Source organism: Dorea sp. AM10-31 (assembly GCF_003435815.1).
Taxonomy (GTDB): Bacteria; Bacillota; Clostridia; order Lachnospirales; family Lachnospiraceae; genus Dorea_D; species Dorea_D hominis.
The window spans coordinates 115,344-173,014 of record NZ_QTUV01000001.1 but is presented as its reverse complement, the minus strand read 5'-3'; the positions used below and the strand labels follow the sequence as shown (position 1 = coordinate 173,014).

General features: G+C 42.4%; 60 protein-coding genes, 1 tRNA gene and 1 other RNA gene (2 of these 62 cut by a window edge). 50 read left to right on the top strand and 12 right to left on the bottom strand.

Annotated elements, in window-relative coordinates; genetic code table 11:
• From DW125_RS00810 to DW125_RS00795, 4 genes are all read left to right on the top strand, one after another.
• Positions 1–268 carry the final stretch of a TIGR03943 family putative permease subunit gene (locus tag DW125_RS00810; RefSeq protein ID WP_021860111.1) on the top strand. 677 nt of this gene lie to the left of the window's left edge, so only the last 268 of its 945 coding nucleotides appear in the window; the start codon falls outside the window, past its left edge; the stop codon is at positions 266–268.
• A 157-nt stretch (positions 269–425) separates the two neighbouring features.
• Positions 426–1,190: a DUF5714 domain-containing protein gene (locus DW125_RS00805; RefSeq protein WP_242992876.1), complete on the top strand. Its 765-nt coding sequence runs from the start codon at positions 426–428 to the stop codon at positions 1,188–1,190.
• A 472-nt stretch (positions 1,191–1,662) separates the two neighbouring features.
• Positions 1,663–2,886 carry a tyrosine--tRNA ligase gene (gene tyrS, locus DW125_RS00800; protein WP_117536821.1) on the top strand — a complete coding sequence of 408 codons (1,224 nt, stop codon included), beginning with the start codon at positions 1,663–1,665 and terminating at the stop codon, positions 2,884–2,886.
• 72 nt (positions 2,887–2,958) lie between these two features.
• Positions 2,959–3,468: a flavin reductase family protein gene (locus DW125_RS00795; protein WP_021860114.1), complete on the top strand. Its 510-nt coding sequence runs from the start codon at positions 2,959–2,961 to the stop codon at positions 3,466–3,468.
• A 66-nt stretch (positions 3,469–3,534) separates the two neighbouring features.
• Here the strand turns inward: DW125_RS00795 and DW125_RS00790 are convergent, their stop codons facing one another.
• The 4 genes from DW125_RS00790 to DW125_RS00775 all read right to left on the bottom strand — a co-directional run bounded on the left by DW125_RS00790 (position 3,535) and on the right by DW125_RS00775 (position 9,119).
• Positions 3,535–5,265 carry a transglutaminase domain-containing protein gene (locus DW125_RS00790; RefSeq protein WP_117536820.1) on the bottom strand — a complete coding sequence of 577 codons (1,731 nt, stop codon included), beginning with the start codon at positions 5,263–5,265 and terminating at the stop codon, positions 3,535–3,537.
• 98 nt (positions 5,266–5,363) lie between these two features.
• Positions 5,364–6,089, bottom strand: coding sequence for a rhodanese-like domain-containing protein (locus DW125_RS00785; protein WP_117536819.1), 726 nt, complete (start codon positions 6,087–6,089; stop codon positions 5,364–5,366).
• 157 nt (positions 6,090–6,246) lie between these two features.
• Positions 6,247–7,551 (bottom strand): alpha-amylase family glycosyl hydrolase, encoded by a 1,305-nt coding sequence (locus DW125_RS00780; RefSeq protein WP_117536818.1) that lies wholly within the window; start codon positions 7,549–7,551, stop codon positions 6,247–6,249.
• A gap of 218 nt (positions 7,552–7,769) precedes the next feature.
• A complete protein-coding gene (locus DW125_RS00775) occupies positions 7,770–9,119 on the bottom strand; it encodes an MATE family efflux transporter (protein WP_117536817.1) in 1,350 nt (449 codons plus the stop codon).
• 363 nt (positions 9,120–9,482) lie between these two features.
• Between DW125_RS00775 and rplM the strand changes: the two genes are divergently transcribed.
• The 5 genes from rplM to DW125_RS00750 all read left to right on the top strand — a co-directional run bounded on the left by rplM (position 9,483) and on the right by DW125_RS00750 (position 12,714).
• On the top strand, positions 9,483–9,911 hold the full coding sequence (gene rplM, locus DW125_RS00770; RefSeq protein WP_021860119.1) for a 50S ribosomal protein L13: 429 nt from the start codon (positions 9,483–9,485) through the stop codon (positions 9,909–9,911).
• Positions 9,912–9,937: 26 nt separating this feature from the next.
• Positions 9,938–10,330, top strand: coding sequence for a 30S ribosomal protein S9 (gene rpsI / locus DW125_RS00765; protein WP_021860120.1), 393 nt, complete (start codon positions 9,938–9,940; stop codon positions 10,328–10,330).
• 163 nt (positions 10,331–10,493) lie between these two features.
• Entirely contained in the window at positions 10,494–10,742 is a 249-nt protein-coding gene (locus DW125_RS14435) for a transporter associated domain-containing protein (RefSeq protein WP_242992875.1), read from the top strand.
• A 190-nt stretch (positions 10,743–10,932) separates the two neighbouring features.
• Positions 10,933–11,262, top strand: coding sequence for a PadR family transcriptional regulator (locus tag DW125_RS00755; RefSeq protein ID WP_021860121.1), 330 nt, complete (start codon positions 10,933–10,935; stop codon positions 11,260–11,262).
• A 3-nt stretch (positions 11,263–11,265) separates the two neighbouring features.
• Positions 11,266–12,714 carry an FtsW/RodA/SpoVE family cell cycle protein gene (locus DW125_RS00750; protein WP_117536816.1) on the top strand — a complete coding sequence of 483 codons (1,449 nt, stop codon included), beginning with the start codon at positions 11,266–11,268 and terminating at the stop codon, positions 12,712–12,714.
• 90 nt (positions 12,715–12,804) lie between these two features.
• Here DW125_RS00750 and DW125_RS00745 read toward each other — a convergent pair whose 3' ends face one another.
• The 3 genes from DW125_RS00745 to DW125_RS00735 are packed head-to-tail and all read right to left on the bottom strand — an operon-like array spanning position 12,805 to position 14,705.
• Positions 12,805–13,701: a DUF4097 family beta strand repeat-containing protein gene (locus DW125_RS00745; RefSeq protein ID WP_117536815.1), complete on the bottom strand. Its 897-nt coding sequence runs from the start codon at positions 13,699–13,701 to the stop codon at positions 12,805–12,807.
• Between the two features lie 3 nt (positions 13,702–13,704).
• Positions 13,705–14,388 carry a DUF1700 domain-containing protein gene (locus tag DW125_RS00740; RefSeq protein ID WP_242992874.1) on the bottom strand — a complete coding sequence of 228 codons (684 nt, stop codon included), beginning with the start codon at positions 14,386–14,388 and terminating at the stop codon, positions 13,705–13,707.
• The gene (locus tag DW125_RS00735) at positions 14,385–14,705 is read right to left on the bottom strand and encodes a PadR family transcriptional regulator (protein ID WP_117536814.1); all 321 of its coding nucleotides are present in this window, start codon (positions 14,703–14,705) and stop codon (positions 14,385–14,387) included. Before DW125_RS00735 ends, DW125_RS00740 begins: the two co-directional genes overlap by 4 nt.
• Positions 14,706–15,011: 306 nt before the next feature.
• Here DW125_RS00735 and DW125_RS00730 point away from each other — a divergent pair, with 306 nt between their 5' ends.
• From DW125_RS00730 to DW125_RS00670, 13 genes are all read left to right on the top strand, one after another.
• Positions 15,012–16,427 (top strand): uracil-xanthine permease family protein, encoded by a 1,416-nt coding sequence (locus DW125_RS00730; RefSeq protein WP_117536813.1) that lies wholly within the window; start codon positions 15,012–15,014, stop codon positions 16,425–16,427.
• 162 nt (positions 16,428–16,589) lie between these two features.
• Complete coding sequence (locus tag DW125_RS00725) at positions 16,590–17,363, top strand: FAD binding domain-containing protein (protein ID WP_117536812.1); 774 nt, start codon at positions 16,590–16,592, stop codon at positions 17,361–17,363.
• 1 nt (position 17,364) lies between these two features.
• The gene (locus DW125_RS00720; RefSeq protein WP_021860128.1) at positions 17,365–17,841 is read left to right on the top strand and encodes a (2Fe-2S)-binding protein; all 477 of its coding nucleotides are present in this window, start codon (positions 17,365–17,367) and stop codon (positions 17,839–17,841) included.
• Positions 17,829–20,111 carry a xanthine dehydrogenase family protein molybdopterin-binding subunit gene (locus DW125_RS00715; RefSeq protein ID WP_117536811.1) on the top strand — a complete coding sequence of 761 codons (2,283 nt, stop codon included), beginning with the start codon at positions 17,829–17,831 and terminating at the stop codon, positions 20,109–20,111. Before DW125_RS00720 ends, DW125_RS00715 begins: the two co-directional genes overlap by 13 nt.
• Before the next feature lie 3 nt (positions 20,112–20,114).
• Positions 20,115–20,957 (top strand): selenium cofactor biosynthesis protein YqeC, encoded by an 843-nt coding sequence (gene yqeC / locus DW125_RS00710; RefSeq protein WP_117536810.1) that lies wholly within the window; start codon positions 20,115–20,117, stop codon positions 20,955–20,957.
• A 105-nt stretch (positions 20,958–21,062) separates the two neighbouring features.
• Positions 21,063–22,424, top strand: coding sequence for a selenium-dependent molybdenum cofactor biosynthesis protein YqeB (yqeB, locus tag DW125_RS00705; protein ID WP_117536809.1), 1,362 nt, complete (start codon positions 21,063–21,065; stop codon positions 22,422–22,424).
• Positions 22,425–22,597: 173 nt separating this feature from the next.
• A complete protein-coding gene (locus DW125_RS00700) occupies positions 22,598–23,152 on the top strand; it encodes an RNA polymerase sigma factor (RefSeq protein ID WP_117536808.1) in 555 nt (184 codons plus the stop codon).
• Positions 23,145–23,942, top strand: a complete 798-nt coding sequence (locus DW125_RS00695; protein ID WP_117536807.1) for a hypothetical protein — start codon at positions 23,145–23,147, stop codon at positions 23,940–23,942. Before DW125_RS00700 ends, DW125_RS00695 begins: the two co-directional genes overlap by 8 nt.
• Entirely contained in the window at positions 23,917–24,822 is a 906-nt protein-coding gene (locus tag DW125_RS00690; protein WP_117536806.1) for an ABC transporter ATP-binding protein, read from the top strand. Before DW125_RS00695 ends, DW125_RS00690 begins: the two co-directional genes overlap by 26 nt.
• Positions 24,819–25,940: an ABC transporter permease gene (locus DW125_RS00685; RefSeq protein WP_117536805.1), complete on the top strand. Its 1,122-nt coding sequence runs from the start codon at positions 24,819–24,821 to the stop codon at positions 25,938–25,940. Before DW125_RS00690 ends, DW125_RS00685 begins: the two co-directional genes overlap by 4 nt.
• Positions 25,937–27,097 carry a hypothetical protein gene (locus DW125_RS00680; protein ID WP_117536804.1) on the top strand — a complete coding sequence of 387 codons (1,161 nt, stop codon included), beginning with the start codon at positions 25,937–25,939 and terminating at the stop codon, positions 27,095–27,097. Before DW125_RS00685 ends, DW125_RS00680 begins: the two co-directional genes overlap by 4 nt.
• 107 nt (positions 27,098–27,204) lie before the next feature.
• The gene (locus DW125_RS00675) at positions 27,205–28,554 is read left to right on the top strand and encodes a D-serine ammonia-lyase (protein ID WP_117536803.1); all 1,350 of its coding nucleotides are present in this window, start codon (positions 27,205–27,207) and stop codon (positions 28,552–28,554) included.
• 81 nt (positions 28,555–28,635) lie between these two features.
• Positions 28,636–28,706 (top strand) — tRNA-Gly (locus tag DW125_RS00670).
• Between the two features lie 342 nt (positions 28,707–29,048).
• Here DW125_RS00670 and DW125_RS00665 read toward each other — a convergent pair.
• Positions 29,049–30,269: a 6-phosphofructokinase gene (locus tag DW125_RS00665; RefSeq protein WP_117536802.1), complete on the bottom strand. Its 1,221-nt coding sequence runs from the start codon at positions 30,267–30,269 to the stop codon at positions 29,049–29,051.
• Positions 30,270–30,475: 206 nt separating this feature from the next.
• Here DW125_RS00665 and DW125_RS00660 point away from each other — a divergent pair, with 206 nt between their 5' ends.
• The 5 genes from DW125_RS00660 to DW125_RS00635 all read left to right on the top strand — a co-directional run bounded on the left by DW125_RS00660 (position 30,476) and on the right by DW125_RS00635 (position 38,257).
• Positions 30,476–31,492 (top strand): glycosyltransferase family 2 protein, encoded by a 1,017-nt coding sequence (locus tag DW125_RS00660; RefSeq protein ID WP_117536801.1) that lies wholly within the window; start codon positions 30,476–30,478, stop codon positions 31,490–31,492.
• 69 nt (positions 31,493–31,561) lie between these two features.
• On the top strand, positions 31,562–32,143 hold the full coding sequence (locus tag DW125_RS00655) for a manganese efflux pump MntP (RefSeq protein WP_117536800.1): 582 nt from the start codon (positions 31,562–31,564) through the stop codon (positions 32,141–32,143).
• 221 nt (positions 32,144–32,364) lie between these two features.
• On the top strand, positions 32,365–34,113 hold the full coding sequence (locus DW125_RS00645; RefSeq protein ID WP_117536798.1) for a S8 family peptidase: 1,749 nt from the start codon (positions 32,365–32,367) through the stop codon (positions 34,111–34,113).
• Positions 34,114–34,311: 198 nt separating this feature from the next.
• Positions 34,312–37,467: a response regulator gene (locus DW125_RS00640; protein ID WP_242992873.1), complete on the top strand. Its 3,156-nt coding sequence runs from the start codon at positions 34,312–34,314 to the stop codon at positions 37,465–37,467.
• 91 nt (positions 37,468–37,558) lie between these two features.
• Positions 37,559–38,257 carry a GTP pyrophosphokinase gene (locus tag DW125_RS00635; RefSeq protein ID WP_021860891.1) on the top strand — a complete coding sequence of 233 codons (699 nt, stop codon included), beginning with the start codon at positions 37,559–37,561 and terminating at the stop codon, positions 38,255–38,257.
• A gap of 21 nt (positions 38,258–38,278) precedes the next feature.
• Here the strand turns inward: DW125_RS00635 and DW125_RS00630 are convergent, their stop codons facing one another.
• A complete protein-coding gene (locus DW125_RS00630; RefSeq protein WP_117536796.1) occupies positions 38,279–39,166 on the bottom strand; it encodes an RluA family pseudouridine synthase in 888 nt (295 codons plus the stop codon).
• 90 nt (positions 39,167–39,256) lie between these two features.
• On the opposite strand from DW125_RS00630, the gene DW125_RS00625 reads away from it, so the two are divergent.
• The 11 genes from DW125_RS00625 (at position 39,257) to DW125_RS00585 (ending at position 46,848) form a co-directional block, all read left to right on the top strand.
• Entirely contained in the window at positions 39,257–40,288 is a 1,032-nt protein-coding gene (locus DW125_RS00625) for an NUDIX domain-containing protein (RefSeq protein ID WP_117536795.1), read from the top strand.
• Between the two features lie 150 nt (positions 40,289–40,438).
• Positions 40,439–40,786: a transfer-messenger RNA gene (gene ssrA / locus DW125_RS00620) on the top strand.
• A 157-nt stretch (positions 40,787–40,943) separates the two neighbouring features.
• Positions 40,944–41,471 (top strand): nitroreductase, encoded by a 528-nt coding sequence (locus DW125_RS00615; RefSeq protein ID WP_117536794.1) that lies wholly within the window; start codon positions 40,944–40,946, stop codon positions 41,469–41,471.
• Positions 41,472–41,540: 69 nt separating this feature from the next.
• Positions 41,541–42,551, top strand: coding sequence for an aldo/keto reductase (locus tag DW125_RS00610; protein ID WP_186855820.1), 1,011 nt, complete (start codon positions 41,541–41,543; stop codon positions 42,549–42,551).
• A gap of 144 nt (positions 42,552–42,695) precedes the next feature.
• Complete coding sequence (trxA, locus tag DW125_RS00605; protein WP_117536793.1) at positions 42,696–43,001, top strand: thioredoxin; 306 nt, start codon at positions 42,696–42,698, stop codon at positions 42,999–43,001.
• A gap of 229 nt (positions 43,002–43,230) precedes the next feature.
• A complete protein-coding gene (locus tag DW125_RS00600) occupies positions 43,231–43,719 on the top strand; it encodes an oxidoreductase (RefSeq protein WP_226976594.1) in 489 nt (162 codons plus the stop codon).
• A gap of 8 nt (positions 43,720–43,727) precedes the next feature.
• Positions 43,728–43,883 (top strand): hypothetical protein, encoded by a 156-nt coding sequence (locus DW125_RS14150; RefSeq protein WP_021860884.1) that lies wholly within the window; start codon positions 43,728–43,730, stop codon positions 43,881–43,883.
• A 14-nt stretch (positions 43,884–43,897) separates the two neighbouring features.
• On the top strand, positions 43,898–44,053 hold the full coding sequence (locus DW125_RS13955; RefSeq protein ID WP_021860883.1) for a hypothetical protein: 156 nt from the start codon (positions 43,898–43,900) through the stop codon (positions 44,051–44,053).
• A 127-nt stretch (positions 44,054–44,180) separates the two neighbouring features.
• Positions 44,181–44,690: a PH domain-containing protein gene (locus DW125_RS00595; RefSeq protein ID WP_021860882.1), complete on the top strand. Its 510-nt coding sequence runs from the start codon at positions 44,181–44,183 to the stop codon at positions 44,688–44,690.
• The gene (locus DW125_RS00590) at positions 44,665–46,218 is read left to right on the top strand and encodes a PH domain-containing protein (protein ID WP_158549870.1); all 1,554 of its coding nucleotides are present in this window, start codon (positions 44,665–44,667) and stop codon (positions 46,216–46,218) included. Before DW125_RS00595 ends, DW125_RS00590 begins: the two co-directional genes overlap by 26 nt.
• 48 nt (positions 46,219–46,266) lie before the next feature.
• The gene (locus DW125_RS00585) at positions 46,267–46,848 is read left to right on the top strand and encodes a hypothetical protein (RefSeq protein ID WP_021860880.1); all 582 of its coding nucleotides are present in this window, start codon (positions 46,267–46,269) and stop codon (positions 46,846–46,848) included.
• Positions 46,849–47,013: 165 nt separating this feature from the next.
• Here DW125_RS00585 and DW125_RS00580 read toward each other — a convergent pair whose 3' ends face one another.
• Positions 47,014–47,331: a YbjQ family protein gene (locus DW125_RS00580; RefSeq protein WP_021860879.1), complete on the bottom strand. Its 318-nt coding sequence runs from the start codon at positions 47,329–47,331 to the stop codon at positions 47,014–47,016.
• A gap of 137 nt (positions 47,332–47,468) precedes the next feature.
• The gene (gene dapB, locus DW125_RS00575) at positions 47,469–48,269 is read right to left on the bottom strand and encodes a 4-hydroxy-tetrahydrodipicolinate reductase (protein ID WP_117536791.1); all 801 of its coding nucleotides are present in this window, start codon (positions 48,267–48,269) and stop codon (positions 47,469–47,471) included.
• A 167-nt stretch (positions 48,270–48,436) separates the two neighbouring features.
• On the opposite strand from dapB, the gene arcC reads away from it, so the two are divergent.
• From arcC to DW125_RS00540, 7 genes are all read left to right on the top strand, one after another.
• Positions 48,437–49,366, top strand: a complete 930-nt coding sequence (arcC, locus tag DW125_RS00570; protein WP_021860877.1) for a carbamate kinase — start codon at positions 48,437–48,439, stop codon at positions 49,364–49,366.
• Positions 49,367–49,427: 61 nt separating this feature from the next.
• On the top strand, positions 49,428–49,613 hold the full coding sequence (locus DW125_RS00565) for a ferredoxin (protein ID WP_021860876.1): 186 nt from the start codon (positions 49,428–49,430) through the stop codon (positions 49,611–49,613).
• A 169-nt stretch (positions 49,614–49,782) separates the two neighbouring features.
• Positions 49,783–50,022: a PRC-barrel domain-containing protein gene (locus DW125_RS00560; RefSeq protein WP_117537098.1), complete on the top strand. Its 240-nt coding sequence runs from the start codon at positions 49,783–49,785 to the stop codon at positions 50,020–50,022.
• A gap of 79 nt (positions 50,023–50,101) precedes the next feature.
• Positions 50,102–50,563 carry a transcriptional regulator NrdR gene (gene nrdR / locus DW125_RS00555; protein WP_021860874.1) on the top strand — a complete coding sequence of 154 codons (462 nt, stop codon included), beginning with the start codon at positions 50,102–50,104 and terminating at the stop codon, positions 50,561–50,563.
• A gap of 68 nt (positions 50,564–50,631) precedes the next feature.
• The gene (gene truA, locus DW125_RS00550) at positions 50,632–51,366 is read left to right on the top strand and encodes a tRNA pseudouridine(38-40) synthase TruA (RefSeq protein WP_021860873.1); all 735 of its coding nucleotides are present in this window, start codon (positions 50,632–50,634) and stop codon (positions 51,364–51,366) included.
• Positions 51,367–51,381: 15 nt separating this feature from the next.
• Entirely contained in the window at positions 51,382–52,137 is a 756-nt protein-coding gene (locus DW125_RS00545) for an exodeoxyribonuclease III (protein ID WP_117536790.1), read from the top strand.
• A 19-nt stretch (positions 52,138–52,156) separates the two neighbouring features.
• Positions 52,157–52,402 (top strand): TM1266 family iron-only hydrogenase system putative regulator, encoded by a 246-nt coding sequence (locus DW125_RS00540; RefSeq protein WP_021860871.1) that lies wholly within the window; start codon positions 52,157–52,159, stop codon positions 52,400–52,402.
• Positions 52,403–52,472: 70 nt separating this feature from the next.
• Here the strand turns inward: DW125_RS00540 and DW125_RS00535 are convergent, their stop codons facing one another.
• Complete coding sequence (locus tag DW125_RS00535; RefSeq protein WP_021860870.1) at positions 52,473–53,117, bottom strand: PduL/EutD family phosphate acyltransferase; 645 nt, start codon at positions 53,115–53,117, stop codon at positions 52,473–52,475.
• Positions 53,118–53,364: 247 nt separating this feature from the next.
• Here DW125_RS00535 and glnA point away from each other — a divergent pair, with 247 nt between their 5' ends.
• The 5 genes from glnA to fliB all read left to right on the top strand — a co-directional run.
• On the top strand, positions 53,365–54,696 hold the full coding sequence (gene glnA, locus DW125_RS00530; RefSeq protein WP_117536789.1) for a type I glutamate--ammonia ligase: 1,332 nt from the start codon (positions 53,365–53,367) through the stop codon (positions 54,694–54,696).
• A gap of 47 nt (positions 54,697–54,743) precedes the next feature.
• A complete protein-coding gene (locus DW125_RS00525) occupies positions 54,744–55,292 on the top strand; it encodes an ANTAR domain-containing response regulator (protein WP_021860868.1) in 549 nt (182 codons plus the stop codon).
• Between the two features lie 14 nt (positions 55,293–55,306).
• Complete coding sequence (gene dapF, locus DW125_RS00520; RefSeq protein WP_117536788.1) at positions 55,307–56,164, top strand: diaminopimelate epimerase; 858 nt, start codon at positions 55,307–55,309, stop codon at positions 56,162–56,164.
• A 66-nt stretch (positions 56,165–56,230) separates the two neighbouring features.
• The gene (locus DW125_RS00515; protein WP_117536787.1) at positions 56,231–57,448 is read left to right on the top strand and encodes an LL-diaminopimelate aminotransferase; all 1,218 of its coding nucleotides are present in this window, start codon (positions 56,231–56,233) and stop codon (positions 57,446–57,448) included.
• A 6-nt stretch (positions 57,449–57,454) separates the two neighbouring features.
• Positions 57,455–57,671, top strand: partial view of a flagellin lysine-N-methylase gene (fliB, locus tag DW125_RS00510; protein ID WP_117536786.1) — the 5' portion only. It continues 947 nt past the right edge of the window; only the first 217 of its 1,164 coding nucleotides appear in the window; its start codon is at positions 57,455–57,457; the stop codon falls past the right edge of the window.

The following is a 57,671-nucleotide window of genomic DNA, read 5'->3' as shown; positions in this document are numbered from 1 at the left end:
GCAGGTACTTATCCCGAGAGGAATGGGAGATGACATGTTTGTGCCGGTGCGTAAGATTATGACCTGTTGTGCAAATGATGTCCGTTATTACGGATATCCGTGCAAGATCACAGATGGAACAAAGGTTAAGAAGAATCAGTGGGTACATGTGCGGGCAAGATTTGAGTATGAAGCAGTCATGTATCCGGACCGTAAGCAGCCGGTACTTTATCTGGAAGAACTGACAGAGGCGGAGAAACCGAAAGATGATGTAGTATTTTTGGGATAATGTAATTACAGACAGATCTGTCTTTTCAGGCAGATCTGTTATTATATAATAAGCCTCTGGCGAGATGCACACTCGCATGAGAGGTAGAGCGTTGCATATAACCGCGCTCCTGGCACGAGAATATGCAAGGCACATTAAAAAAAAGGAGAGAAAAGGTATGGCGAGAGGAGAAGGCGCCTGTCTGGTGTGCGGGAAATCGTTAGTATACACAGAGAAGGCAGAAAAGTTAGAATGTCAGATGTGCCATCAGATATTTGAAAGTTATGCGTGCTGTGAAGATGGACATTATGTATGTGATAGCTGTCATGAGAAAAAAGGCGTAGAAGTGATCATGGAAGAAACGGGCAAAACGACTTCGGTGAATCCGATTGAGATTATGCAGGAGATTATGGAGAATCCATACATTTACATGCATGGACCGGAACATCATATTCTTGTCGGAGCAGCACTTCTGGCGGCATATAAGAATGCAGGCGGAAAAGTGGATTCTTTTGAAGATGCACTGGAAGAAATGCGGCATCGTGGCAGTGAATATCCGGGTGGTGCCTGTGGAATGTGGGGCTGCTGTGGAGCTGCAGTGAGTACGGGCATTTTCATGAGCATTATTTTAAAGGCTACACCGCTTACCGGAAAATCTTGGGGAAGAGCAAATCGCATGACTGCCAGAGCATTAGAGGCAATTGGTGAGGCGGGCGGTCCAAGATGCTGTAAACGGGATTCCTTCAAGGCTGTGACAGAAGCAGTGAATTTTGTGGAGAAAGAGTTGGGTTTGAAGATGGAACTGCCAGAGAAGATATGTTGTACATTTTCAGATGAAAATGCACAGTGCCTGAAAGCACAGTGCCCGTATTATAAGAATTATGAGAGTACGAAATACGGAGCAATTCGTAAGGTCTCTTCTGATCCTGCATTATTACAATAAGGCGTGACTGGGAATGGTCATATTATTTTGGGAATATTGCCGGGACATTTCAGGCAATAAAAGCCTTGACAAATATCTGCAAATAAGTTAGTCTTTAAACGATATGAGAATATTTACAAAGGCGAAGAAGAGAAGAAGTAACAGTCTTGACACCTGTACAGAGAGTTGCCGGCTGGTGAGAGGCGCACAAAGGACATGGTTGCGAATACATCCCAGAGCTGCGCACCGAAGAAGCGCATGTATGGTTTCATAAGATACCTGCATAGAAGCGTTTTGTAGGCTGCGACGTTTGGCATACGTTATGTGCACAGGTTTGTGAACACGCAGACCTTCTGAGGCTGATAAGCGTAAGCATATCGGTGAATATAAGGTGGTAACACGATAATCTCGTCCTTATCTGATCGTTTGATCGGGTAAGGACTTTTTTTGCGTGAATGTAAATCTTAAGATAAGAAAAGGAGAGGACAGGAAAATGGGAATTTATGAAGAGTTAAAAGCCCGCGGACTGATCGCGCAGGTAACAGACGAAGAACGGATCAGAGATTTGGTAAATAATGGAAAAGCAACATTCTATATTGGATTTGATCCGACAGCAGACAGCCTTCATGTCGGACATTTCATGGCATTGTGCCTGATGAAACGTCTTCAGGAAGCAGGAAATAAACCGATTGCTCTGATCGGTGGAGGAACAGCGATGATCGGAGATCCATCCGGTCGTACAGATATGCGTCAGATGATGACACCGGAGACAATCCAGCATAACTGTGACTGCTTTAAAAAGCAGATGAGCCGTTTTATTGATTTCTCAGATGGAAAAGCATTGATGGTAAATAATGCAGACTGGCTGATGGATTTGAACTACATTGAAGTACTTCGTGAAGTAGGTGCTCATTTCAGCGTAAACCGTATGCTGACTGCTGAATGTTACAAACAGAGAATGGAGAAAGGATTAAGTTTCCTTGAGTTTAACTACATGATCATGCAGGCATATGATTTCTATGAGTTATTCCAGAAATATGGATGTAATCTGGAATTTGGTGGAGATGACCAGTGGAGCAACATGCTTGCAGGTACAGAACTGATTCGCCGTAAACTTGGGAAAGACGCAAGTGCGATGACGATTACACTGCTTCTGAACTCAGAAGGCAAGAAGATGGGTAAAACACAGAGTGGTGCTGTATGGCTTGATCCGGAGAAGACTTCTCCATTTGATTTCTATCAGTACTGGAGAAATGTTGCAGATGCAGACGTTCTGAAATGTATCCGTATGCTGACATTCCTTCCGCTGGAAGAGATTGACAAGATGGACAGCTGGGAAGGCGCACAGTTAAATACAGCCAAAGAGATTCTTGCTTATGAACTGACAAAACTTGTCCATGGTGAAGAAGAGGCTGTGAAAGCGCAGGAAGCTGCAAGAGCACTGTTCAGCAAAGGTGCTGCCGCTGATATGCCGACAGCAGAACTTACAGCTGATGACATGACAGATGGTGAGATTGACATTATGACAATGCTTGTAAAAGCCGGACTGGTTCCATCCAAATCAGAAGCACGCCGTGCAGTACAGCAGGGCGGAGTTGCTGTTGATGGTGAAAAAGTTACAGATATCCATGCAACGTTTAAGGTAGATGATATGAGCGGAGAAGGTCTTGTACTGAAAAAAGGAAAGAAGAATTTCCGTAAAGTGGTCATGAAATAATCCGGAATTATAATTGCAAAGTACAAAGAACAATATATGAAAAAAGAAAAAATCAGAAAGCAGGCGTAGAAAATGGCATTTAAAGAGATTTCTATTGATACATTAAAAATCAATCCATTTCACAAGATTTCCAAAGAATGGATGCTGATCACGGCAGGTGATGAGAAGAAGAGCAATACGATGACAGCCAGCTGGGGCGGAGTCGGAATCATGTGGGGCAAGAATGTGGCAACTGCTTATATCCGTCCGCAGAGATATACGAAAGAATTTGTAGATAATTCAGAGTATTTTACACTTTCTTTCCTGCCGGAAGAGAAAAGGGAAGCGCTGAATGTGTGTGGAAGAGTTTCCGGACGAGATGTGGAAGATAAGTGGGCAGAAGCCGGACTTCATCCATATTATGTGGATGGAACAACAGCAGTTGAGGAAGCAGATCTGGTATTTGTGTGCAGAAAGCTTTATGCGCAGGATATGCTGCCAGAATGTTTCACAGATGAAGAATGTGATACAAAATGGTATCCGCAGAAAGATTATCACACCATGTATATGGCAGAGATCGTGAAGGTATTAGAGAAACAATAATGTGATACCAAGATAAAAAGTGGCTGGAACGCTGATGATATGTCAGCATTCCAACCACTTTTTTTCTTAGCATCCGCAGTCGTCATTACCTTCTTCAAAAGAGTATTTGTAATCAAATTCGGTAGTGCCATAGTTTTTTAGATAATGTCCGTCATATTCTGCATATGGATATATAAAATAGTGTAGGATTCCATCGTCGTTAAGGATTCCGTAATTTTTTACAGAGCCATCTGGGTTAAGTACTGCATCGGCTGCAGTTTTTTCGTCTTGTTTTGGAGAAAGTGTGATATCTCCGCCGGCACTTAGCATCATCCAGTGATCATCGGCTGAACCCCAGTATTCGTCTTTTAAGGATTTCCAGATTTGGGCTTTCTCTGCTGATACATTTTTTCCACGATAATCATCTTCGTGTCCCATGATATCCGGGAGTTTCAGCAATGCACTCACATCAGCTTCTGCCCATCCATATCCTGGCAGATAATATTGTGGCTTGCATTTCTGAACATAAGGAGTATTAGGATTATCGATCATGGCATTCAGCTTTAATCCGTAAACACTTCTTGCAGGGATGCCTTCCGCTCTGCAGAGTGCGACGAATACAGCATTTACGTCAGTACATTTTCCGATACCTTTATCGGTATTTTTAAGAATATACTGTACATCTCCTGAACCGATCGCCGGAGTGCTATTGTCACGCCTTAGATTTTCGCAGACCCAGTCATAAATGGCATATGCTTTCTTATAAACAGTAGTAGCATGTGCGTCTTTGACGATTTTGTCAGCTGTTTCTTTTACAATTCCGCTGGTCAGAGATCCGCTTCGCTTGGTTTCTTTCAGATATGGCGCCATTTTTTCTTTATCAACAGTACCTTTTTCTAATGCCTGCATGTTGGCAGGGCGGATGATTTCTCTTCGGACTACATTGAAGGAGAAATCAACTGTACGATCTTTCGGGTCTGCATTCTTATCCCATTCAACGTATAAGGCTTTGTTACCGGCAGAGTCTGTCGTAATCTTTACTTCTGTGGCGTGTTTTGCTGTGTATTTGATACTGGAAGGAGAAACAGTCTGTGAACCATTTGCGTCTGTTTCAGGCACCGGAATCCAAAGGCGTGCCACTTTTCCCTTTGGGCATTTCTCTTCATTGGAAAGGCTTGCGGTCAGTTTGACAGTGCCACGAAGTGTTTTTAAAACAGTAATCTTGATAGTTGCTTTTCGTGCATTGTTTTTTGTTGAAGTCGCTGTGATCGTAACTGTACCATCTTTGACTCCTGAGATCAGTCCGCTTCGGGATACAGTAGCTACCTTTTCATTGCTGGATGAATAGGTCACAGCCTTGCTTGCAGTAGAAGGTGATACGGATTTTACATATACAGAACAGTGGTCACCTACACCAATAGAATTCTGGGTAGCTGCAAGTGTGATCTTCGTTGGAACGTTGCTTGCCACTGTTTTTTTCTTAACGGTAATTTTAACTTTTTTTATTTTTTTTCCGTATTTTGCTTTGATATAAGATGTTCCGTTCCTTAATCCTTTAACGGTGACTTTTTTCGCATATTTTGATTTGGAAACAATTTTTACATATTTCTTTCCTTTATATACAGACCAGCGAACTTTCTTGTTGGCCTTAAAGGTGGTTGCCTTTCCGACATAAATCGTTTTCTTAGTTGGTGACACCTTGAGGCGGCTTGTAGCTGCGGATGTTTCTGATCCGGCCGCAAATACCGAGCCTAATAAAAATCCAGCTGCTATCAGAAGTGTCAGAAGCCGTTTTTTTAAAGAAATAGAATGTTGCATTTCATAACCTCTCTCTCTTCATTGTTGAAAAAACGGGGAGCTGTCTATCAACTCCCCGTTGTGATTACCTGGAACCATTCAAATCCATGAGCTCCTTATTATTGTGCCGGCTGTTCAGTTTCAACTTTCTCGATAGAATATCCTGCATCAACCCATGCACTGATTCCACCGCCGTAACGATATACATTTGTGTATCCCTGTTTTACAAGGTAAGCTGCAGCAACGTGAGAACGAGCACATCCGATATGACCACAGTATACTACGATCTTGTAGCTTTTATCTTTGACAGTAGTTTTCTTTGTAGATTTCTTTACAACTTTTTTGTAATAATATGTAACTGTCTTTTTGCCTTTTTTTACTTTTTTTGTTTTTCTGTCAGCTTTTTTCAGTTTGCTGTAAGTTTTCTTAGAAACTTTAGACCATGTAGTTTTTGAAGTTGTCTTTGAGACTGTCTTGTTTGGAAGGAGCTTCTCAACCTGGCTGGTAAGATCAGCTTTCTGTTCCGGTGTGTACTCAGCTTCTTTCATTGGAGCAACTGAGTTGATAGCACCAGGAACATGCTGCTTGTCGTAAGATGCAGCAGCCGGCATTGTGTCTACAATGATCATCTTGTCTTTCTTTGAAACCCAACTGTGCAGAGTATCTGTGTCAACAAGTTTGTACTTACCAGCCTGTGTTTCGTTCATGAACTGATATGTAACTTTTTCAACCTGGGTTTCCTTGATTCCACTGTTCTCAAATGTGGCAGCAGATACCGGAAGTAATGAGCTGAAGCACAGGGCACCAGCTAATGCAATAGATGTGATAATGTTTCTTTTTTTCATTTTTACATGCCTCCTCTTTGTTTATGAAAAAAACTATCTAATTGCATTGTAGCAACAATAAATTGCAATTACAAGGAAAATGTAAGTTTTTTTGTTAAAAATTTTACGTTTTGGCATATCTTGATGCTTTGAATTGTGCAATTTGATCATTATGGCATTATCTTAAATACTGCACGCTGTATGGGGGCAGCTCAAGTTGTCCCTGCATGGTAACGGTTTCGCCGGTGATCAGATCCGTCATTTGACCGCTCAGGTCACCGTGATAAGCAGTGTATGGATAGTCAGCAGCGTTAATGGCAACGAGAACACGTGTGTTCTCCGTGCAGCGTTCAAAGATTAGCTGATGATTCTGAATCACAACATTTCTGTAAGAGCCGTTGCAGAGTGCGTCGCTGTGCTCACGAATCTGAATTAATTTTTTGATAAATGAGGTCAGGTCATTCGGTTTTGGCGCATCGAAGCAAGGACGCAGTGCGTAATCATTATCCGGAGCTTTCTCTCCCGGTTCAGCCCATTCGCTTCCATAATAAAGACACGGTACACCTGGCATGCCGAGAAGTAGTCCATAAGCAAGTGGAATATGAGCTTTGTTTGTCAGGATGCTGGCAAGTCTTGTGACGTCGTGGTTATCTGCAAATGTCATCAAATGTTTCCCACGGTAAATGCACCATGGATCAGCCCCGAACTGGCGGTGCAGAGAATGGGCAATCTCGAACAGATTCATGGAATTGAAGCTGGAGTACAAGCCTTTGTAACATTCATAATTTGTGCAGCTGTGAAGCATTTCATCATTGACGATAATATTATAATCACCAAAAAGAACTTCACCAATCAGTGCGAAATCAGGCTTTAATTCCTGGGTATAACTACGGAGCCTGCGCATGAAATTGTGATCCAGACTGTAAGCGACATCCAGCCGGAGCCCGTCGATGTCAAAAGTATTGATCCAGAATTTTACACATTCCAGAAGATAATCGACGACTGCCGGGTTTTGCAGATTTAATTTTACCAATTCAAAATGACCTTCCCAGCCCTCGTACCAGAAACCGTCATCATAGCAGCTGTTTCCGTCAAAGCTGATATGGAACCAGTCCTTGTAAGGAGAATCCCATTTCTTCTCTTGTACATCTTTGAACGCCCAGAAACCACGACCGACATGGTTGAAAACACCGTCGAGAACGATTTTCACACCATTTTCATGGAGCGATTTACATACTTCAGCGAAATCTTCATTTGTGCCGAGACGGCAGTCAATCTTCTTAAAATCTCTCGTGTCATATCCGTGATTGTCGGATTCAAAAATCGGGTTTAATAATATAGAAGTAATCCCGAGGTCACCGAGATAACCTGCCCAGTCCTTTAATTTCAGAATTCTGGAAACGGTCACGCCGTCATTGTGCACAGGTGCACCGCAGAATCCAATCGGATAGATTTGATAAAAAACGCCTTCATAAGCCCACATAGTAATTAAGTCCTCCTTGTTGATGATAATTGTATTTAGAAAGATGCCATACGAATTGTTCTGTACTTCGTGTTCCTGCAATTCACCCCAATATCCGCGTATCATGAAGCTTACGCTCCACTTTTATGCTCATATCGGGCGGGTCACTAAGCCATAAACCCACTTATGTGCAAGCACATCGTGGGTTCAGGCTTTTGACCCTGCATCATTAAAAGAAATCAGGATTTTTTCATTTCTTTCCTTAAAAAGAACAAAAACCAGGTCAGCAGTAAAATCCCTTTGAAAATGCTGGAAATGGTTATACTCCACCAGATACCGTTTAAGGCGAGTGACGTTGTGATCAGCAGCATCGCCAGAGGAATCCGCGCGGAGGTAAATATAATACTGATGACAGACGGCGGTACTGTACGGCCGTAGCCGGAAAATGCACCGGCTGTAGTGATCTCTACGCTCATAAAGAGTTGTGACACGCCGAGGATCATCAAATAGTCCACGCCCATTGGTATGACATCCGGTTCTGTGATAAAGATCCGGAAGATTGGTTCCGGGCAGAGAATCAGAAGCAGTGTGCAGAAGATTCCCCAGACCAGCACGATTCCCATGGCATGCGAATAGCCTTTGCGGATACGGTCGCGGTTTCCGGCACCGTGATTCTGCGCAATAAAAGAATTGACGGCAGCGGCAAAACCATCAGCCGTCATCCAGGAAATGGATTCAATCTGTGAACCAACTTTCTGCACAGCAACAGCCGCATCTCCATAGCCTGCAACCAGTCTTGCGATAATCATGGAAATGCCGGTAAACAGCATACTCTGGATGGAAGTCGGAAGGCCAATCTTTATAATAGAAGTAAGATAGTGCATGTTCGGTTTTCCGAAGAAATGTACTTCCGGGAAAATCAGAGTATCTTTCCTTGTAAATATAAGAAATGTCAGGGTTACGATCGCCTGTGCGATTACGGTTGCGACAGCAGCACCCATGATCCGCATAGCCGGAAATGGTCCGAGACCGAAAATAAGAACCGGATCCAGAATGATATTGACGATCAGACCGGATGTGGTAGCGAGAAAAGCAGCCTTGCTGTTTCCAAGTGCCGTAAAGATTCCGGTAAAGCTCTGATTCACAAAGGAAAATACAACCAGACCACAAGTGATCTGGAGATAGATTTTCGCATCGGCGATAACCTGTGGACTGTTCAGATTGAAAAAACCGATCAATGGTGTTGCGGACAACATGCAGACAATACCAAAAATAATGCCCGAAATGGCTGCAAAACGTAAAGTGTTTGCGATATATCCGGCAGCTTCTTTGCGGCTACCGCTCCCCAGTGAGTAGCCTGTATTTACCTGACCACCCATTTTAGACAGTGAAGCCAGCCCGTTGGAAAGCCACATATACATACCTGCTGCGCCGACTGCGGCTACAGCGTTGCTCCCCAGCCTTCCTATCCAGATCATGTCAGTCAGGTTGTACGCCATTTGGATAAGTGAAGTTGCCATGATCGGAAGTGCCAGCTTCGTAAGTGCCGGCAGCACAGGCCCATGGAGCATATCAATGTTCTTTTTCATTTAGTTTTCCCCCAAATATTATTAATTGTATAAATTATTGATCTTATGTTAAAATAAGAGCTCAACAGAAAATATTATACTATAAGATGCTTCCAGGGTCAAAAGACTGAAAATCACGATGTGCTTGCACACGAGTGGAGTTTTTTAACCTTGACACCATAAGATAGTATTGAGATCGAAAGATGAAGAAAACAGCATATTGTTTATAAAAAAGGTTGACACACACGGGGTTGTGTAATATAATAATGCAGTATGACAAAAGGAGAAACAGTAAAGCACCAAAGCCCCGGAGCTTTATTGATTTCAATATATTTATCATGAAAGTGTTAATGAAAAAGTTAATGATTCACAGGAGGGAAACCAATGAAAACTTATATGGCTAATCCAGATAAGATTGAAAGAAAATGGTACGTAGTTGACGCTGCTGGATGTACATTAGGACGTCTGTCATCAGAAGTAGCTAAAGTTTTAAGAGGTAAGAATAAACCAGAATTTACACCACACGTAGACACAGGTGATTACGTAGTAGTTGTAAATGCTGAGAAGGTAAAAGTAACAGGAAAGAAACTGGATCAGAAAGTATATTATAATCACTCTGATTATGTAGGAGGAATGAAAGAGACTACATTAAAAGAGATGATGGCTAAGAAACCTGAGAAAGTTATTGAACTGGCTGTAAAAGGAATGCTTCCGAAAGGACCTTTAGGAAGAGCAATGATCAAGAAACTTCATGTATACGCTGGACCGGAGCACAAACAGGAAGCTCAGAAACCAGTTGAACTGAAATTCTAAGGAAAGGTTGAAAGGAGGATATTACAGTGGCTAAGGCAAAATTCTACGGAACAGGAAGAAGAAAAAAATCTATCGCAAGAGTATATTTAGTACCTGGAACAGGTAACATTACAATTAATAAAAGAGATATTGACGAGTATCTTGGACTTGAAACATTAAAGGTTGTTGTACGTCAGCCGTTGGTTGCTACAGAGACTGAAGGAAAATTCGACGTTATCGTTAATGTTAAAGGTGGCGGATACACAGGACAGGCCGGAGCAATCCGTCATGGTATCGCAAGAGCACTTCTTGAGGCTGATGCTGATTACAGACCGGTACTTAAGAAAGCTGGATACTTAACACGTGATCCACGTATGAAAGAACGTAAGAAATACGGTCTCAAAGCAGCTCGTAGAGCACCACAGTTCTCAAAGAGATAATTCAAAACAGAACAAAGAATTTACAAAAAACCCTCAAAGCCTTGTGCTTTGGGGGTTTCTTTATACTTGAAATTTTTAAAATTTTGCAAAAAAGGGTAGATAATTAGTATGGTTAACACAAGAACCGGCACGATTTCTTGCGACAATTCAGGTTGCAATCACGTTGTCAGGATTTTTAGGAAGTATACGATTAAGTGATATTGAAGACGCTATAGGCGTTACATTTACAGAAGAGTGTGACACATTTACTGGATTTGTATTTCAAAAATTTGGTATGGTACCAAAGGATGGGGATACAAAAATTGAATTAGAAATAGAGAATATACATATAATGATTGACAAAATTAAAATAATCCAATATTATATAGGTGGACTATATATAGTTAGCCTATATAGGCACAAAATACATTAAGATTAAAGTCAGAGTTTTATCTTAAAGTTTAAACTTAGAAGTAGCTTATCTTATAGTAGCTTAATCTCATAGCAGATTATGACAGAATAGTAGTATTTATAAGGCGTCTTAAGCAACAGAATGATAATTTCTTACAGATTGTAAGGATGTTATTCATAGATATATTGTGGTAGAAAGGGGAGCTGTTTTAATGGCAGTAGAAAAAACATTGGTTTCGGGGAGTATGCAGATGTTGATCCTGAAATTGTTATCTGAGAAAGACATGTATGGTTATGAGATGATTGATACATTACGGCAGAAATCGGAGAATGTATTTGAGTTGAAAGCAGGTACATTGTATCCACTTTTACACGGACTGGAGGATAAAGAACTTGTCGTAGTCTATGAAGAGGAGATGGGCGGAAAGACAAGAAAATATTACCGCCTTACGAAAAAGGGCAGAGGGATGCTGGCGAAAAAGACAGAAGAATGGAAAGAATATACCAGAGCAGTGGAACACGTGTTGGCTTTGGAGGTGTAGTAGATGAGGAAAGAAATATACAATGAAAAATCCAAAAATGAAAAGTTAGAAGCCGAAAAGATAAAAGCTGAAAAACAGGAAATGGAAAAATTGCAAGATAAATATTTGGATAAAGTATTAGAGCAGATTCGCTGTAAGAAGGCAAGACCGTATATTGCAAAGGAACTGGAGTCACATCTGGAGGATCAGATCACGGACAATATAAAAGCCGGAATGAGCAAAGAAAAAGCAGAGCAGGAAGCTGTGCGCGATATGGGGGACCCGGTGGAGACCGGAGTTGAGCTGGACAGGATACACAGACCACAGATTGCATGGAAATTATTAATACTTGTCGGACTTTTAAGTGTTTTGGGAATTATAGTACATACTGTAATTACAAAAAACAGTGGTGTGGCAAACCTTATATCCTCAAAAAGATATATCGCACATGTTGCAATCGGAATTGCAGTGATGTGTGGCATTTATTTTCTGGATTACACATGGATTGCGAGACATGCAAAGAAGAGTGGCGTTGTTTTGATGGCAGCCTGCATTCTTGCGAGTGTATTCGGGATCAATATTGTAAATGGAAATATATACTGGCCATTGTATATCAGCGGACATTATATTTTTATGAAAGCCTTCATCTTATTGTATGTTCCGGTATATGGCGGCATTATTTATCACTATCACGGTAGTGGATATGGTGGATTGATAAAATCAGTTTTGTGGCTGCTTCTTCCGGTATTTATTATGCTGCAGGCTCCGGCATTTATGACAGCGTCAACTTTGGCAATATGTATGCTGGTTATGCTGACAGTGGCAGTCTTAAATGACTGGTTTCACGTGTCAAAGACAAAAGCAATAGCAGGCATCTGGGGAGCCAGTGTCATTGCTCCGGCAGTTGTGTTTGCAGTTATGTGCTTTGGAGATTATTTATCGGCTTATTATAAGGCAAGAATTACGGTATGGATTGGTAGTGGAAATGAGATGAATTATATTGCAAATCTGATGCATAATATGTTGAAACAGGATCAGATGATTGGTGCCAATGGAGTAAATATCAGTCAAAAACTTCCGGATTATAATGCGGATTATCTCCTGACGTATTTGTCGGCAACATATGGAATTCTCGCTGGAATTTGTATATGTGCAATACTTGCAATACTGATCCTTGCAGTTTTTAGAGCAGCGGTAAAACAGAAAAACCAGTTGGGAATGTTGATGGGATGCGGATGTGGCATGGTCCTTCTCACAAATTTTCTCATAAATGTTCTGATCAATACCGGTACATTCCCGACGGTTATGACATTCCTGCCATTTCTGTCAGCGGGAGGTAATTATATCGTTGTGTGCTATGCCATGCTTGGGATCGTTTTAAGTGTCTATAAAAACAAAAATATTTACCCCAAACATCTGTATATAGGAAAACAGGGAAATTCCAGAAAAATATTAAGAAACATTATGGATTGAGAAAAACATTACTAAATGTGCGAAGGAGTTGCTTGTGCAGCTCCTTCGCTTATCTCCAAATAGCTATAAGCTGGTATTGTATTTGATGCGTTATGAGTGCAAGACAATATCTCCGTCTTCTGATTGAATGGATAAAGTTCCGTATCCATCCCTGCCATTCTGCTGGTAGATGCTTTTATCATCTTTTTCCTTTACTTTTCCGGAAAATGAAGAAGGAACAATGATTTCACCGTCGTTCGTTTCAAGTTTCAGGGAAAGTGGCTTCAATACATCTGCTGCACGATAGAAAAGTACATCTCCATCTTTGCATGTGATTGCCGTATTTCCGGAATAGGAAGTAGCGGTACTAAGAACATCTCCGTCATTAGAAGTTAGTAGTGTATTGCGTAGTGCACAGTTCTTGAAAATAATATCGCCATCATCGACATGGATAATACCTTGGCTGGTTCTAAGATTGTTAAGGAGCAGATTACCATCATTGTTTTCCAGTGTAATCTGGTCAAAAGCAGCATTCTTCGGAATATATAAAGTTACCATATCTTCATCGGACACCGCTTCTTTTTCATCATCGTTTCCGAAAAGGCGGATCAGAAAGTTAAGGTCAATATGAAACCAGGTATGCTTTTTCAAATTACGCTCACGGATTTTTAAAGTGTTTCCGGACTGTGACCAGGTAATTGGAGTGGTGCTTTTCGTTTTAGAAGTCTTAGTATTTTTATATGAAAGAGCATAGGTATTATCTTTTGAATAGCGCACTTGCAGATTCAAGGAATCCAGAGATACATCCAAGTTTTTATATGGAGAAAGTTCTTCTGTAACTAATTTTTGAACTTTTGCTGCACTTTTATCGGAATTATTAAAACTGCCAAGATCAGTGGATGTCAGATATTGGATACCACCTGCAAATAGACCGAAGATTAGAAGAAAAAATCCAAGTATAGTGCAGACTGTGCCAGTGATGAGTGTAAATTTTTTCCAGTTTTTCATAATTTATCGCATCTCCTTTCCTGTAGTTCCAATAGTATTTGGAGAAATCTGTCGGTGATTATTTCTATTGGTCAGATATCTCGCAAGTTTAACAAAAAGTCTGCCACTTAAACGGCACAGCCAGAAGATAAATAAGGCGGACAGGATGCTGACACCCAGTATAAGTAGCCCGCTTCCGGTAACGACGGCAAATCCAGCACCGGAAAATGGAATTGCAAGAATCCCCCGGACAGCAAGTACAACACCTGCGATAGCTCCGCAGAAAACAAACAGTAATCCGCATAAAAGCAGAAGTGCAAGGCAGAAAAAGATGTAGAAAACAACAATTGCGGCTGCCACAAGAAATGGCCCTCCGATCGGTGCTGCAAGGAGTGCAAGACATGCAATCCATATAATATGTGAATTTTTTCGTTTCTTTGGTAACTCTGATGTTGTGTTATATGCATTAGGTGAGGGCGCAGAAGTGCGATAAGCATTTGTTTTCTTGTCTAAGAGATTGCCGATCAGATCTCTTGCTGCCTGCTTTGGAGTGCCGAGTTCTTCTATTAATTTTTGTGCGCCTTCCTCGTCTGTCTCTTCAAAATATTCGGTAAAGTATTCCATGGCATCTTCATAATCTTCGCGCGGAAGTTTCTTCAGATACTTATGTAATTGATCTAGATATTCTTTCTTTGTAGTGATACTCAATGTCTGATTCTCCCTTCTATGATTCCATCAATGGTGTCCCGGTAAGCGTTCCATTCTGTATGCAGATAATGCATCTGTTCTTTGCCGGAAGGAGTGATGGAGTAATATTTTCTCTTTCTTCCCTGAAATTCCTGTGAATAAGTTGTGACGTAGCCGGCTTTTTCCATGCGTTTCAGGATTGGATATAAGGTTGATTCCTTAATATCAGCGACCAGTTTGATCGTCTGGCTGATCTCGTATCCGTAAGAATCCCTGGAATCTACGATTGTAAGGATCAGATATTCGATCAGCAGAGCGGATACTGGAAAGTAATACATCGCAATACCTCCTTGTAATATTGGGACGGCTACAAAAGTCTTCCAGCTACTTATGTGCAGGCACATATGACTGTAAGACTTTTGTAACCTGATATCATATATATAAATTATATATATAAATTATATATATATCATAAAGCGACAGAAATGGGATGTCAATAGCATATATAAAAAAAATATATATTGTTCCAGATGAAAAATAATATGTAAATCTGTACAGGATAAAAAAATTGCGCTATAATAAGTTGTCAAAAAAAGGCAGTCGTGGTCGGCTGCCTGTTATATAGTAAAAAGGAGACTAAAGAAATGAAAGAAGTAGAAAACAAAGGAGCGGAGTACGACTTCTATGGGAAGCTTCCGCTGGGCAAAGCGATTCTCCTTGGTCTGCAGCATGTATTTGCAATGTTTGTAGGTAACTTGACACCGGTTCTTATTATTACAGGAGCCTGTGGAATTGCCTCCGGAACAGAATTTGCAGACGTTCAGATTGCGCTTTTACAGAATGCGATGTTGATCGCGGGTGTTGTAACGTTGATTCAGCTTTATGCGATTGGACCGATTGGTGGAAAAGTTCCGATCATCATGGGAACCAGTTCCGGATTTATCGGAGTCTGCAGCAGTGTTGCCAGTGTGATGGGCGGAGGTGTCTTAGGATATGGTGCCATTATGGGGGCTTCTGTGATCGGCGGACTTTTTGAGAGTGTGCTTGGATTTTTATTAAAACCGCTTCGTAAGTTTTTCCCGGCAGTTGTAACCGGTACAGTTGTATTGTCTATTGGACTTTCGCTTATAGGTGTTGGTGTGAATTCGTTTGGCGGTGGAAATTCAGCAAAAGATTTTGGCTCTGTAGAAAATCTGCTCCTTGGTCTGATTGTACTGATTGTGATTATTGTTTTAAAACATGGTACAAAAGGAATGACCAGTGCATCTTCTATTTTAATAGGTATTATTGTGGGTTATATCATTGCAGCAATTATGGGAGTGGTACTTCCGACGACAGGTATCGATGCGGATGGTGTGGAGTATACAAAAGCATGGGTATTAAACTGGGATAAAGTTGCACAGGCAAGCTGGTTTGCAGTTCCGAAAATTATGCCGATAAAAATTGTATTTGACGCAAGAGCGATTGTCCCTGTTATGATCATGTTTATTGTAACTGCTGTAGAGACAGTAGGAGATATCTCCGGTGTAATCGAAGGTGGTATGGACAGAGAGGCAACAGATTCTGAACTTTCCGGTGGCGTTGTCTGTGACGGAATCGGATCTACACTTGCTGCATTATTCGGTGTACTGCCGAATACATCGTTCAGCCAGAATGTAGGACTTGTAACGATGACGAAGATCGTGAACCGTTTCGCACTCGCTACAGGAGCGATTTTCCTGATCCTGTGCGGATTGTTCCCGAAACTAGCTGCACTGATTTCTATTATGCCACAGAGCGTTCTTGGTGGAGCAGCGGTTATGATGTTCTCTTCTATTGTAATCAGTGGTATACAGTTGATCACAAAAGAAAAGATGACGATGAGAAATATTACAATCGTATCCGTAGCGCTTGGACTTGGATATGGTATTGGCGCGAACAGCGCTGTTTTATCCGGATTACCGGAAGGAATCCAGCTTATTTTCGGAGGCTCCGGTATTGTGCCGGCAGCACTTGTTGCAATTATTTTAAATATTGCATTGCCGAAAGATGAAGAAGCAAAGCCGGATGCAGAAGAATAACTATACATAAAAACAGACAGACAAATAAAAAATGAAATGGGCAATCCCCTTGTTCACTGGATAACAGAAGAAACGAGGGGATTTTCTATGTAAAAACAGAAAAAGATAGTGTATAATTAAGTGAAAAAAGAAAGTATGTCCACTAAACAGGAGGTTTTACAGATGTTGCGAATAAAAGAATATGTAAAAGCAGCCAGTCTGGAAGAAGCGTATGAACTGAATCAGAAGCGCAGCAACCGGGTGCTTGGCGGAATGCTCTGGATGCGGATGAGTGATGTGCAGGTGCAAAAAGCGATCGATCTGTCCGGACTCGGACTGGATACGATAGAAGAGACAGATACAGAATTTATTATTGGAGCGATGGTGACGCTCCGTGAACTGGAACTTCACAGTGTGTTGAATGATTATTTTGAAAATACGATCCGGGATGCAGTGCAGGATATCGTAGGAGTACAGTTCCGGAATCTAGCAACCGTCGGAGGAAGCGTATTTGGAAGATTTGGTTTTTCTGATGTATTGACCGTATTGTTGTCTCTGCATACATCTGTAGAGCTTTATAAAGGCGGGATTGTTCCGTTGGAAGAATTTGCACAGATGAAACGTGATAATGATATTCTTGTAAATGTCCGTATTGCAAAGACGCCGGGACATTTTGCTTATCTGACACATCGGAATACGAAGACTGATTTTCCGGTTCTTGCGGTTTCCGCTTCAAAGACCGGGGAAGAGATCCGTGTGGCAGTCGGAGCAAGACCGATGAAAGCCGAGCTTTTTGGAGCCGGAGATTTAAGTGAAGAGTCAGCAAAGAAACTGGCAGCGCAGGTGAAGACAGACAGCAATATGCGTGCATCGGCGAAATTCCGTTCGCATCTGGCAGAGGTGTTGATCACACGATGCTTTGACAAGATAAAAGACGTAGAAAAGGAGGAAAAGTAGGATGCTCATCAGTATCATGTTAAATGGAAAAAAAGTGGTTGATGATATCAGCCCGGATATGACGCTTTTCAAATTTCTGCGTGCGCATGGATGCTACAGTGTCAAATGTGGCTGTGAGACAACGAACTGTGGCTTGTGTACTGTATTTTTAGACGAGAAACCGGTACTGTCCTGTGCTGTTCTGGCTGCAAGAGCGGATGGACATAAAGTGGAGACAATGGAAGGACTTCAGAAAGAGGCAGAAGAGTTTGGAAGATTTATTGCCGATCAGGGAGCAGAACAATGTGGTTTCTGTAATCCGGGCATGATCATGAATGCAATCGCCCTGTTCCGGGAGAAAGAAGAACCGACAGACGAAGAAATCAAACAGTATTTGGCAGGAAACCTCTGCCGCTGTTCCGGATATGAAGGACAGCTCCGGGGAATCCATGCATTTATGGAATATCGGAAAAATGGAGGTGCGACATGCGGGAAGTAGGAAAAAGAGTACGCAAAAAAGATGCAATGGCGCTGGTGACCGGTCAGCCGGTATATACCGATGATCTTGCGCCAAAGGAATGTCTCATTGTCAAAGTTCTGAGAAGTCCGCACGCTAATGCAATTGTAGAAGAAGTCAATAAAACGGTCGCACTGAAAGTTCCGGGTGTTGAAGCTATTTATACATGGGAGGATGTCCCGAAAGAACGTTTTGCGCAGGCGGGGCAGACGTATCCGGAGTGGAGTCCGTATGATCGGCTCATTTTGGATCGGCATGTACGTTTTGTCGGAGATCCGGTTGCAATCGTGGCTGGTGAGGACGAGGCATGCGTAGACCGTGCACTCAAGATGTTAAAAGTGAAATACAAAGTCCTTCCGGCAGTGCTGGATTATCATACTGCGAAGGACAACGAGACACTGGTGCATCCGGAGGACAGCTGGAAATCCCTGTATCCGGTTGGCGCAGACAATAAGCGAAATTTATGTGCCCACATGGAGGAAGAAAAGGGAGATGTGGAAGGTACGTTTAAAGACTGTGATATCGTACTGGAACACACTTATCATGTTCCGGCAGTGAACCAGACGATGATGGAGACATTCCGGACAGCCTGCTATCTGGACACATATGGCAGACTGGTTGTACTGAGCTCAACCCAGATTGTTTTCCATCTGCGTCGTATTCTCGGAAATGCTCTGGGCATCCCGAAGAGTAAGATACGTGTTATAAAACCAAGAATTGGCGGCGGATTTGGTGCGAAACAGACATCAGTATCGGAAGTCTATCCGGCATTTGTAACGTGGATGACAAAGAAACCATCCAAGATGATCTACACAAGAGTGGAAAGTCAAATCGCAGGCTCGCCGAGGCATGAGATGGATGTCACTGTGAGACTTGGAGCAGACAATGACGGGAAGATTCGTGTGATCGATATTTATAATCTGTCGAATACAGGAGCTTACGGTGACCACGGGCCAACGACAGCGGGGCTTACCGGACATAAGTCCATTCCAATGTATACCGGAAATCTGGAGGCATTCCGCCATACGTTTGATGTAGTTTATACGAATCAGCTTGCCGCGGGTGCATACCGCGGATACGGAGCAACACAGGGAATTTTTGCACTCGAATCCATGGTCAATGAACTGGCAGGAATTCTGAAACGTGATCCGGTAGAACTGCGTATGCAGAATATATTAAAACAGGGCATGAAAATGCCGGCTTATTTTGATGAGACTGCGGAGTCCTGCCGTCTGGATGAATGTCTTGTGAGAGCGGCAGATATGATCGGATGGAAAGATAAATATCCATGCCGGGACATGGGAAATGGAAAAGTCCGTTCTGTAGGAATTGCGATGGCAATGCAGGGATCCTGTATTTCCTTTGTCGATGTTGGATCGGCAACTGTAATGTTAAATGAAGACGGCAGTTACAAACTTTCCATTGCAGCGGCAGATATGGGAACCGGATGTGACACCATTCTTTCACAGATGGCAGCAGATGTACTGCATGTATCGACGGATGAGATTTTTGTGTCCGGTGCGGATACGGACAATTCTCCATATGATTCCGGATCTTATGCATCCAGTACGACTTATATTACCGGTCAGGCAGTTGTTAAGGCATGTACTGAGCTTGAGAGGAGAATCTGTAAGCTGGCTGCGCTCATGATGGAATGTGATGAAGAAGATGTCGAACTGGAAGGTCATCAGGTGTGCAATATAAAGACTGGAAGATCTGTGACGACAGAAGAAGTCGGGTTTAAAGTACAGAGTTTCAATGACTTTGCTTTACAGGTTACAGAAAGCCACACCTCGCCGGTATCTCCACCGCCATATATGGCAGGAGCAGTCGAGATCGAGCTGGATAAAGCAACCGGTCATGTGGAAGTTCTGGACTATGCGTCTGTCATCGACTGTGGAACGGTTGTGAATCCGAACCTTGCGACTGTTCAGGCAGAAGGCGGTCTTGGACAGGGAATCGGAATGACTCTTTATGAGAATATCCAGTATACAGAAAAAGGTCAGATGATAAATAATTCCTTCATGCAGTATAAGATCCCGACAAGAAGAGATTATGGACCGCTACGTGTGGAATTCAGACCAAGCTATGAACCGACTGGACCATTTGGTGTAAAATCAATTGGAGAGATTGTAATCAATACTCCGGCACCGGCAATTGCGCATGCGATTTACAACGCAACCGGATGCTGGCACAGAGACCTTCCAATTACCAGTGAGAAGATTGCTATGGCACTTTTGGACGGAGAATAGAAAATGACTGGCGAAATATACAGTTTAGATGAAAATGGATGGAAATGGACAGACAGTCTCTGGAAAGCGTTGGAGACTGGAGCTGTATCGAATCCGATGGCCAGGATGTGGGAAAAAAAAAGGACAGGCATAGTCAGTGTTGTAGGAGCCGGAGGTAAGACAACTGTTATCCGGAGACTCCGGGAAGAGTGTCTTGCAGAAAAAATACCGCATATTGTGTCTACGACAACACATATGCAGACCGGACCGGAAGAATGTTTTGTGAAAGAACCGGATCTGGAGCAGATAAAAAGTGTACTTGAAAAAATAGGTACGGTGTGGATGGGAATCCCCATAAGTAAAGAGAAAATGGGGAGTTTTCCGTTGGATTTTCTTATAAATGTGGAAAACTTAAATGTTTGGATGTTTCTAGAGGCAGACGGAGCAAAATGTCTGCCGGTCAAAGCGCCGAGAGATACCGAACCGGTCATTTTAAAGGGAACAACCCATGTAATTAGTGTATATGGGCTGGATGGCATTGGGCAACAGATTCAAGAATGTTGCTGCCGTCCGGAGCATGTGGCGCAGATCCTTAATAAAAATACAGATGAGATACTTGAATGGAAGGATCTGGTAAAACTTGCATTAAGTCCGCGTGGCGGAAGAAAATCTGTGACCAATGAGATGGAATATCATGTTATTTTGAATAAAGCAGATACTAAGGAACAGAAAAAACTGGCAAGGAAGATTGCAGAAGCGATCATAGAGCAGGCGCAAATGTCTGAGCGGGAAAGAGAATGTTCTGAGAATCAAGCACACTCTGTAGTAAAATCAGTTCATATCACCGACTGGTTATATAGTAAATAAAATCTATAGCAATAAAATAGTTTCTAATCAAAAGAAGGTATGCTGGAAATAAAAGATAGATCAGAAAATAAAGATTGAAAATAGAAATAAAGAGAGGAGGCAGCTATGAAAATTTTAATCAAAGGAGCGGGAGATCTGGCGACAGGTATAGCTGCCGCCTTTTTTAGAAAAGGGCATCAGGTTGTTATGACAGAGATCGCATGCCCGCTTACCGTGCGGCGGCAGGTGGCATTTTCCAGAACTGTCTATGAAAAACGTGCAGTTGTAGAAGAGATGGAAGCAGTTCTTGTAAAAGATGCAAGTCAGATGCAGCAGGCAGTCAGCAGCGGCAAAGTCGCAGTGATCGTTGATCCGGAAGCGAAGATTCGGGAAGTATATAAGCCGGATGTGTTAGTGGATGCGATTCTTGCAAAACGGAATACAGGAACGAAGAAGGGCGATGCTCCTTGCGTGATCGGGCTTGGCCCGGGATTCTGCGGAGGAAAAGACTGCTATGCGGCGCTTGAAACTATGCGTGGAGATACATTGGGAAAGATTCTGTATGACAGCACACCGATTCCGAATACCGGTGTACCCGGAGTTGTCGGCGGATACAGTATCGAGCGCCTCTTAAAAGCATCCGGGGATGGAAAGATAGAACCGATGGCTAAGATTGGTGACATTGTGGAAAAAGGGCAGATTGTTGCATACACAGGTGGAAAACCGGTGTACGCCGGAGTGGCAGGCGTTGTCCGCGGTATGCTGCAGGCAGGTATAAATGTAAAGACGGGACTTAAGATTGGGGATGTAGATCCAAGAAAAGACATATCGCTTGTATATAAGATCTCGGACAAATCCAATCTGCTTGGAATGCAGGCATGTAAAGCAGCCGAACAATATTTTTGCAGTCAGACAGGAATCGTTGTGCTGGCAGCAGGAAGATCCAGCAGATATGGAGAGAACAAGCTCCTGGCAGAGGTTGGAGGAAGTCCGATGTTCCGGCACATTTTTGAGGTGTTGAAAGAATTTCCGATGTGTGAAAAGATTGTTTCCACAAGATTTCCACAGATCATGGAAGAGGCCAAAGAGCAAGGAATTGCCGTTGCGGAAAATAATCATCCGGAGTGGGGAATCGCTTACTCTCTGCAGTGTGGATTGAAGAAGTGTCTGGAGCAGAAGCCGGATGTGAAGAAAATTCTATTCGTGGTAGGGGATCAGCCGTATCTGACAGCAGAAACACTGCGAAGACTGATGGGTGTATCTGTACAGTATCCGGGAAAGATCATCTGCGCAGGCACGCATGGAAGACCGGGAAATCCGGTGCTGTGGGATCAGAAATATTTTCAGGAGCTTCTGAAATTAGAAGGGGACATAGGTGGCAGGCAGATTATGAAAAAATATCCGGATGAAGTTATAATCTGCGAAACAACGAAGAAAGAACTTCATGATATCGATCAGAAAACAGATACAGATTTAAGCGGACAGTAATCTGTCGCAGATAAAACGTCAGTTTCGGTAAAAGGTTATGCCGGTTCTGACGCTTTTTTTATATAAACAGGAAACTGCCAGATGATTTTCAAAAAATAATTATAAAAATTTCAAACTATTTTAGCGGAGATTTCGTATCTATAAGTGAACGGATAAGAAGGAAGTGATATTGCATGCAGTCGGACAACCATTTGATCCGTAAAATAAAGAAAAAACAGAACAAAGAAGCAGCAGGACTTCTGATTGAAAGATATTACCGAGAAATCTATGCCTATACCTATCGTCAGGTTGCTTGCAAAGAACTTGCCATGGATCTGACCCAGGAAATCTTTATTCTTGTACTGAAAGGAATACGGGCTTTTGATGAAAAGAAAGGCTCTTTCCGTACATGGATTTACCGGATCGCATCGAATAAGATTACCGATTATTACAGAAGTCTTGCATACAGGAAGAGTCAGCTGGAAGGACCCTATGGGCAGGAATATGAACATACCGGAGTAAGTCCGGATATCAGTTCACAGGTGCTCCGGCAGGAAACGATAAGAGAAGTGATGGCAGTTATTGTCCGTTACGATGAACCGTGGATACAGATCTTCCAGAAGCACTGCTTTGAAGAGCAGACGTTTGCAGAAATCGCAGAAGAACTGAAGTTGTCAGAAGGAACAGTGAAAACACGATATTATAAAATGCTTGCACAGATTCGGAAGGAGGTAGCGGATAATGAATGATAAACAAAGATCGCAAGATCAGAAATGGAATGAATGGCTGGAAGAAAACTGCCGGATACAGGTTGAATATCCGGATATGGCAGAAATGGAACAGCAGAAAAACAGAATTTTGCAAAGCGCGCTTCCGGAGAAGGACAGTCTGTTTGAGCGGTTAAAGAAAATATATTATGGACCTGGACTGGGGATTATTTTTTATCGATGCACTCTGATCTGGGTAGTGATGATTTTACTTTATATAGGTGTCCTGGTTCTAAGTATTGGAACAAGAGATGCAAGGCAGACACAGATGGCGGTTGTGCTATTTGCATTTCCGGCAATGTATCTGGGCTTTTCGTTTCTGTCCTGCTGGGTAGATGAGCAGGAAGCAGTGACAGAACTTATAAATTCCATGCATTATTCCATGCATTACATTGTCGGACTCAGGATGTTTTATGCAAGTCTTGTCAGTGCTTTGATTAATTTAGGAACACTTCTGGTGCTTGGTGGACAGGCAGATACTATATTTTGGAAATTAAGCGCACTCGGAGTCAGTAGCATGTGCCTCTTTGCAGTCTTTGCATTGTATCTGTACCATCGCTTTTCATCGAGCTATGGAATTGGAGTCTTGCTTGTGCTGTGGGGAATCTTAGCTGTATTCAGTGCATGGAGCAGATATGCATGGATCAAAATTCTGCTGACAGAGCTTCCGCTGGCAATTCATTTTGCAGTGGCAGCAGGCTTCTTTATATGTTTTGTGGTCTTAACAGGAAAGGTGGAGAAAGAAAATGTTACAGTTGTCGCATATCAGTAAAAATTATGGAAAATTCTGTGCAGTCCGCGATATTTCTCTTGAACTGGAGGATGGTCTCTACGGAATGCTTGCACCGAACGGAGCCGGAAAGACAACACTTATCAAGATGATCGTTACACTCTTATACCCAACGGAAGGTACAATCACATATGACGGAATAGAAATCCAGAAAATGGGAGAAAACTACCGGGATCTTATCGGTTATCTGCCACAGCAGTTCGGTTATTACAAAAATCAGTCACCTGTGCAGTATTTAAATTATCTGGCAGCATTAAAAGCTGTGCCGAAAGAAGGATTAAAAGAGAAAATAAAGGCGCTTCTGGAGCTGGTCGGGCTTAGTGAAAGCGCAGATAAGAAAATGAAAAAATTCTCCGGTGGAATGATCCAACGTGTCGGAATCGCACAGGCATTGTTAAATGATCCGAAGATTCTTATTCTGGATGAGCCGACTGCCGGGCTTGATCCGAAAGAACGGGCAAGATTCCGTAATCTGATTTCGTCTCTGTCAAGGGATCGGATTGTGATTCTGTCTACACATATTGTGTCGGATATTGAATCGATTGCCAATCAGGTGATCATGATCAAGGATAAAAAGCTGTACCGGAAAGACATTGTAGCAAATATTTGCAGCGAGCTGGACGGCGAGATATTTGAATGTGCAGTTCCGGAGAAGGAATTTCCATTATTTGAAAAGCAGTATCTGGTGCTGGGAGCAAGACAGGAGCATGGCTATCTGAAAGTCCGCTATTATGATCCGGACGGCTCGTTTGCCAGGGCAGGAAAGCTTAAGGAAGAATGGAAACCGGTCTTATGTGCCGCTAATCTGGAAGATGTATTCCTCGTAAGTTATGGCGATGAGAAGACGGAGGTGATACTGTGAGTATTTTAATACAGGAATGTAAAAAGATGTTGTCTGTCCGTTTGTTGTTATTACTTGCGTTATTTACCGTGTTATTTTATAACATGTTTTTTGAACTGAATCTGTATCCGGCAGGTGGTCAGTGTACAGATTCGCCGTATGACATGCCCTATGCCGCTAAACTGATCCGTAAATATGGATCGACACTTCCGGTCACAGAGAAAGGAAAGATTGAAAAAGAAGTTGAAGATTTGAAAAAACAGTCAACAAAGCTGATCCGGGAAGATTCCGCCCTGATAAAGGCAGGAATTTCTGATTTTGATACGATGATGAAAGAGCGTGACCGGCTTGCGGATTATACGGATGAACAGATGTCAGAAAAAGAACAGAAAGAAAAGGAAGCAATCATGGATTTCACGTCATTCGAGACAGAAGGAGAAAAGATCATGTTCCAGATCCAGTATGCGAATAGTCTGCTGGATGATTTTGCCTTAACTGACCGTCCGGAGGTCAATCTGTTAAGAAGTGGCGCATTATATATTTTGCAGACGGATATGAGCAAAATGCCGGTAATGATATTGATCTGTTATGCCGTTCTTCTGGTAGCTTATCATGTGAGGGAACGGATTCGCGGTGTGATGCCGCTCTATAGCACAACAAAAACGGGAAGGGAGATTTATCCGATCCAGTATCTTGGCGGATTCATCTGTTGCCTGATCATTGGAGTGCTGCAGCTTCTGGCATATACAATTGTGTGGTATGCAAAAGGCATGGGAATCTTCTGGCAGTGTCCGGCATGGGAGACAAGAGGTATAGAATGTTGGATTAAAGGTATCTCATTCGGACAGTATATGGGAATATATGAGATCCTTGTATTATTGTTCTGCATCGCAGCAATGGCATTAATTTATGGACTTGCAAGACTTGCACAGGGGTATATTACCGGAGTGGTATTGTCTATCCCCGGCTGTGTAATAACAGGCGCGGCAGGTTCTGTTATATTTGAAGGTTTGTGCAGTTCGTTTAACATGTTTTCCATGAAAATGTGGGAGTTATATGCTCTGGCAGGGTGTGCCGTGCTTGCAGTATTAGTCGTATACTTCAGGCTCAGATGGGATGAAAAGAGGGATATTTTATGATAAACAGAGATAAGAAAGGGGGAAAAAATACCAGACTGACTTACCGGATCATATTTCTGGAATGTCAGAAAATATTCCGTAATCCGTTTGTCCTGCTTGTATTTCTTACTTTCCTTCTGATAAATATAGTTGTCGTGCAGAATGCATATGGTTCGCAGGATGACCAGAAATCGGTGCAGCGAACGCATCGTGTATTACAGGCGAAGGAACAGGGAAAAAAGAACAGTGACGTAGAAGTCTATAATGAATATAAGCAAGCTTATGGGAAGCTGTATGATAATCTGGATATGCTTAAAATTATGAAAATGAAAGAAAAGATGAGCCGTTACGAACCGACTGGAAAATATCAGAAGTTCATTGAGAATAATTATAAAAAACTGCAGAAGAGAACTGATGAAATTAAAGCAAGCGGTGCAGACCAGGCGGATTTTTATCCGGGAATTGTTTATTTTGTACATGGCACATTATTTGGAAAACTTGGAAAGAAACTGCTACTTGAAATTGTAGTGCTTGTCTTTCTTTCGGTGTTGTATCTGATGGATTACGAACGGGTGCAGAAAACAGAAGATCAGGTATTCGTAACAAGATGTGGAAAAGATACATTGCATTTAAAAATGATCGGTGGTATTCTTAGCGGGCTGATATACAGTGCTTTGTTATTGCTTGCAAGCTATGGATGGTTTTTAGCAAAACTGCCGCTTAAGGGGCTGTGGAAGGTGCCGGTCTCTGCAAGCATGATGGCAGAACCAAGGTTTGGAATGCTTAATCCATTTGTGACATTCTGGAATGTGAATCTGCGTTCTTATCTGCTTCTGACGCTTGTAATGTTTCTGGCAATTGCACTTCTGGCGGGTGTACTGGCAGGTGCGGGATGGTATTGCCTGAAAAACAGTTATCTTGTATTTCTGGTTTTAAGTGTACTGCTGATGGGTTCGGTGCAGGCTGCTCTGGTTCATACGACAACATTTCTGGATATTGTACTTGCCATATGTAATCCGGGAATACTGTGGATTACCTGCGGTTCCTGGTTCATAGAAAATGATCTTACGCTTTCGTTTGCGGGAAGTGAATTTTGCTGCCTTTTCGGATGTGGTATTCTGATTTTACTGCCGTATTTTATTGGAAAAAAAAGATTTCGGAAATGGGAACTGAAGTAGTTCGGAAAAAGAAATTGTGAAAAAGATTGTCTCCGTGCCCGGAAATGTCTATAATGTTTTCATAGGATAGAAGAGTGACAGGAAAATGACTGGAAAGGAGACAGACAATGGCGAACGGAACATATAAGAATATATTGGAAGAGCGCAATGCACAGACGATCGAACAGATGCGTGACAAGCAGGAAGTCGGGTGGAGCAATCCGGCATATTTACCATTTGATTTTGTGAATGGTGTCTGCGAACTGGTAGTATCGGACGCAGACATCGAAGATGCAAAAAAACGTCTGGAGAGATTTGCACCATTTATTATGAAAGAATTCCCGGAAACAAGGGAAACGGGAGGACTGATCGAATCTCCGTTAGTTGAGATCGACAAGATGCAGGAAGGCTTAAAGAAGGAATATACATGTGAGATACCGGGAAGACTGTTCCTGAAAAAAGACAGCCATCTCGCAATCGCTGGCTCTGTGAAAGCAAGAGGCGGTATTTATGAAGTATTAAAACATGCAGAAGATCTGGCACTGAAAAACGGAATATTGAAAGAACAGGATTCTTATGAAGTCTTTGCAGATGAGAAGATGAAGGAGTTTCTGTCCGGATACACGGTTCAGGTCGGCTCTACCGGTAACCTTGGCATGTCTATTGGAATTATGAGTGCGGCGCTTGGCTTTCATGTGATCGTGCATATGTCGGCTGACGCAAAACAATGGAAGAAGGACCTCCTTCGCAGCAAAGGAGTGGAAGTTATTGAATATGAGCAGGATTATTCCAGAGCAGTTGAGGAAGGCCGGAAAAATTCAGATGCTGATCCAAAGAGTTATTTTGTAGATGATGAGAAATCGGTGAATCTGTTTCTGGGATATGCAGTGGCAGCAGGGCGGCTTAAGAAACAGTTTGAAGAGCAGGGAGTTGTAGTAGATGAAGAACATCCGCTGATTGTATATATACCAGCAGGTGTTGGCGGCGCTCCGGGTGGTGTGTCTTACGGGCTGAAACGTCTCTATGGAGATCTGGTACATTGTTTCTTTGTAGAGCCGGTAGAATGTCCGTCTGTAATGCTTGGAATTGCAACGCAGAAATTTGAGCATGCCAATGTGCGGGATTATGGAATGACAGGCAAAACAGAGGCGGATGGTCTTGCATGTGCCAGTCCGTCCAGCTTTGTGACAAGAATCATGACGAACTTGCTATCGGGGGGATTCACAGTCAATGACAGCAAACTGTATGATTTCCTAAGACTTCTCTACAAGACAGAAGAGGAGCAGATTGAGCCATCCAGCTGTGCAACTTTTATCGGACCTGTCCGTTTGCTTGAAGAAGAGGAGACAAAGGCATATTGTAAGAAGCATGCTTTAACGGAGAAAATACTTAAAAATGCGACACAGATTGTGTGGGCAACCGGTGGCAGACTTGTACCGGATGAGATACGGAAAGAATATTTAGAGAAACATTTATAGAAACATTTGTAAAAAAGTGTTGACATTTTAAAATTCGCATAATATAATGTTATTCGTGTCACGGAGAGTGATGCGGATAATGCGGGTGTAGTTCAATGGTAGAACACCAGCCTTCCAAGCTGGATACGTGGGTTCGATTCCCATCACCCGCTTTTTTGTATGTTAGTAATAAGATACGAGAGGGGATTTTAGAAAAGCCGTATAGCTGCGCTTGTTAAAGCGCGGTTATGCGGCTTTTATGTTATAGCTACGAGGATCCTGACTTATAAATAAAAAAGCTGCCGGTGGCAGAGTAAAAAAGTTCTTTAAAAAGGGAGGATGCCGGGTGATCGCTTTTGCGATACCCGGCATGTATTATGAAAAAGTTTATTCAAAAGTTTAGTTGTTGCCTTTTCTTTGTATGTTTACATTATATGCAACACCTGTGAAGAAAACGTGTTGTATCAGTGAAAGAATTTTTAAAGAAAAGTGAACAAAATATGAACGTTCCAGAGCTATTTGCGATAAGCAAAAACAGGGAGCCCATCTTTGGTTGGAACCGTTACATCTCCCTGGATCAGCGGGCGTGCATAAGTAATAAATGCAGAACTGATATCTGATCCGTCACCGGTGATCCATTCGGTTGGAACTGCTTTTTCTTTATTACAGATATGATTTACATCGGCAGTGCCGTATGATAACTCATAAGGATGATCCTGACGGCGAATGAAAGTAATCATCTTACCGGTTTTGCCGGCAAGTGCAGCCTGAACGCCGTAAGTACCTGCACCGATTGCTTCTGTAAGATCGGCAGCAGAAAGCATGGAGCTGGAACAGCGCTGGCAGACATTCAGTTCGATGGAACGGACTTTTACACCGACTTTTTCTTTGACAAGATTTTCTAGGTATTTACCGGAACCGGTGAGCATCTTGTGTCCAAAGGTATCTACTCCGACATCGCTTGCATATTCACAGATAAAAGTACCTTTTCCATCGTTAATTCCTTCTGAAATGCAAACAACAAGGTTCGGTGTTGTTTTTAAAGCTTCTTTTACTTTTGCAATGAAAGCATCCGGATCAAAAGCAACTTCCGGCAGATAAATGAGAACCGGGTTATCGCCTTTAAATTTGCGGGCGAGAACGCTGGCAGCGGTCAGCCATCCGGCATGACGTCCCATGATTTCTACGATGGTAACAGACTGTTTATTGTCGTAAACAGAAGCATCTGCTGTAACTTCGCGGACAACAGAAGCAACGTATTTAGCGGCACTTCCATATCCGGGAGTGTGGTCAGTTTCTACGAGATCGTTATCAATTGTCTTCGGAACACCGATAAAACGGATCTTGCTGTTTGTTCCGGCAGCATAGCGGGAAAGCTTGCTTACGGTATCCATCGAATCATTTCCGCCAATGTAGAAGAAATATCCGATGTTTTTTTCTTCGAATCTGCGGAACAGTTCCGGATAAACAGGATCAGTTAAATCCTCCGGCAGTTTGTAGCGGCAGGAGCCAAGATAAGCTCCGGGTGTTGTCCTTACAAATTCAAGTTCTCTGTTTTCGGCAAGTGCGTTCATATCCATGATGCGGTCATTTAAGAAACCTTCGATTCCATTTATCATGCCATAGACGTGACTGATCTTGTCCGGATGTGCAAGCCCTTCGGTGACAACTCCGTAGAGACTTCCGTTGATAACGGCGGTTGGTCCGCCGGACTGTCCAACGATTATATTTTTCATATTTAATCCTCCATATTAAAATATTTTATTTCGGTTTAAACAAAAACCCTGTATGACAATAATGCATACTACAGGTTCACTATAACGGAAAATAAAAATATTTACAATCCCAAAGAGAATCTTAAGAATAAATTTAACTGTTCTTTATTGGAAAATTGGGAAAAATAAGGTATACTGATTCGGGAAACGAAAGAAAGGAGAATACAATGAAGTATATTTCATTTGCAATTCCAAGTTATAATTCACAGGAATATATGGCGAAAGCAATTGAGAGCATTTTGCCGGGGAAAGAAGAAGTAGAGATTATTATTGTTAATGACGGATCTAAGGACAGAACATCTGAGATCGCACATGAATATATGGAAAAGTATCCGGACATTGTAAAGGTGGTAGACAAAGAGAATGGCGGACACGGAGACGCGGTGAATGCAGGTTTAAGTCATGCAACTGGAAAGTATTTTAAAGTAGTAGACAGCGATGACTGGGTAGATGAAGAAGCACTGCATAAGATTCTTGCACTTTTAAGAAATCTGGAAGAAGACGGTGAAGAGATTGATATGCTTATTTCCAACTATGTTTACGAGAAGGTTGGAGCAACGCATAAGAAAGTGATTCATTACAGAAATGTACTGCCACAGGATGAGATCTTCCACTGGGAGGATATCGGGCATTTCCATCTGGATCAGTATATCCTAATGCATTCGGTTATCTATCGTACAGATATGCTGAAGCTGATTCAGTTACATCTTCCGAAGCATACATTCTATGTAGATAATATTTATGTGTATTATCCACTTCCGCATGTGCGTAAAATATATTATCTGGATGTGGATTTCTACCGTTACTTTATTGGAAGAGACGATCAGTCAGTCAATGAGAAAGTAATGATCAAACGTCTTGATCAGCAGATTTTTGTTACAAAGACAATGATCGATATGTACCAGTTAAAGGATATCGGCTGTAAGAAACTAAGATCTTATATGTTGAATTATCTTGCAATTATGATGACAGTTTCTTCTATTTTATGTATTCGTTCCAAAGATAAAGAGAATCTGGCGAAGAAAAAGGAACTCTGGCAGTATCTGCGAAGAAAGGATTTCCGTAGCTTTGTAAAAATCCGCTATGGAATTCTTGGACAGACAATGAACATTCCGGGAAGATCAGGAAGAAAGATTTCTTCTCTTGCATACAGCGTTGCAAGACGTCTGATTGGATTTAATTAAAATAGAAACCAGGTATAGTTTGGAACTGTATCTGGTTCTTTTTTGCTATTTAATATCGGAGGAAGAAAGATGGAATGGAATGTATTATTTTTTGTAAACAGTGTGTTGCTGGGTGTTGGCCTTACAATGGATGCGTTTTCCGTGTCGCTGGCGAATGGGCTTAATGAGCCAAAGATGCGGAAGAAAAAAATGTGCGGAGTAGCAGGTGTATATGCATTTTTTCAGGCATTGATGCCAATGACCGGGTGGATATGTGTACATACGATCGTGCAGTATTTCCGGACGTTTGAAAAGTTTATCCCATGGATTGCGTTAATATTACTTCTTTATATCGGTGGAAAGATGCTGTGGGACGGATTTAGGAATGATGAGGAAGAAGAGAAGCCGGGTGTAGGCGCATGGGCTTTATTTGTACAGGGAGTGGCAACATCGATTGATGCGCTGTCCGTTGGATTTACAATTGCAAAATATGACTTTTTTATGGCGCTTGTCTGTTCCCTGGTCATTGCTACCGTAACGTTCTTTTTTTGTATTTCAGGACTTGCGATCGGTAAACGGTTCGGAACAAGATTTGCCGGAAAAGCAACGATCCTTGGGGGAATTATTCTGATCGTGATCGGTCTGGAGATCTTTATTGCCGGTGTATTTTAAGAGAAAAATCAAGTCACAATGGTCACAGAAAAAGCGCTGTATCATTCTGCTCCATGTTACGGTATTTTTACTCATAACAGATATTGTTGTAAATGTAGTTCCGGAAAAATAAAAACGGGAAGAAGTGTTGTCATTTATCATGAGTATGTATTATTTCAGGAAAATGAAGCGTGTACGCGGAATATACTTTCAGTAAATAAGAAAGTATTTAAGGTGTTTATATGACCAGTCAGAAATTGGAGAATCTTTTAAATCTGGCACTGGATTCTACGGAAGAAGAGAGAAAAAGATCACGGAATCTGGATGTTGGGTATGACCGGCTGGAAAGAGAGTGGGACCTGATCGTTAAATATTCCGGGGACCTGGGACGTGTAAGAAATATTGCAGTACGTGTAACGGAACTTCAGAATGAATATGCAGTCATCAGAATCGCGGAATCAAAAATAGAAGAGCTGACGGAGATTACAGAAGTTGAATATGTGGAAAAGCCGAAAAGATTATTTTTTCAGGTAGCGAATGGAAAGCGGGTATCTTGTATTAACGAAGTACAGGATACGCGTTTTTCTTTATTTGGACAGGGAATTCTGATCGGGATCATAGATTCCGGGATTGATTATGCAAATGCGGATTTCAGAGATGCAGATGGAAATACAAGAATCCGTTTTCTGTGGGATCAGTCTTTAAATCCAGAACCGGGGGAGAGCGCGCCGAAAGGATATGAAATTGGCGTGGAATATACAAGTGAGCAGATCAATGAAGCTTTACAGGAAAATTCTGTGACAGAGCGGATGGAAAGAGTGAGAAGCCGGGATGTTTCCGGGCATGGAACAGCGGTGACTGGTGTGGCAGCAGGGAATGGACGAAACAGTAATGGAAGGTATGCGGGCGTGGCGACGGAAAGTGAACTGCTGGTTGTCAAACTTGGAACACCTGATGTGGAGGGATTCCCGCGGACAACGGAGCTTATGCTGGCACTGGATTATGTTATCCGAAAAGCGTTGGAGCTTCGCATGCCGGTAGCTGTGAATTTAAGTTTTGGAAATACCTACGGTTCACATGATGGAACATCACTGGTGGAACGTTATATTGATGATATGTCAAATATGTGGAAAAGTGTTATTTGTGTCGGAACCGGAAATGAGGCGGCAAGTGCCGGGCATACATCCGGTATGCTGCAGGAAAATACAGAAACAGTCATTGAACTTGCGGTACAGGAAAATCAGCCGGCGCTGAATGTGCAGATCTGGAAAGAATATACGGATGTTGTGGAGATTTCTGTAATTGCGCCATCCGGTCTTCGAAGTACGCAGATTGCAGAAATACTTGGAACACAAAGATTTACACTGGGACAGACAGAACTGCTTATTTATTATGGGAAACCGAGTCCATACAGTACTGCACAGGAAATCTATATTGATTTTCTGCCGGTAAGCCGTTTTGTCGGCAGTGGTGTGTGGAAAATTATAATACAGCCCGTAAAGATTGTGAATGGTTTATATGAATTATGGCTTTCGGGAGATATCATGCTGAACCGCGGAACCGGGTTTTTAAAGCCAGAAGCAACGACGACGCTTACGATTCCTTCTACGGCAGGACGGGTAATATCTGTCGGTGCATATAACGGAACAACATTTTCCTATGCTGATTTTTCAGGAAGAGGTCCGCTGAGGGGAGGGGGAGGCATTGTGCAGAAGCCGGATCTGGTCGCACCGGGAGTCGATGTGACGACGGTGACAACAGGCGGCGGATATGCAGCATTTACCGGGACATCTTTTGCAACCCCTTTTGTGACAGGAGCAGCAGCACTTCTGATGGAATGGGGGATTGTGAAAGGGAATGATCCATATTTGTATGGGGAGAAGGTGAAGGCTTATCTGAGAAGGGGAGCAAAACCATTGCCGGGGTATGAGGAGAGACCGAATGCGGAGAGCGGATATGGAAGGTTATGTGTGACAGAGAGCTTGCCATAGATATACTTCTTCTTTTTCCCGAATGGACGTCCGGAATTGGAAAAAGGTTTTGGAGTTTAAAGTTCATTGTTGGAAATTGATGAAAAGACAACCTGTTTTTCCTTTTTTGCGGAAGATTCCATCAGAAGCTTTTGTTGCTTATTCTCAGAAAATCGGCTAAAATAAGTGTAGTCTAACATACGATTTTGGAGCATGAAAATGGATAAAGAACTAAGCAATAAAAAGAAGAAAAGAACATATCTGTTGCGTATCGGGAGGATGATATTAACGCTCGTTCTGATTGTATTATTTGTTTTAATGATGGCACTCGTATCCAGGATTCAGGGAACCGGGCGTGTTGTCAATTATGCCGGTCTGGTCAGAGGAAAAACACAGCGGATCATTAAGCTGGAAGATGCCGGAAAACCGCAGGATCAGATGCTACAGGATGTGCAGGATTATATCGATGGTCTTCGGGGCGGAAGTGATAAGTTACAACTTGTACGTCTGGAAGATAAGAAGTTTCAGAGTAAGATGAAAGAACTGGACGATTATTTCCAGCAGTTAAAAAAAGAAATTCTGATTGTCCGGGAGAAAGGATACGAGCATACACAGATTGTTGAAAAGAGTGAAGAGTTTTTCAAAATATGTGATGAAGCAACCGGACTTGCGGAAGTATATTCAGATAAAAGAACATCAACACTGGATGTATTGGAAAAAATTGTAATTCTTGATATATGTGGTCTGGTACTGCTCCTTGGACTGGAAGTTTTGAAGATGCTGCGTTATGCAGCGCAGAACCGTCTTTTACAGAAAAAGATTTATCTGGATGAGGCAACCGGACTTCCGAATAAAAATAAATGCGAAGAGATTCTGGAAAACGACAAAGAACTTGAAGCGGGAGCACAGATCGCAGTCTGTGTGTTTGATCTGAATAATCTGCGTATGATCAATAACAATCTCGGACATGACAAAGGGGATGCGTATATCCGGTCTTTTGCCGGACAGCTTCGCGCAGCCATGCCGGAGGATGCCTTTGTAGGCCGTGATGGTGGAGATGAATTCCTTGCAGTGCTGACAGGGAAAAATCATACCGAAGTGCAGGAGTGCCTGGCAGGTGTGAGAAAAAGTGTAAAACTGTATTCGCGGCAGCATCCGGAAATGCCGATCAGTTATGCGGCAGGATATGCTTTGTCAGATGATTATGAGCCATGTACGATGCGCATGCTGCTTAAACAGGCGGATAAGAATATGTATGTAGACAAAAACCATGCCAAGGTTCAGGAGAATGAAAGAAAAAGGAAAGAAAGCCTTCAATTGTTGGACCGGATTCGGGAAAAGCATTATGTATTTGCAAACTGTCTGTACTGTGACGCAAGGATGGATACTTATCGTATGTTAAGATCCGAAGAAGGATTTTTCCTTGCAGAAGATGGAAGTTATACGGGAGCGGCAGAACAGGTGCTGCGGGAATTTGCAGCAGATGATACAAGAAAGAAAATGCGGAAATGGCTTGAGATTGCTTCAATGGAACAGTCACTTGGCCCTGCGATGGAGAAGACAGAGTTTTCTTATCAACGTAAAGTGGGAGCGGGATATCGTTATGGAAGAATGACGGCACTTTTTGTAAATGATGCGGCAGATGGAAGACTGCATCATTTCATCCTTGGATTTGATGAATTTCACGACAGTGAGAAGATGGGTACAGATGAAAAATTTCAACTGACGAGATATTATGAGCAGATGAAACAGTCCATTCTGGAGAACGGCAATTATGTAGAAGCACTGATGGAAACCGCACAGGCAATTTATACGGTAGATCTGACCAATGACTGCCTGAAGAGTATTTTCTACCATACCGGAAGACACGAATTTGCGGTAGATGCAAAGACACCGTGTTCCTATGACCTCTATTGTCAGGAACGACAGCAGTATGTTGCAGAAGAGACACTGGAGAATTATCGGATCGTAGATTCGTCTTCCAAGCTGCTGGAACGTTATCTGAATGGCGAAAAACAGGTTACGGTAGAATATCAGGAACGGAATCATACAGGAAAATATGTCTGGATGCAGAAAACAGTTCTTATGTCACTGGACACGTTATTTGACAGTAAAACAGGAAAAAGAAGTACAGTGATCCAGGGAATGATCCTGTTCAAAAATACTTCGCTGTTTCATGCAAAAGAACAGCAGGAGAGAGAACGTCTGCAGGTCGCTTATGAAACTGCAGATTCAGAGAACAAAGCCAAAACAGAATTTATGAACCGTATGAGTCATGATATTCGCACACCGATTAATGGAATTGCCGGAATGATAGATAATATTCAAAAAAACCGGGATGACAAAGAGAAACTGGACGATTGCTTAAGAAAGCTTCGACTTTCTACAGATCATTTACAGGCGTTGGTAAATGATGTACTTGAAGTGAATAAAATCTCATCGGGAAAAATGAAACTTGGTAAAGAACCATTTAATCTGGAAGAATTGATGGATGAAGTAAGTGCACTTCTGGATATCCAGATTAAAGAAAACGGAATTACGCATGAAAAGCACAGAATTGATCTCAGGCATGTAAAATTGATTGGAAGTCCGCTGCATTTACGTCAGATTTTAATTAATCTTTTTAGTAATTCAATCAAATATAATAAAGAAAACGGACATATTGACACGTATGTACAAGAAGTGAAATATAATGCTACACATGCATTGTATGAATTTAAGATTGTCGATACCGGTATCGGTATGAGTAAAGAATTTATTGCAAATCAGATTTATAAGCCATTTACACAGGAAAAGACAGATGCGCGTACACAGTACAAAGGAACAGGCCTTGGAATGTCGATCGTGCGGGGACTGATTGATAAGATGCATGGAAGTATTAAAGTAAAAAGTGTGCTTGGTGAAGGCTCTGTATTTATTGTACAGATTCCATTTGAACTGGATACTGCCGAATATGAGACAGACATATCAGAAAAAGAAAAAACGGATAAATCACTTAAAGGAGTGCATGTTTTACTGGTAGAAGATAATGATATCAATATGGAAGTTGCACAGTTCTATCTGGAAGATGCCGGGGCAACGGTAGAAAAAGCATGGAACGGACAGGAAGCAGTTGATATGGTGAGTAAAAACTGTAACTATGATGTGATCTTAATGGATCTGATGATGCCGGTGATGGACGGTATGGAAGCAGCGAGAAGAATCAGGAAGCTGGAAACTGACCATGCAAAAAATGTCCCAATTCTGGCAATGACTGCACAAAGTGCCTCAGACAGCGAACAGATGTGTAAGGATGCGGGAATGAACGGATATGTGGCGAAGCCGGTGGCTGCAAAGCTATTGACAATAGAAATCAGAAAGGCAATGCAGTGCTGATTTTACATAAAATTTTCCTGGATTTACGAATATATCGATAGATAGAATCGGAAAAATAAGGTACTATTTTGCTTTATAAAGGAGTAAAATCATGACAAAAAAGAAGAAAAAAAGTGTAAAAAAAGACAGGCAGGAAAAAAGATTGCAATGCCTGTCTGAAAAAGAACAACAGAAGATAGATGATATTGCGGAATGTCTGGCTGAAACAGAATATCAAATTAAATGCCAGTGTGCGATAGACATTCTTATAGCGAAACTACAGATGATTAATACAGAATTATCCAAACAAAAAGGAAGAACGGTTGTGAATCAGATCAGCAGCCGGAAGAAGAGTGCAGAAAGTATTTACGCAAAACTGGTACGAAAAGGCTATAAGACAGATTTCCAGACGGCAGCGGAGAAATTGAATGACCTTGTAGGCGTTCGCGTGGTCTGCCCGTTTGAAGATGAAGTATATGAAGTCGCAAATATATTAAAAGCGCAGGGAGATGTAGAAGTTCTTAAGGAGAAGGACTACATCAAGGTACCGAAAAAGAATGGTTATAAGAGTCTGCATATTACGTTGGAAATCCCGATTTATTTTGCAAAAGGTTCTCAGAAGCAGAAAGTAGAAGTGCAGTTTCGGACAGTTGCGATGGATTACTGGTCTGTGTTGGATTATCAGTTGTTTTATAAGAAGCAGCTGGACGGCAGCGATGAAGTGGCAGCAGAATTAAAGAAATATGCAGAGGATATTGCAAAACTGGACGCCCGGATGTTAAAACTCCGAGACAAGATTGAGAAGATATAAAGTTATAAATGGCACAGGAGTTTACTGAAGTACCTGTGCCATATCGTCAGGAAGCGGTGCGGTAAATTCCATTGTCTCACCGGTGATCGGATGTGTAAAAGACAATTTGTGAGAATGAAGAGCCTGTCTTGTAATATGTTCCATGTCGGGATTATACAGATAATCGCCAATGAGTGGAAAACCAAGGTAGCGCATGTGGATCCGGATCTGATGGGTGCGGCCTGTCTCCAGACGGAGGGAGACAAGGCTGTGCCCGTTTTTTTCATCCATGACATGGTAGTGCGTGATCGCTTTTTCTCCATTTTCAAAATCTACCGTCCGTTCAATGATCGTTCCGGGTTTGCGACCAAGAGGCGCATTGATCGTGCCTTCGGACGGTGTGACAGAACCTTTGCAGATAGCGAGGTATTCCCGGTGGATACGCCGCTCCTTTACCATAGTGGATAAAATGCTTCCGCTCACCAGATGCTTGGCAACAACTGTCAGCCCGGAAGTATCCCGGTCTAAGCGGTTGCAGCAACGGAAAATAAAAGGTTTTCCCTGTTCCTGATAGTACCATGCAAGCGCATTTGCCATCGATTCGGTGTAATGATTCAAGGACGGATGGATCGGCATACCGGCGGCTTTATTTATAACAACGATATCTTCATCTTCATAGACAATATCAAGTGGATGATAAACCGGAGGGATCTTTTCCGAACAGGCAGTTTCACAGATTTTGATAACAAGATCATCACCGGTTTTTAAAGTCTGGCGCATATAATAATGTTCTCCGTTTACGAGAACGCTTTTGGGCATACGCTTGATCTCGGCAAGATTCTGACCGGAATAACCTTTGCGGCGTAAAAACTGCTCCACGCGGAGTCCGTTTTGCTCTTCTGTTATTTTATATTCAATCGTTCGATTCATTGCATTTCTCCTGAAAATTCATTATCATAATAATGGAACATTGGTATCATATCATAAGATAAAACGGACACTCAAGAGGAGAGGACGAAAATGACAGGATTAAGTACACTATGTTATATAGAAAAAGACGGAAAATATCTGATGCTTCACAGAACGGTGAAGAAAAATGATGTAAATAAAGATAAATGGATCGGAGTCGGAGGACATTTTGAAGTGGATGAAAGTCCGGAAGAGTGTCTTCTTCGCGAAGTAAAAGAAGAGACCGGCTATACGCTGACATCTTATCAGTACCGCGGAATCGTGACCTTTGTATCCGGTGGCGGTGTGACAGAATATATGTCTTTATTTACTGCAGATGGATTTGAAGGAGAACCGATTCCATGCGATGAAGGCGAACTGGAATGGGTGGATATCGAAGAAGTATGGCATCTGAATATCTGGGAGGGAGATAAGATCTTCTTCCGTCTGTTGGATGAACAGAAAGAATTTTTCTCTTTGAAATTGACCTATGATGGCGGAGACAAGCTGGTTGCAGCAGCATTGAATGGAAAGCCTATGGAGCTTTTCGATGTACTGGATGAAAATGGAAATAAAACCGGCATAACAAAAGAGCGCGGTGTGGTGCATAGAGAAGGAAGTCCGCATGCAACGGTCCATATGTGGATTGTCCGTGAAAAAGAGACAGAACATGGCAGAGATTATGATGTTTTGCTTCAAAAGCGAAGTGCTTGCAAGGATTCCAATCCGGGTTGTTACGATATATCTTCCGCAGGACATGTGGAGGCAGGCGCAGAACTTCTGGAATCCGCAATCCGCGAAATGGGAGAAGAACTGGGACTTGCTGTCGCGGCAGAAGATCTTCATTATGTCGGTGTTCACAATGCGGCATTTGAAGCGGAGTTTTACGGCCACATGTTCCGTGATAAAGAATTCAGCAGTGTCTATGTCTATACAAAGCCGGTAGATATCGCGGATCTTAAATTACAGGAGTCAGAAGTTGAATCGGTAAAATGGATGGACTATGAAGAATGTCTGAAGGGTGTGCAGGACGGAAGCCTGCCGAACTGTATTTATGAAGATGAGTTTCGGATGGTGCGGGAGTACCTCGAGAAGCATATGTAGAAGTTGAAGGAATCGGTGACTGCTGGGGATTGCAGGAAGTGATGATATTTTAAACTACAAGTTTAATGAGCAACCCTTGACTTTTCAGCGGCATCTCCCTATAATGATATCCAGACGAAAGACGTCTGCACACCAGTAGTCTACACATAAGGGCTTGTACTGGTTTCGACGGGGGTCTGGAAGTTGGAGAAGCCATCCGTAGCGGGACACTACGTTAAAAGTTCCAACTAAATATAAACGCAGACGAAAATTTAGCGTACGCAGCCTAATTAGGCGGCAGTCGGCCCGGAATCATCCGCTGTTCCGGTAACCGGCTTCAAACAGGCGGAGCACTTCGTTTCCAAAGCTTTGCGGAGATGGAAGAACTTATGAAGCTACTAAAACGGATAACCTGTCATTAGGTGATTCGCGGAGGGAATGTCAGAATAATGACTGTGATGGGAGATGCTCTGATGGATGGGCTTTCGGACGCGGGTTCAACTCCCGCCAGGTCCACTTTAACGGAACAGGATAACGGCATTGTGTAGTGATGAATCATTATACAGTGCCGTTATTTTTTAGGTAATAAAAAACTTTGCTTCCATTAAGTATTCCAAATCAAATAAAAGCATATATAATAGACAGTAGTTTGAAAGATTGATTGGAGGTCATGAATATGAATGAAATAATAAAAGCAATGGAAGAACGCCGCAGTATCCGCAAATTCAAACCGGACATGCCGGCAAAGCAGGATCTGGAGCAGATCATTGAAGCAGGTCTGTATGCAGCAAATGGCAGGGGACAGCAGGCAACTATTACAATCGCTGTGACAAATAAAGAACTTCGCGATGAGTTATCAGAGATCAACCGCAAGATTGGTGGCTGGGATGAAGGCTTTGATCCATTTTACGGTGCACCGGCGATTTTGCTAGTGTTAGCAAATAAGGAGAGATCCACTTGTGTTTATGATGGAAGCCTTGTTATGGGAAATATGATGCTTGCCGCACATACACTGGGACTTGGAAGCATCTGGATCCACCGTGCAAAAGAAGAATTTGAGATGCCGGAATACAAGCAGTTATTGAAGAAATTAGGAATCGAAGGCGAATGGGAAGGAATTGCCCACTGTGCTGTCGGATATGCGGATGGAGAACTGCCGCAGGCAGCCGACAGAAAAGAAGGAAGAGTATTCTGGATTGAGTAAAAAGGAACAGTGTTACACAATCAGAGAAAACAATATGCAAATCAGACAGTTGAAAGGAAGGACAGAAGAATGGCAGATATAGCAGATATTTATACAGCGGCAGCAGACCGCTATGAGAAGATGACATATAACCGTGTTGGGAGAAGCGGACTTAAGTTCCCGGCTGTGTCACTCGGATTGTGGCATAATTTCGGCTCAAAAGATAACTATGATAATATGAAAGCAATGTGCAGAACCGCATTTGACAATGGAATTACACAGTTTGATGTGGCAAATAATTATGGCCCGGTGTATGGAAGTGCCGAGAAGAGTCTTGGAAGGATTTTAAAAGACGATTTTATGCCATACCGGGACGAGCTGGTCATTGCAACGAAAGCAGGATATGATATGTGGGATGGTCCTTATGGGGACGGCGGCAGCAGAAAATATCTGATGGCAAGTCTCGATCAGAGTCTGAAGCGGTTAGGATTGGATTATGTAGATGTATTTTATCATCACAGAATGGATCCGAATACACCACTGGAAGAGACGATGGATGCTCTTACCGATATTGTGCGCAGTGGAAAAGCACTGTATGCAGGCGTATCAAATTATAACGAAGAATATACAAAACGGGCGGTAGAGTTGCTGCGTGAAAGACATTGTCCGTTTATCGTAAATCAGCGCCGCTATTCAATTTATGACCGGACGATTGAAGAGGATGGTGTAAAAGACTGTTGCAGGGAAAACGGTGTTGGAATTATTGCGTTCAGTCCACTGGCGCAGGGGTGTCTGACAGATAAATACTTGCATGGAATTCCAGAAGACAGCCGCGCAGCGAGAGATCCGCGATTTTTACACAAATCCGATATTACAGCGGAACTGGTAAAGAAAACAACAGCGTTGAATGAAATCGCAAAGCTTCGTGGACAGTCACTGGCGCAAATGGCGCTTGCGTGGATTTTAAAAGATGGAGACGTATGTTCCGTATTGATCGGAGCATCCAGACCGGAACAGATCCTGGATAATATTGCAGCATTGCAAAATATATCATTTACAAAAGAAGAACTGGATGCGATTGATCGGATCAGCAAAGCATAAAGATGATGCGGAGGAAAAGGAAAGAGCCATTAAAAGTTAAAAATATGTAACAAATGTTACAAAAATATTTTCAAAATATAGTATAATAATAACTGAAAAACAGAAAAACTAACTTTAAGAAGAATAAAAGAAAGGACGATAGATATGGCAGTGATTCATGTGACAAATGATACTTTTGAACAGGAAGTATTACAGGCAAAAGAACCGGTACTGGTTGATTTCTGGGCAACCTGGTGTGGACCGTGCCAGATGGTGGGACCGATCATAGAAGAGATTGCAGAGGAAAAAACAGATATCAAAGTGTGCAAGATTGATGTGGATGAGAACCCAGAGATTGCAAGACAGTACAAAGTATTTTCCATTCCGATGCTGTTTGTATTCAAGAATGGAGAAGTGGCAGCCAGAACCGTAGGCGCACAGTCAAAAGAAGCTATTTTAGAGATGCTTTAGAATAATAAAAAAAAGAGGCAGGAAATATGTAGTGGGTGATTCCTCAAAGGTGCATAATATTTCCTGTCTCTTATTTTATTTCATTCAAGAATTTTCCGGGTTTTGTATTTAAATAGTAGAGCTGTAATATTTTGCAAAAATGTGTTAAGAATTTGTCAGATATGAATATTGTTGGTTTTTTGCGCACTTTCTATACTAAAAACAGACTTTATACGAAAGGAGCAAAAAAATGAATCACACAATGTATGAACATGTATTGCAACCGATTCAGATCGGACCAATGAAGTTAAAAAACAGAGTATCTTTTACTCCGGTCTGGCCTAGTTTTGCGACGGGAGACGGACATGTAAATCGCGAATTAATGGAATGGGTAAGAGATATTGTAAAAGGGGGAGTTGCCTGTATTAATATTGGGTGCGGATGTGTAAATAGAAATATTCCGCCTTTAGTTACACATTTACTGCGAATGTCTGAAGAAACGGTGGTTAATGAGATGATGTCACTGACAGATCTTGCACATATGTATCAGGCAAAAATCGGGATAGAGTTGTTTGCAATTAATTTTTATGCAGGATCTTTTGAAAAGCGTGATAAAGGAAAGAATGTTGCGGTAGAGCTGGATCCTACAGATTTAACAAAAGAACAGATGAATATAGTGCGGATAGAAAATGCATCAAGATTTACAAAAGAACTTTTAGCAGCAATTCGAAAAAAATAGGAAATACAATGGCAATTGAATATCGAATCAATGCAAGTGATATGGTAGAAGGTTCACCGTCATTGGATGATGAGATTGCATTTGCCCGGGAAATTGAAGATAAAATTGATTTGCTGCATGTATCGAGAGGCCTGCATGCAATGCAGAATTTTGTAAAGAATTAGGAGATGCAGTTACAATGATTCAATTATTGCCGTACCATAATCTTGGAGTAATGAAATATCTTCGCATCAGTGATAAACCGGTGGCTGAGGCGACTCCGCCGAGTGAAGAATACATGCAGAAGTTGAAAGGTATTATGGAAGAGTATGGACTAAATGTTTCCATTCATTAAAAAAGAAGATTATAAAGGAGAAGATACCGTGGTGTGCTGTATATCAGTGCAGAACAGTATCTTCTTTTTTTGTAATGATGGTTTATTTGTGCTAGAATAGAAACGACTAGTTACAAGGAGAAAATCAATGAGAGAAGAGAAGATGAAATACGAACGGCTCAGTAAACGTGCGCTGGGGTGCATGTATGTGTCGACCGTGATCTTAAGTGTTATTCTGCTGGCAGCGATCATCTGCGTAAATGCATTCTGGCTCAGTCCAAAAGATATCCGGATTGGCGAGATAATATCCTTGGTGCTCGTTGTTCTGATCATTCTGAACTGTGTGATCAGCCCGTATTTCCGATACCGGAGATATGGTTATCACATAGATGAAGAATGTATAGATACGGTCGAAGGGTATCTTTTCATAGAGCGCAATATTGTTCCGATGGAACGGTTACATAAACTGCAGGTGGAGAGAGGCCCGGTTGCCAGAGCTTTCGGCGTGGCAAATGTAGTTGTGACAACAGCAGGTGGAGATGTAGAGATCAATCTTCTGGAAGATGAAAAAGCGGAACAGATCGCAGAGAATTTACAGAAGCGGATCAATCAGATCGCAGCGGAGGAAAAACATGGAAACGACAGAAACGAAATTTAGAAACCATATCTCCATTGTGATTGAACGATTTGGAACTATATTTATAGGAATCGTGATTGTACTTGCAGGATCGGCACTGGATGACCTGAAAGAAATTGTAAAGCATATGGATAATCTGAAAGAATATCTGGCAGATGAGTTTGCGGGAGCCAGTCTGTTTCTTGTATTGTTCCTGATTGCTTTATTCTGGCAGCTCCGCCGTTGGGCGAAAACTTATATTTCTATCCAGGGGCAGGCAATCGTGATTGAGAAAAATACATGGAACCGCAAGGTGCAGACGATCGGCATCAAGCATATTTCCAATGTCAATCTCTCACAGAATATTCTGGAAATGATGCTTGGCACATGCACTGTGAAACTGGATACAGACAGTTTCTCAACGGCAGATGATACAGACGTAAAACTAGTGCTGAAAAAAGAAAAAGCAGAGTGGTTCCGTCAGACGGTTTTTGCGATTATGGAGTCGGAAGGTAACCGTTCCGGGGCAGAAGTTTATGCGCAGGATGCGAATCATCAGACAGAAAGTGGCGCGTACAAAGAAACTGCCGGGATAACAGATGAGGAAAACGGTAAAAACATCACAGAGACAACGGTGACAGCAAATGTAAATGATATGATCTGGCATGGAGTGTTTGCGATTAATTTATTTGCTGTTTTGCTTGCAGTTGGAGGAATCGGAGGCTCCGTATCAAAATTGCTTTCTGGCATACAGGAAGGAATTTCAGGACAAAATATTCTGGAAATAATATCAGGTTGGGCGGTAGCATTTTTTATCGGCGCAACAGCAGTCTGGGATACGGTGAAGGATTTTATTAAGTATTATCAGTATCAGGTTACACGAAAAAGTGATAAGATCTATATTTCTTACGGACTTTTAAAGAAAGTAAGCTATGTAATTCCGGTAAAGCGGATTCATGGTGTAACGGTGAGACAGACATGGATTGCAAGGATTTTTAAGAGATACCGGGTGGAACTTATCAATGTCGGAATGGGAGATGACGATGAAGAAAAGGACGCCTTTTTCCTTTTGTATCAGAGTCATGCAGACGTGATTGAAAAAATGCAGAAACTTCTGCCGGAATTTGCAGAAGCAATGAAACTTCCGCTGCAGAGACAGAAGAAGTCGGTTATCTTTCTTAAGGCAATCCCGGCAGTGATCTGGGCAGTTGCATTATTTGTGGCAGATCGGTTTGCGAAAGAAATCATAGGATCCCATTTTCTGTGGATTAATCTGGCGTGTGTCTGTGGATGGCTGGTTGTATTGGTGATGCTTGCGGGCGGCTATGTTACGGATGCATTTGCCTGTGATAAGAAGAGTCTGGCCGTATCAAGCGGTGTATTTGGTCGAGAAACCACATACATGCATTATCCGCAGATCCAGTATTTTTCATTTAATCAGAATATAGTGGCAAAGAAACTGCGTGTTGTGAAGGGAAATGCATATCTTCTTGCGTCGGCATCGGATTCCAGACATGATCTTCCGTATATGCCAGAAGAGGCTGTGGAAGAATTGAAAGAATATTTTTGAAAAAGATGGTCTTGTAACATAAATAACTGCGAAAGATGAGGGGAAAGTATGATAGAGACAGGTGTTGTAAATGGAAGATTCCAGGTATTGCATTTAAAGCATATGGAATATATTCTGGCGGCAAAGATGCGGTGCCGGAAACTGTATATCGGGCTTACGAATCCGGACGGGAGAATGACCGGCGATTCGGTAAATGATCAGAACCGATCCACAAAAGCGGCAAATCCGCTGACGTATTTTGAACGTTATGAGATGATAAAAGGTGCCATGCAGGAATTTAAAGTCCCTGAGCAGGAATATGATATTCTGCCGTTTCCGATTAATTTTCCGGAATATATTGCAAATTATATGCCGGAAGATGCGACGTATTTTATGGGACTCAGTGATGCGTGGGATGAAGAAAAATATAAGATCCTGCGAAGCTTGAAGCTGGATGTAGAAGTTCTCTGGCGAAGAGAAGAAAAAGACCGCGGAGTCAGTGCTTCATGGGTGCGAAGCTGTATTGCCATGGATGAAGAATGGGCGCATCTTGTCCCGAAGAGCGTGTATAAGTATCTGACGGAAACACATCTCGTGGACAGGATCAAGCATCTGGAGAAAATCCGGATCGAAGAGAAAATGGTGCTGTAAAAATAGCAGAAAAAAGTATTAAAAAATAGAAACAATATTGGTAGATAGTGAAAAAGCATTAATAGTTAAAAAACGCCTGCCATTTGCAATATATTTCACTGGCACCGAACATTCAGACCATTTGTGGATATATCAATATAACAGGATGGCAGGCGCTTTTTGCAACTACTCTTCTACGAATTTTACTGCAGTTCCGTAAGCCATGATTTCAGCAGCACCCTGTACGACAGTACTGGATGCATAGCGGATATTAATGACGGCGTCGGCACCGCATTTTTCGGCTTCTTCGCTCATGCGCTTTGTGGCGATGGCACGGGCTTCATTCATCATTTCTGTATAAGAAGTAAGTTCACCGCCTACAAGTGTCTTAAAGCTGTTTACAAGGTCTTTTCCAAAATGTACAGACTGGATCATATTTCCTTTTACAAGTCCGATCATTTCAAATTTCTTTCCGGTTATATAATCTGTGTTTACTAATATCATAAATAAAATCCTTTCTGATTAATGTTAAGATGTTAGGGGAAAATCCTGACATCTTGTTAATTAAATTGTCAAAGTAGTTACGGATGACCTATGGCAGTCGTTATTACAGATAAACCGCCAGACTGACCCGAGCCGGACTAGCTCAGATGCAGGACATCCTTAATGGTATAATATCCAGGACCTTTATTAGCAAGATACGCTGCGCAGTCGCAGGCGCCTCTTGCGAAACATTCCCAGTTGTAGCAGTGGTGAGTGATTTCCAGACGTTCTCCCATGCCACCAAAGAATACAGTGTGGCTACTTGGAATATTGCCGGCGCGCAGAGAATGATAACCGATTGTTCCAGGTTCTCGCGGAGAAACTCCTTCCCTGCCGTATACAGCGATATCGGATAATTCTTTGCCAAGTGCATGTGCCATGGTCTCACCCATTTCTTTGGAAGTACCGCTCGGTGCATCTTTCTTCCACTGATCATGCATCTCAAGAATCTCAATGTCCAGTTCTTCCCCAACTGTCTTTGTGATAAATTCCAGAACTTTATTCATGACATTGACGAGTTTGGAAGTGTTGGCTGCATAGAGCATTGGAATAGAAGAAGCAGCATCTTCAAAACGTTTCATCTCTTCGTCGGAGAAACCGGTAGAACCGCAGACCAGACCTTTTTTATGTCTGATGGCAAGATCCAGAACTTCCATAGCCATCTCTTTAGTAGAAAAATCGATGATCACATCGCATTTGTCAATAACGGATTCGAGATCATCTACAACCGGAACGTGCAGTTCTTTTCCGACCATTGCGACAGTTCCGAGATCTGTTCCGATGTAATCGCGCCCTTTTGGACCGATACCGGCAACCAGTTCCATGTCATCACGGGAGGCTGCAACCTGTGTGATCAATTTGCCCATTTTCCCTCTTGGGGCTGTTACGATAACTTTCATAAATGTAAACTCCTTTCGTATACGTTTTCAACACGTACCGGGAAATCCCTTTTAATAATTTCAGTTTACCACAAAAGACGAGCAGGAGTTGCATTTTTTTCAGAAAGAGGCTATAATTCTTTTTATAATCTTGAGAGGAAATTTACAGAAAATAAGAGGTATAGAGCATGAAGAAAAGAGTAGTCGTTGCGCTGGGACATCGTGCCCTTGGTACGACCTTGCCGGAGCAGCAGGAAGCAGTTAAGAAAACATCAAAAGTAATCGCGGATCTGATCGAGGACGGATATCAGGTTGCCATTACACACAGCAACGCACCGCAGGTAGGTATGATCCATACAGCGATGAACGAATTTGGAAAAGTACACGAGAACTATACAGCGGCGCCAATGTCTGTATGTTCTGCCATGAGCCAGGGCTATATCGGATATGACCTTCAGAATGCGATTCGCGAGGAACTTTTAAACAGAGGCATTTACAGAACAGTCAGCACGATCCTGACACAGGTAGTTGTGGATCCATATGATGAAGCATTCTATACACCGACCAAGATCCTTGGACGTTATATGAATGTGGAAGAAGCAAATGAGGAGCGTAAGAAGGGTAATTATGTAGTAGAGGAACCAGGCAAAGGGTTCCGCCGCATCGTGTCTGCACCGAATCCGGTACGCATTGTAGAGATTGATGCGATCAAGGCTCTTCTGGATGCAGATCAGATTGTTATTGCGTGCGGTGGTGGTGGTATTCCGGTTCTGGAACAGGATAACCATTTGAAAGGTGCAAGCGCTGTCATTGAGAAGGATCTGACTGCCGGAAAGATGGCAGAGGATACACAGGCAGACGAGCTGATCATTCTGACGAGTGTAGATCAGGTGAAAATTAATCTCGGACGTGACAATGAAGAAGCACTGGGCGAGATTTCCGTAGAAAATGCGAAGAAATATATGGAAGAGGGACATTTCGGAGAGTATAATATGCTTCCGAAGTTAAGTGCTTCTGTTTCTTTCATTGAAAAAGGAGAAGGAAGAAGCGCACTCATTACTTCTTTTGATAAGCTTGGCGAAGCTTTAAAAGGAAAGACAGGAACTAAGATTTCTTAAGAAATTCGTTTAAAATGTCTGCAATCTGGTTATACTACCGGAAAAATGAAGGAGGTAACCGATGAAGGCAAGAGTGATGGATGGCTGCATTTCCTGCGGTGCATGTGTGACAACGTGCCCGGAAGTATTCTCGTTTGATGAAGATGGACTTGCGGAAGCATGTGGAGAAGTTGCATCGGAATATGAAGAAGCAGCAAAAGAAGCAAGAGATGACTGTCCGGTATCTGTGATTGATATTGTGGAGTAATAAAATGCGAAGATAAACTGGGGTATGGTGAAGAACTGTACTCCTGTTTTTGTTTATCGGGAAAGAACTTTCCTTATATATAAAAACGCTCCACCAGATGTGCACCTGTACGAATAAGCAGCGTGCTGCATATAATAAATATAAGAATAATACGAGTGGAAGTGTCAGTGTGCGTTTCAGTGAATTTCAGGAAAAAGAAGTGATCAATGCGTGTGACTGTTGCAAACTTGGATATGTAGAAGATCTGGTCATAGATGAGAAAAAAGGAAAAATTGAAGCAATCATTATACCAAAAGGGCGGGGGATCTGTAATTTTTTCTGTGAGGATGGAGAATACATCATTCCATTTGCCTGTATTAAACGGATTGGACCGGATATTATTCTGATTGAAATGCATGAAGAAAAGTAAAATGTTTCTTTTGATGTTTGACTTCTCTAAGAGCAACCGATATACTAAAAGATAGAATGTATGAAAGGAATTTAGTGTGATGAAATGTCCATATTGTGGTAATTCAGATACAAGAGTTATAGATTCAAGACCGGCGGAAGAAGGCAATTCTATCCGCAGACGCAGATCCTGTGATGCATGCGGGAAACGTTTCACGACTTATGAAAAGATAGAGACGATTCCGCTGATCATTATTAAAAAGGATGATAACAGAGAACAGTATGACCGAGGCAAGATTGAAAGAGGAATTTTAAGAGCTTGTTATAAACGTCCGGTATCGGCGGCAAGGATCCAGAAGACAGTGGAAGCTGTGGAGACACAGGTGTTCAGTCTGGAAGAGAAAGAGATTGCAAGCAGTACGATCGGTGAGATCGTTATGGATGCGCTGAAAGATTTGGACGAAGTTGCATATGTAAGATTCGCATCTGTATATAGGGAGTTTAAGGATGTGAATACATTTATGGATGAATTGAAGAAGATTCTGGATGGACAGGAACAATAAAGTTTTACAATATTCTGTACAGGATATAATATAGTGAGATGAGTACAAATAGACAGGGTGATTAGACTATGAGAACATATAAATTAACGATTTCCTATGATGGAAGCAGGTATCAGGGATGGCAGCGGCAGGCGACGACAGACAATACGATCCAGTTTGTACTGGAATGGAGCATTGGCAAATTAGTCGGATACCGCGTGCGTGTAGACGGTTCGGGGAGAACAGACGCCGGAGTACATGCAAGAGGTCAGGTGGCAAGTGTGAAGCTTTCCAAATTGTATGATCCACAGGAGATGAAGGATTCGTTGAACCGTTATCTCCCGGAGGATATCCGTATCGTGAAGGTGGAACTGGTGCGAAATGGATTTCATGCCAGAAAAAGTGCCAAAGGCAAGAAATATGAATATTATATTGACTGCAGAGAAAAACCGGATGTATTTTCCAGAAGATACTGCTATCATTATCCGGAAAAATTAGATATAGAAGCGATGCGTGAGGCCGTGCCATATCTGCTGGGACCGAAGAACTTTACAAGTTTTACGGATGATAAGGATTGCAAAGATCCGATCCGCAAGATCACCAATATCAAGATTGTAAGTTCCGGTGAGAAGGTGCGTATCACTTTCTATGGAACTGGATTCTTATATCATATGGCACGTATCTTGACAGGTACTTTGCTGGAAATCGGTACCGGCAAGCGTGAGGCATCGATGCTTCCGGTTGTGATTGCGGCAGAAGACAGAAGCCTTGCCGGATTTCTCGCGCCAGCCAGAGGTCTGTTTTTAAGAAAAGTGTATTATTAGAAGGAAAACGAACAGATGAAATGTATATCATGGAATGTAAATGGAATTCGTGCCTGCGTAAAGAAAGGATTTCTTGATTTCTTCAAAGAAGCGGATGCAGATATTTTCTGTATTCAGGAAACGAAGATGCAGGAAGGACAATTAGATCTGGAGCTGGATGGATACGAACAGTACTGGAATTATGCCGTGAAGAAAGGTTATTCCGGAACGGCGGTATTTACAAAAGAAAGGCCCCTTGCTGTTACTTATGGCATGGCAATTGAAGAACACGATCAGGAAGGCCGTGTAATCACACTGGAGTATGAGGATTTTTATTTTGTGACAGTGTATACGCCGAATTCACAGAGCGAACTGGCAAGACTGGATTACAGAATGACATGGGAAGATGATTTTCTCGCTTATCTGAAAGGGCTGGAAGAGAAGAAACCAGTGGTTTTCTGTGGGGATCTGAATGTTGCACACAAAGAGATCGACTTGAAGAATCCGAAGACGAACCGTAAGAATGCCGGATTTACAGATGAAGAACGTGGAAAATTCACAGACCTTCTTGCAGCAGGATTTACAGATACATTCCGTTATCTGTATCCGGATGTGGAAGGAATTTATTCTTGGTGGTCTTACCGTTTCAGCGCAAGGGCAAAGAATGCAGGATGGAGAATTGACTATTTTTGTGTATCGGACTGCCTGAAGGATAAGATTGAAGATGCGAAGATCCTGACCGACGTTATGGGATCGGATCATTGCCCAATCGAACTGGACATTGCATTATAGTGAAGAGAGGAAGAGACGGATGGATAGTCGTGTATCTGTAATCAGCATTATTATAAAAGATGAAGAGGCAGCAGTAACGGTGAATGAACTGCTTCACGAATTTAGAAATTATATTGTCGGAAGAATGGGCATTCCGTACCGGCAGAGAGAAGTGTCGATCATCAGTGTGGTGCTGGACGCGCCGGGAGATGTGACAAGCTCTCTTTCCGGAAAACTTGGAATGTTAAAAGGAGTCAGTGCAAAGACACTGACTGCAAAGTTGTAAACACGACGATTTGAAAATTAGAAATATTTAGAATGCAGTGATGGAATAATAAAAAGAGCGGAATCACCGGCTACAGCCGGTTGATTCCGCTTTGTAATTCGTCTGCCCATTTCTGAAGATTGTATGTACGTCCGCCAAATAATTTTAAGATGACACCGGTTGGGTGTTCATGTCCGGCAAATGCATTTGCTTCGTCTGTATCGACGTGCATGGCGAGTGCAAAGTCCGGGTGTACACGGACAACAACATCAGCAAAGATCAGAGAGCGTTCAAAACTCTCCATAATGACGAACACTTCATCTTTGTCTTTGACATTTAACTGGACTGCCTGCACTGGAGTCATGTGGATATGGCGCTTTGCAACAATCACACCGTGATCGAGTTCAATCTCACCGGCAGGACCGAGCAGCGTGCAGCCGGGTGTGCCCTTCGTATCGCCGGATTGACGGATGATGCCCGGAATGCCGAGCTTTCGTGAATCAGTCATGGAAATCTCCACCTGTGTCTCATTACGGAAAGGTCCAAGCAGAGCAACATTTTCAAATGTTCCTTTCGGACCTTTGATCGTAACGCGTTCTTCACAGGCATACTGACCAGGCTGGCTCAGATCTACCCGGTGGGTGATCGTTTTCCCTTTCCCAAATAAGTGTTCAAAATCTTCCTGGCACATATGGATGTGTCTTGCGCTTGTTTCGATTGGTATTGCAAGTCCCATAGTATCTGAGCCTCCTTCTATTATCTGCATTAATTTTTATTCATAGCCATTTTCTGAAAACCTTATTAGAAATATTGTAACAGAGTGCGTTCGGTTTTTCAATCAAAAGTATCAACAACGACATTTTTCGTTGACAAAGAGGGCTTTTTTTTCTATAATTTTTAACGAGGTAAAGCAATGGCGTTTTCATCTAAGGCATGAGAACGCCCATTTTTACATACAGCAGTAAATGCAGGAGGTGCATATAATGAATAATTATACGCGTGAAGATATTTTACAGATGGTAGAAGAAGAGGATGTGGGATTCATCCGGCTGCAGTTTACCGATATTTTCGGAACATTGAAAAATGTAGCGATCACTACCAGCCAGTTGGAGAAAGCGCTGAATAACCAGTGCATGTTTGACGGCTCTTCCATTGAAGGCTTTGCAAGGGTGGAAGATTCGGATATGTATCTTTATCCGGATCTGAATACATTTGAGATTTTTCCGTGGAGGCCACAGCAGGGTAAAGTTGCAAGACTGATCTGCGAGGTGCATAAAGCAGACGGAACACCATTTGAGAGCGATCCGAGATATGTACTGAAGAAAGTGATCGAAGAGGCAAAAGAGATGGGATATCAGTTTAACGTCGGGCCGGAATGTGAATTTTTCTTATTCCATATGGATGATGACAGTGTACCGACAACGATTTCCCATGAGCGAGCCACATATTTTGACCTTGGACCATTAGATTTCGGCGAAAATGCGAGACGTGACATGGTATTGACAATGGAGGATATGGGATTTGTCATCGAGGCATCTCACCACGAGATGTCGCCGGCACAGCATGAGATTGATTTCCAATATGACGAGGCGTTGTCTGCGGCAGACAATATCATGACATTCAAACTGGTTGTCAAGACGATTGCCAAGAGACACGGTCTGCATGCATCCTTTATGCCAAAACCGAAGTACGGAGAGAATGGTTCCGGCATGCATACGAACATGTCATTAAGCCGGGATGGTGTGAATGTATTTTCAGACAGTTCAGATGAGAAAGGGCTGAGTAAAGAAGCTTATTATTTCATCGGTGGAATTATGAAACATATCAAAGCGCTGACCTTTATTACGAATCCGATCGTGAATTCATATAAGCGTCTTGTGCCGGGATTTGAAGCACCGGTATATATTGCATGGTCAGCCAAGAACAGAACGCCATTGATCCGGATCCCGACGGCGCCGGAGGGTGAGGAGAGAATCGAGCTTCGCAGTCCTGATCCGTCAGCCAATCCATATCTGGCATTTGCAGTATGCCTTGCCGCTGGACTGGACGGAATCCGCAACAAGATCATGCCGCCAAAAAGCATTGACTGCAATATTTTTGAGATGACGGAAGAAGAGCGGGCGGCAGCTGGTGCAGAACTTCTGCCGAGAACGCTTCTGGAAGCAGCACAGGCATTTGAAGAGGACACTTATATTAAAAATGTGCTTGGCGATGATCTGACGGAAAAATATATCAAAGTGAAGACGGAAGAGTACATGAATTATCGTAATCAGGTGACAGACTGGGAAATCGCAAAGTACCTGCATGTCATTTAGGCACCCTTAGTAAGAATAAAAATGAGACGACTAAAGGAGGTGTCAGCATGATAGGTATTATTGTAGTATTTCCAAAGAAGGAAAATGCAATTAATATCCGGAATCTGCTGGTGCGAAATGGAGTAAATGTTACCGGAGTGGCGACAACGGGGGCACAGGCAATGCATTATGCGGATACTGTGGATGAAGGAATTGTCGTGTGTGGTTACAAATTAAAAGATATGATGTATACGGATCTCAGAGAATATCTTCCGGAAAATTTTGATATGCTGCTTGTCGCGTCGCAGGATAAATGGAGTGACGGACTGGTGCGGGGCGTGATGGGATTGTCGATGCCGATTAAAGTGTATGATCTGATGAATACGATCGAGATGATGCTGACCGATATTGACAGGCGCAGACGGAAACGCAAGAAGCAGTTAAAAAACCGTGATCCGAAGCAGCAAGAGACAGTTAGAAAGGCAAAAGAACTGCTGATGGCACGTAACAATATGACGGAAGAAGAGGCACATAGATATTTGCAGAAAAGCAGTATGGACAGTGGAACAAACATGGTAGAGACAGCAGAGATGGTATTGAGCATTATGTCAGAGTAGAGGAGATATAGAAGATGGAATTTACAAAAATGCAGGGGTTGGGCAATGATTATGTCTATGTAAACTGCTTGAGAGAAACAATTAAGAATCCGGCGGAAGTATCGAAGTTTGTCAGTGACAGACATTTTGGAATCGGTTCGGACGGGTTGATTATGATCTGTCCGTCCAAGGTGGCAGATTTTGAAATGCAGATGTATAATGCAGATGGTTCCAGAGGTGAAATGTGCGGAAATGGCATCCGCTGTGTTGCTAAATATGTATATGATTACGGTCTTACCGATAAGACGAGCATTTCCGTGGAGACACTTGGTGGGATCAAATATCTGGATCTGACTGTGGAAGATGGCAAAGTAAACCTTGTGAAAGTTGATATGGGAAGTCCGCGCCTTGCGCCATCCCAGATTCCGATTGTGCCGGAGAATCCGGAAGATACAAGAATCATTGATGCCCCGCTTGAAGTAGAGGGAAAGACATATTATATGACAGGAGTTTCCATGGGCAATCCGCATACAGTGGTTTATGTAGACGATGTAAAAGGATTGGATCTTGTGAAAATAGGTCCGTCTTTTGAAAATCATAAACGGTTCCCGGAGCGTATCAATACAGAATTTGCACATGTACTGGACCGTAAAACGGTAGAGATGCGTGTGTGGGAGCGTGGTTCCGGTGAAACACTTGCCTGTGGAACAGGTGCTTGCGCTGTTGCAGTAGCCAGCATTTTAAACGGGTTGACAGAGAATCGGGTAACCGTAAAACTACTGGGAGGCGATCTGCTCATTGAATGGGATAAAGAAGCAGATAAAGTCTATATGACCGGACCTGCAAAGGTTGTATTTGACGGAGAGATCGATCTTACAGATATTGATGTATAATGCGTCACACATTGAATTCCAGAAACAATAAAACAATCAGTAAAGTCATAAACAGGAGGAAGAAAGATGTTTAAAGTAAATGAAGATTATTTAAAACTGCCGGGAAGCTATTTATTTTCCACAATTGGAAAGAAAGTACGTGCTTATCAGGAAGAGAATCCGGACAAGAGCATTATCCGTCTTGGAATCGGTGATGTTACACAGCCACTGGCACCGGCAATCATTGACAGCCTGCACAGTGCAGTAGACGAGATGGCACATGCGGAGACATTCCACGGGTATGCACCGGATCTGGGATATGAATTTTTGAGAAGTGCAATGGCAAAGAACGATTATCAGGATAAAGGATGTGATATCAAAGCAGACGAGATCTTCATTTCTGACGGAGCAAAATGTGACTCTGGTAACATTCAGGAAATCTTTGCCAAAGACAATAAGATCGCCGTATGTGATCCGGTATATCCGGTTTATGTAGATACAAACGTTATGGCAGGACGTACAGGAACTTACGATGCGAAGACAGAGACATGGAGCGATGTCATTTACATGCCATGTACAAAAGAGACGAATTTTGCACCGGAACTGCCGAAAGAAACACCGGATATTATTTATCTGTGTTTCCCGAATAACCCGACAGGATCTACCATTACAAAAGCACAGTTACAGGAATGGGTAGATTATGCCAATAAAGTCGGAGCAGTCATTATCTATGATGCGGCTTATGAAGCATATATTTCTGAGGATGATGTACCGCACAGCATTTATGAGTGCGAAGGTGCAAGAACCTGCGCGATCGAGCTTAGAAGTTTCTCAAAGAATGCAGGATTTACAGGTGTCAGACTTGGCGCAACGGTGATTCCAAAAGATCTGAAATCCGGAGATGTAATGTTGCATTCTCTTTGGGCAAGAAGACATGGAACGAAGTACAACGGAGCACCGTATATCGTACAGAGGGCCGGAGAAGCTGTATATTCTGAGGCTGGTAAAGCACAGTTAAAAGAGCAGATTGCCTACTACATGAAGAATGCAAAAACGATTAAAGAAGGCCTCAGAGATGCCGGATATAACGTATCCGGTGGCGTAAATGCACCGTATATCTGGCTGGAAGTTCCAAAGGGAATGACATCCTGGGATTTCTTTGATCATCTGTTAAAGGATGCCGGTGTTGTAGGAACTCCGGGATCAGGATTCGGACCAAGCGGAGAAGGATATTTCCGTCTGACAGCATTTGGCTCTTATGAAAATACAGTGGCAGCCATTGAAAGAATTAAGAAGATGGGCTAATTTATTATGTTATATACAATACCGGATTATTACCGGCAGTTTCACTGCGTTGCCGGAGCCTGTGAAGATACATGCTGCGCAGGATGGCAGATCGTAGCGGATAAGTCGGCGCTCAGGCAATATAAAAAAGTAACAGGAGAATACCGAAAGGAGATTCGTGCCGGTGTGGACTGGAAAGAAGGCGCTTTCCGGCAGGATGAGGAGAAAAGGTGTTATTTCCTGA

Coding starts and splice junctions, on each gene's coding strand:
- DW125_RS00700 (WP_117536808.1), top strand. CDS start 22,598: ATGCAGTCGGACAACCATTTGATCCGTAAAATAAAGAAAAAACAGAAC.
- dapF (WP_117536788.1), top strand. CDS start 55,307: ATGGAATTTACAAAAATGCAGGGGTTGGGCAATGATTATGTCTATGTA.
- DW125_RS00785 (WP_117536819.1), bottom strand. CDS start 6,089: ATGAAAAAAAGAAACATTATCACATCTATTGCATTAGCTGGTGCCCTG.
- rplM (WP_021860119.1), top strand. CDS start 9,483: ATGAAAACTTATATGGCTAATCCAGATAAGATTGAAAGAAAATGGTAC.
- DW125_RS00735 (WP_117536814.1), bottom strand. CDS start 14,705: ATGTATTACTTTCCAGTATCCGCTCTGCTGATCGAATATCTGATCCTT.
- DW125_RS00680 (WP_117536804.1), top strand. CDS start 25,937: ATGATAAACAGAGATAAGAAAGGGGGAAAAAATACCAGACTGACTTAC.
- DW125_RS00585 (WP_021860880.1), top strand. CDS start 46,267: ATGATAGAGACAGGTGTTGTAAATGGAAGATTCCAGGTATTGCATTTA.
- dapB (WP_117536791.1), bottom strand. CDS start 48,269: ATGAAAGTTATCGTAACAGCCCCAAGAGGGAAAATGGGCAAATTGATC.
- DW125_RS00780 (WP_117536818.1), bottom strand. CDS start 7,551: ATGTGGGCTTATGAAGGCGTTTTTTATCAAATCTATCCGATTGGATTC.
- DW125_RS00725 (WP_117536812.1), top strand. CDS start 16,590: ATGTTGCGAATAAAAGAATATGTAAAAGCAGCCAGTCTGGAAGAAGCG.
- DW125_RS00790 (WP_117536820.1), bottom strand. CDS start 5,265: ATGCAACATTCTATTTCTTTAAAAAAACGGCTTCTGACACTTCTGATA.
- DW125_RS00535 (WP_021860870.1), bottom strand. CDS start 53,117: ATGGGACTTGCAATACCAATCGAAACAAGCGCAAGACACATCCATATG.
- truA (WP_021860873.1), top strand. CDS start 50,632: ATGAGAACATATAAATTAACGATTTCCTATGATGGAAGCAGGTATCAG.
- DW125_RS00665 (WP_117536802.1), bottom strand. CDS start 30,269: ATGAAAAATATAATCGTTGGACAGTCCGGCGGACCAACCGCCGTTATC.
- DW125_RS00645 (WP_117536798.1), top strand. CDS start 32,365: ATGACCAGTCAGAAATTGGAGAATCTTTTAAATCTGGCACTGGATTCT.
- DW125_RS00545 (WP_117536790.1), top strand. CDS start 51,382: ATGAAATGTATATCATGGAATGTAAATGGAATTCGTGCCTGCGTAAAG.
- DW125_RS00805 (WP_242992876.1), top strand. CDS start 426: ATGGCGAGAGGAGAAGGCGCCTGTCTGGTGTGCGGGAAATCGTTAGTA.
- arcC (WP_021860877.1), top strand. CDS start 48,437: ATGAAGAAAAGAGTAGTCGTTGCGCTGGGACATCGTGCCCTTGGTACG.
- DW125_RS00515 (WP_117536787.1), top strand. CDS start 56,231: ATGTTTAAAGTAAATGAAGATTATTTAAAACTGCCGGGAAGCTATTTA.
- DW125_RS00655 (WP_117536800.1), top strand. CDS start 31,562: ATGGAATGGAATGTATTATTTTTTGTAAACAGTGTGTTGCTGGGTGTT.
- DW125_RS00795 (WP_021860114.1), top strand. CDS start 2,959: ATGGCATTTAAAGAGATTTCTATTGATACATTAAAAATCAATCCATTT.
- DW125_RS00600 (WP_226976594.1), top strand. CDS start 43,231: ATGAATCACACAATGTATGAACATGTATTGCAACCGATTCAGATCGGA.
- DW125_RS00630 (WP_117536796.1), bottom strand. CDS start 39,166: ATGAATCGAACGATTGAATATAAAATAACAGAAGAGCAAAACGGACTC.
- yqeC (WP_117536810.1), top strand. CDS start 20,115: ATGACTGGCGAAATATACAGTTTAGATGAAAATGGATGGAAATGGACA.
- tyrS (WP_117536821.1), top strand. CDS start 1,663: ATGGGAATTTATGAAGAGTTAAAAGCCCGCGGACTGATCGCGCAGGTA.
- DW125_RS00640 (WP_242992873.1), top strand. CDS start 34,312: ATGGATAAAGAACTAAGCAATAAAAAGAAGAAAAGAACATATCTGTTG.
- yqeB (WP_117536809.1), top strand. CDS start 21,063: ATGAAAATTTTAATCAAAGGAGCGGGAGATCTGGCGACAGGTATAGCT.
- DW125_RS00590 (WP_158549870.1), top strand. CDS start 44,665: ATGGAAACGACAGAAACGAAATTTAGAAACCATATCTCCATTGTGATT.
- glnA (WP_117536789.1), top strand. CDS start 53,365: ATGAATAATTATACGCGTGAAGATATTTTACAGATGGTAGAAGAAGAG.
- DW125_RS00690 (WP_117536806.1), top strand. CDS start 23,917: ATGTTACAGTTGTCGCATATCAGTAAAAATTATGGAAAATTCTGTGCA.
- DW125_RS14150 (WP_021860884.1), top strand. CDS start 43,728: ATGGCAATTGAATATCGAATCAATGCAAGTGATATGGTAGAAGGTTCA.
- DW125_RS00755 (WP_021860121.1), top strand. CDS start 10,933: ATGGCAGTAGAAAAAACATTGGTTTCGGGGAGTATGCAGATGTTGATC.
- trxA (WP_117536793.1), top strand. CDS start 42,696: ATGGCAGTGATTCATGTGACAAATGATACTTTTGAACAGGAAGTATTA.
- DW125_RS00615 (WP_117536794.1), top strand. CDS start 40,944: ATGAATGAAATAATAAAAGCAATGGAAGAACGCCGCAGTATCCGCAAA.
- DW125_RS00660 (WP_117536801.1), top strand. CDS start 30,476: ATGAAGTATATTTCATTTGCAATTCCAAGTTATAATTCACAGGAATAT.
- DW125_RS00715 (WP_117536811.1), top strand. CDS start 17,829: ATGCGGGAAGTAGGAAAAAGAGTACGCAAAAAAGATGCAATGGCGCTG.
- DW125_RS00595 (WP_021860882.1), top strand. CDS start 44,181: ATGAGAGAAGAGAAGATGAAATACGAACGGCTCAGTAAACGTGCGCTG.
- DW125_RS00675 (WP_117536803.1), top strand. CDS start 27,205: ATGGCGAACGGAACATATAAGAATATATTGGAAGAGCGCAATGCACAG.
- DW125_RS00540 (WP_021860871.1), top strand. CDS start 52,157: ATGGATAGTCGTGTATCTGTAATCAGCATTATTATAAAAGATGAAGAG.
- DW125_RS00625 (WP_117536795.1), top strand. CDS start 39,257: ATGACAGGATTAAGTACACTATGTTATATAGAAAAAGACGGAAAATAT.
- nrdR (WP_021860874.1), top strand. CDS start 50,102: ATGAAATGTCCATATTGTGGTAATTCAGATACAAGAGTTATAGATTCA.
- DW125_RS00695 (WP_117536807.1), top strand. CDS start 23,145: ATGAATGATAAACAAAGATCGCAAGATCAGAAATGGAATGAATGGCTG.
- DW125_RS00720 (WP_021860128.1), top strand. CDS start 17,365: ATGCTCATCAGTATCATGTTAAATGGAAAAAAAGTGGTTGATGATATC.
- DW125_RS00745 (WP_117536815.1), bottom strand. CDS start 13,701: ATGAAAAACTGGAAAAAATTTACACTCATCACTGGCACAGTCTGCACT.
- DW125_RS00635 (WP_021860891.1), top strand. CDS start 37,559: ATGACAAAAAAGAAGAAAAAAAGTGTAAAAAAAGACAGGCAGGAAAAA.
- DW125_RS00730 (WP_117536813.1), top strand. CDS start 15,012: ATGAAAGAAGTAGAAAACAAAGGAGCGGAGTACGACTTCTATGGGAAG.
- DW125_RS13955 (WP_021860883.1), top strand. CDS start 43,898: ATGATTCAATTATTGCCGTACCATAATCTTGGAGTAATGAAATATCTT.
- DW125_RS00565 (WP_021860876.1), top strand. CDS start 49,428: ATGAAGGCAAGAGTGATGGATGGCTGCATTTCCTGCGGTGCATGTGTG.
- DW125_RS00750 (WP_117536816.1), top strand. CDS start 11,266: ATGAGGAAAGAAATATACAATGAAAAATCCAAAAATGAAAAGTTAGAA.
- DW125_RS00775 (WP_117536817.1), bottom strand. CDS start 9,119: ATGAAAAAGAACATTGATATGCTCCATGGGCCTGTGCTGCCGGCACTT.
- DW125_RS00580 (WP_021860879.1), bottom strand. CDS start 47,331: ATGATATTAGTAAACACAGATTATATAACCGGAAAGAAATTTGAAATG.
- DW125_RS00610 (WP_186855820.1), top strand. CDS start 41,541: ATGGCAGATATAGCAGATATTTATACAGCGGCAGCAGACCGCTATGAG.
- DW125_RS00525 (WP_021860868.1), top strand. CDS start 54,744: ATGATAGGTATTATTGTAGTATTTCCAAAGAAGGAAAATGCAATTAAT.